This is a genomic window from Curtobacterium sp. 260 (genome assembly GCF_030803485.1).
Taxonomy (GTDB): domain Bacteria; phylum Actinomycetota; class Actinomycetes; order Actinomycetales; family Microbacteriaceae; genus Curtobacterium.
This window is the reverse complement of sequence record NZ_JAURUY010000020.1, coordinates 1-41,710: the sequence shown is the minus strand read 5'-3', so window position 1 is coordinate 41,710 and position 41,710 is coordinate 1. Positions and strand designations below refer to the sequence as shown.

The 41,710-nt window shown below is 72.3% G+C and carries 40 protein-coding genes; 21 read left to right on the top strand and 19 right to left on the bottom strand.

The features are described from left to right. Positions 1–230: 230 nt before the first annotated feature. Entirely contained in the window at positions 231–503 is a 273-nt protein-coding gene (locus tag J2X59_RS15400; protein WP_066653207.1) for a mycoredoxin, read from the bottom strand. A gap of 60 nt (positions 504–563) precedes the next feature. On the opposite strand from J2X59_RS15400, the gene J2X59_RS15395 reads away from it, so the two are divergent. Continuing rightward, positions 564–2,096, top strand: a complete 1,533-nt coding sequence (locus J2X59_RS15395) for a CYTH domain-containing protein (RefSeq protein WP_326497250.1) — start codon at positions 564–566, stop codon at positions 2,094–2,096. Positions 2,097–2,203: 107 nt separating this feature from the next. Here J2X59_RS15395 and J2X59_RS15390 read toward each other — a convergent pair whose 3' ends face one another. Genes J2X59_RS15390 through J2X59_RS15380 form a run of 3 tightly spaced genes read right to left on the bottom strand, consistent with a single transcriptional unit; the run spans position 2,204 to position 5,111 of the window. After that, positions 2,204–4,375, bottom strand: coding sequence for a S9 family peptidase (locus J2X59_RS15390; RefSeq protein ID WP_326497249.1), 2,172 nt, complete (start codon positions 4,373–4,375; stop codon positions 2,204–2,206). After that, positions 4,372–4,650, bottom strand: coding sequence for a hypothetical protein (locus J2X59_RS15385; protein WP_326497248.1), 279 nt, complete (start codon positions 4,648–4,650; stop codon positions 4,372–4,374). The genes J2X59_RS15390 and J2X59_RS15385 overlap by 4 nt, the downstream gene beginning before the upstream one ends. Further along, complete coding sequence (locus J2X59_RS15380; protein WP_326497247.1) at positions 4,647–5,111, bottom strand: Fic family protein; 465 nt, start codon at positions 5,109–5,111, stop codon at positions 4,647–4,649. Before J2X59_RS15380 ends, J2X59_RS15385 begins: the two co-directional genes overlap by 4 nt. A gap of 366 nt (positions 5,112–5,477) precedes the next feature. Between J2X59_RS15380 and J2X59_RS15375 the strand changes: the two genes are divergently transcribed. After that, on the top strand, positions 5,478–6,677 hold the full coding sequence (locus tag J2X59_RS15375; protein WP_326497246.1) for an amidohydrolase: 1,200 nt from the start codon (positions 5,478–5,480) through the stop codon (positions 6,675–6,677). A gap of 138 nt (positions 6,678–6,815) precedes the next feature. Here the strand turns inward: J2X59_RS15375 and J2X59_RS15370 are convergent, their stop codons facing one another. Next, positions 6,816–7,706: an aminodeoxychorismate lyase gene (locus tag J2X59_RS15370; protein ID WP_326497245.1), complete on the bottom strand. Its 891-nt coding sequence runs from the start codon at positions 7,704–7,706 to the stop codon at positions 6,816–6,818. Between the two features lie 35 nt (positions 7,707–7,741). Then, positions 7,742–8,092: a tryptophan synthase subunit alpha gene (locus J2X59_RS15365; protein ID WP_066653218.1), complete on the bottom strand. Its 351-nt coding sequence runs from the start codon at positions 8,090–8,092 to the stop codon at positions 7,742–7,744. Positions 8,093–8,175: 83 nt separating this feature from the next. Here J2X59_RS15365 and J2X59_RS15360 point away from each other — a divergent pair, with 83 nt between their 5' ends. Next, positions 8,176–8,682 (top strand): 8-oxo-dGTP diphosphatase, encoded by a 507-nt coding sequence (locus tag J2X59_RS15360; RefSeq protein ID WP_311205881.1) that lies wholly within the window; start codon positions 8,176–8,178, stop codon positions 8,680–8,682. Here J2X59_RS15360 and J2X59_RS15355 read toward each other — a convergent pair. The 3 genes from J2X59_RS15355 to J2X59_RS15345 all read right to left on the bottom strand — a co-directional run bounded on the left by J2X59_RS15355 (position 8,679) and on the right by J2X59_RS15345 (position 12,478). Next, positions 8,679–8,978 carry a hypothetical protein gene (locus J2X59_RS15355; RefSeq protein ID WP_066653223.1) on the bottom strand — a complete coding sequence of 100 codons (300 nt, stop codon included), beginning with the start codon at positions 8,976–8,978 and terminating at the stop codon, positions 8,679–8,681. The genes J2X59_RS15360 and J2X59_RS15355 overlap by 4 nt on opposite strands. Before the next feature lie 53 nt (positions 8,979–9,031). After that, positions 9,032–10,441: an ABC transporter permease gene (locus J2X59_RS15350; protein WP_326497244.1), complete on the bottom strand. Its 1,410-nt coding sequence runs from the start codon at positions 10,439–10,441 to the stop codon at positions 9,032–9,034. A gap of 348 nt (positions 10,442–10,789) precedes the next feature. Continuing rightward, a complete protein-coding gene (locus tag J2X59_RS15345; RefSeq protein WP_326497243.1) occupies positions 10,790–12,478 on the bottom strand; it encodes a cation:proton antiporter in 1,689 nt (562 codons plus the stop codon). Positions 12,479–12,594: 116 nt separating this feature from the next. Here J2X59_RS15345 and J2X59_RS15340 point away from each other — a divergent pair, with 116 nt between their 5' ends. The 3 genes from J2X59_RS15340 (at position 12,595) to J2X59_RS15330 (ending at position 15,959) form a co-directional block, all read left to right on the top strand. Then, the gene (locus tag J2X59_RS15340) at positions 12,595–13,851 is read left to right on the top strand and encodes an inorganic phosphate transporter (RefSeq protein ID WP_326497242.1); all 1,257 of its coding nucleotides are present in this window, start codon (positions 12,595–12,597) and stop codon (positions 13,849–13,851) included. A gap of 55 nt (positions 13,852–13,906) precedes the next feature. Beyond that, positions 13,907–14,203 (top strand): hypothetical protein, encoded by a 297-nt coding sequence (locus tag J2X59_RS15335; RefSeq protein WP_066653232.1) that lies wholly within the window; start codon positions 13,907–13,909, stop codon positions 14,201–14,203. A gap of 271 nt (positions 14,204–14,474) precedes the next feature. After that, positions 14,475–15,959: an aspartate ammonia-lyase gene (locus J2X59_RS15330; RefSeq protein ID WP_066653235.1), complete on the top strand. Its 1,485-nt coding sequence runs from the start codon at positions 14,475–14,477 to the stop codon at positions 15,957–15,959. 103 nt (positions 15,960–16,062) lie between these two features. Here J2X59_RS15330 and J2X59_RS15325 read toward each other — a convergent pair whose 3' ends face one another. Together J2X59_RS15325 and J2X59_RS15320 are read right to left on the bottom strand one after the other, a co-directional pair. Then, complete coding sequence (locus J2X59_RS15325) at positions 16,063–17,151, bottom strand: YihY/virulence factor BrkB family protein (protein WP_326497241.1); 1,089 nt, start codon at positions 17,149–17,151, stop codon at positions 16,063–16,065. Positions 17,152–17,327: 176 nt separating this feature from the next. After that, positions 17,328–18,644 (bottom strand): MFS transporter, encoded by a 1,317-nt coding sequence (locus tag J2X59_RS15320; RefSeq protein WP_326497240.1) that lies wholly within the window; start codon positions 18,642–18,644, stop codon positions 17,328–17,330. A 213-nt stretch (positions 18,645–18,857) separates the two neighbouring features. Here J2X59_RS15320 and J2X59_RS15315 point away from each other — a divergent pair, with 213 nt between their 5' ends. The 3 genes from J2X59_RS15315 (at position 18,858) to J2X59_RS15305 (ending at position 22,520) form a co-directional block, all read left to right on the top strand. Further along, positions 18,858–19,229: an FKBP-type peptidyl-prolyl cis-trans isomerase gene (locus tag J2X59_RS15315; RefSeq protein ID WP_058728797.1), complete on the top strand. Its 372-nt coding sequence runs from the start codon at positions 18,858–18,860 to the stop codon at positions 19,227–19,229. Then, positions 19,229–20,065, top strand: a complete 837-nt coding sequence (locus J2X59_RS15310; protein ID WP_326497239.1) for an aldo/keto reductase — start codon at positions 19,229–19,231, stop codon at positions 20,063–20,065. The genes J2X59_RS15315 and J2X59_RS15310 overlap by 1 nt, the downstream gene beginning before the upstream one ends. A gap of 208 nt (positions 20,066–20,273) precedes the next feature. After that, entirely contained in the window at positions 20,274–22,520 is a 2,247-nt protein-coding gene (locus J2X59_RS15305) for a HelD family protein (protein ID WP_326497238.1), read from the top strand. Here the strand turns inward: J2X59_RS15305 and J2X59_RS15300 are convergent. The 3 genes from J2X59_RS15300 to J2X59_RS15290 form a co-directional block, all read right to left on the bottom strand. Further along, positions 22,510–22,785, bottom strand: coding sequence for a protealysin inhibitor emfourin (locus tag J2X59_RS15300; RefSeq protein WP_326497237.1), 276 nt, complete (start codon positions 22,783–22,785; stop codon positions 22,510–22,512). The genes J2X59_RS15305 and J2X59_RS15300 overlap by 11 nt on opposite strands. A gap of 17 nt (positions 22,786–22,802) precedes the next feature. Continuing rightward, the gene (locus J2X59_RS15295; RefSeq protein WP_326497236.1) at positions 22,803–23,855 is read right to left on the bottom strand and encodes a M4 family metallopeptidase; all 1,053 of its coding nucleotides are present in this window, start codon (positions 23,853–23,855) and stop codon (positions 22,803–22,805) included. Positions 23,856–23,939: 84 nt separating this feature from the next. Beyond that, positions 23,940–25,040: a glycoside hydrolase family 6 protein gene (locus tag J2X59_RS15290; protein ID WP_326497235.1), complete on the bottom strand. Its 1,101-nt coding sequence runs from the start codon at positions 25,038–25,040 to the stop codon at positions 23,940–23,942. A 103-nt stretch (positions 25,041–25,143) separates the two neighbouring features. Here J2X59_RS15290 and J2X59_RS15285 point away from each other — a divergent pair, with 103 nt between their 5' ends. From J2X59_RS15285 to J2X59_RS15275, 3 genes are all read left to right on the top strand, one after another. Continuing rightward, positions 25,144–25,590 (top strand): VanZ family protein, encoded by a 447-nt coding sequence (locus J2X59_RS15285; protein WP_066653249.1) that lies wholly within the window; start codon positions 25,144–25,146, stop codon positions 25,588–25,590. A 100-nt stretch (positions 25,591–25,690) separates the two neighbouring features. Beyond that, a complete protein-coding gene (gene rpsO, locus J2X59_RS15280) occupies positions 25,691–25,960 on the top strand; it encodes a 30S ribosomal protein S15 (RefSeq protein ID WP_058742593.1) in 270 nt (89 codons plus the stop codon). 154 nt (positions 25,961–26,114) lie between these two features. Continuing rightward, a complete protein-coding gene (locus tag J2X59_RS15275) occupies positions 26,115–26,735 on the top strand; it encodes a CE1759 family FMN reductase (protein ID WP_326497234.1) in 621 nt (206 codons plus the stop codon). A gap of 27 nt (positions 26,736–26,762) precedes the next feature. Here J2X59_RS15275 and J2X59_RS15270 read toward each other — a convergent pair whose 3' ends face one another. Further along, positions 26,763–27,980 carry a coiled-coil domain-containing protein gene (locus J2X59_RS15270; RefSeq protein WP_326497233.1) on the bottom strand — a complete coding sequence of 406 codons (1,218 nt, stop codon included), beginning with the start codon at positions 27,978–27,980 and terminating at the stop codon, positions 26,763–26,765. A gap of 306 nt (positions 27,981–28,286) precedes the next feature. Here J2X59_RS15270 and J2X59_RS15265 point away from each other — a divergent pair, with 306 nt between their 5' ends. Further along, on the top strand, positions 28,287–30,560 hold the full coding sequence (locus J2X59_RS15265; protein ID WP_066653253.1) for a polyribonucleotide nucleotidyltransferase: 2,274 nt from the start codon (positions 28,287–28,289) through the stop codon (positions 30,558–30,560). 81 nt (positions 30,561–30,641) lie between these two features. On the opposite strand, the gene J2X59_RS15260 is transcribed toward J2X59_RS15265, so the two are convergent. Both J2X59_RS15260 and J2X59_RS15255 read right to left on the bottom strand, forming a co-directional pair. Next, complete coding sequence (locus J2X59_RS15260) at positions 30,642–31,169, bottom strand: YbhB/YbcL family Raf kinase inhibitor-like protein (RefSeq protein WP_066653256.1); 528 nt, start codon at positions 31,167–31,169, stop codon at positions 30,642–30,644. Positions 31,170–31,293: 124 nt separating this feature from the next. Beyond that, positions 31,294–31,941 carry a TetR/AcrR family transcriptional regulator gene (locus J2X59_RS15255; RefSeq protein WP_066653259.1) on the bottom strand — a complete coding sequence of 216 codons (648 nt, stop codon included), beginning with the start codon at positions 31,939–31,941 and terminating at the stop codon, positions 31,294–31,296. Positions 31,942–32,186: 245 nt separating this feature from the next. Between J2X59_RS15255 and J2X59_RS15250 the strand changes: the two genes are divergently transcribed. Next, complete coding sequence (locus J2X59_RS15250; protein WP_326497232.1) at positions 32,187–33,521, top strand: M16 family metallopeptidase; 1,335 nt, start codon at positions 32,187–32,189, stop codon at positions 33,519–33,521. Positions 33,522–33,526: 5 nt separating this feature from the next. Continuing rightward, positions 33,527–34,129 carry a histidine phosphatase family protein gene (locus J2X59_RS15245; RefSeq protein WP_066657952.1) on the top strand — a complete coding sequence of 201 codons (603 nt, stop codon included), beginning with the start codon at positions 33,527–33,529 and terminating at the stop codon, positions 34,127–34,129. Between the two features lie 50 nt (positions 34,130–34,179). Here J2X59_RS15245 and J2X59_RS15240 read toward each other — a convergent pair whose 3' ends face one another. Next, positions 34,180–34,689 (bottom strand): GNAT family N-acetyltransferase, encoded by a 510-nt coding sequence (locus tag J2X59_RS15240; protein WP_251154818.1) that lies wholly within the window; start codon positions 34,687–34,689, stop codon positions 34,180–34,182. 22 nt (positions 34,690–34,711) lie between these two features. On the opposite strand from J2X59_RS15240, the gene J2X59_RS15235 reads away from it, so the two are divergent. Continuing rightward, positions 34,712–35,464: a 4-hydroxy-tetrahydrodipicolinate reductase gene (locus tag J2X59_RS15235; protein ID WP_326497231.1), complete on the top strand. Its 753-nt coding sequence runs from the start codon at positions 34,712–34,714 to the stop codon at positions 35,462–35,464. After that, positions 35,461–35,928, top strand: coding sequence for a hypothetical protein (locus tag J2X59_RS15230; RefSeq protein WP_442781439.1), 468 nt, complete (start codon positions 35,461–35,463; stop codon positions 35,926–35,928). The genes J2X59_RS15235 and J2X59_RS15230 overlap by 4 nt, the downstream gene beginning before the upstream one ends. Positions 35,929–36,030: 102 nt before the next feature. On the opposite strand, the gene J2X59_RS15225 is transcribed toward J2X59_RS15230, so the two are convergent. After that, a complete protein-coding gene (locus tag J2X59_RS15225) occupies positions 36,031–36,942 on the bottom strand; it encodes a TIGR01777 family oxidoreductase (protein WP_326497230.1) in 912 nt (303 codons plus the stop codon). 78 nt (positions 36,943–37,020) lie between these two features. Here J2X59_RS15225 and J2X59_RS15220 point away from each other — a divergent pair, with 78 nt between their 5' ends. The 4 genes from J2X59_RS15220 to J2X59_RS15205 all read left to right on the top strand — a co-directional run bounded on the left by J2X59_RS15220 (position 37,021) and on the right by J2X59_RS15205 (position 41,582). After that, on the top strand, positions 37,021–37,845 hold the full coding sequence (locus J2X59_RS15220; RefSeq protein WP_326497229.1) for a thymidylate synthase: 825 nt from the start codon (positions 37,021–37,023) through the stop codon (positions 37,843–37,845). Further along, a complete protein-coding gene (locus J2X59_RS15215; RefSeq protein ID WP_326497228.1) occupies positions 37,845–38,351 on the top strand; it encodes a dihydrofolate reductase in 507 nt (168 codons plus the stop codon). The genes J2X59_RS15220 and J2X59_RS15215 overlap by 1 nt, the downstream gene beginning before the upstream one ends. Positions 38,352–38,879: 528 nt before the next feature. Then, a complete protein-coding gene (gene dapA / locus J2X59_RS15210; RefSeq protein WP_058730183.1) occupies positions 38,880–39,857 on the top strand; it encodes a 4-hydroxy-tetrahydrodipicolinate synthase in 978 nt (325 codons plus the stop codon). A 48-nt stretch (positions 39,858–39,905) separates the two neighbouring features. Continuing rightward, the gene (locus tag J2X59_RS15205; RefSeq protein WP_271826491.1) at positions 39,906–41,582 is read left to right on the top strand and encodes a ribonuclease J; all 1,677 of its coding nucleotides are present in this window, start codon (positions 39,906–39,908) and stop codon (positions 41,580–41,582) included. The last annotated feature ends 128 nt before the right edge of the window (positions 41,583–41,710 follow it).

Below are 41,710 nucleotides of genomic sequence, written 5' to 3'. Positions count from 1 at the left end.
GTCGGCCCCGCTCACTGTAGCGCGGGAACCGCGCCGACCAGGAACGGGGTGGGTCGACCTGTAGGAACTGGGAGCACGGTGCACGGGAGGCGCGGGGGGCGGGGGGGGGGCGGCCCCCCCCCCCCCCCCCCCCCCCCCCCCCCCCCCCGCCGCCCCCCCCCCCCCCCCCCCCCCCCCCCCCCCCCCCCCCCCCCGCTTCTCGTTGTGCGGCGCGCCGGCGGCGCCTCGCGTCAGACGCGCGACTGCACCTCGGCCAGGGACGGGTTCGTCGCGGTGCTGCCGTCCGGGAAGACCAGCGTCGGCACGGTCTGGTTGCCGCCGTTGACCTCGGCGACGAGCTCCGCGGTGCCGGGGGTCTGCTCGATGTCGACCTCGCGGAACGGCACGCCTGCCTTCGACATCTGGTTCTTCAGCCGGGCGCAGTAGCCGCACCAGCTCGTCGTGAACATCGTGACGCCGCCGGCCTCGGGCACGAACGCGTCGCGGGTGACTGTCTCGCTCATGTGCCCAGGCTAACCCCGCCGGTTCGGGGAACCCCGGTGCCCCCTGGTAGACAGGACCGCGTGACGGACACCCACCTCGAGATCGAGCGTACGTACGACATGCCCGAGGGCGACGACCTGCCGGACCTCATCGGCGTCGGCAGCATCGCCCGGACGGAGCACCAGGAGCCGTTCGGCCTCGACGCCACCTACTGGGACACCGAGCGGTACGACCTCGTCGCCTCGCGGGTGACCGTCCGCCGACGGACGGGTGGCCCGGACGCGGGGTGGCACATCAAGCGCGCCGCGTCGGACACCGTCCGGCACGAGCAGCACTTCGCCCTGACGGACGATCCCGACACCGTGCCGGACGAGGTCCTGGCCGCGCTGTTCGCCGAGCGCCGGGGCCGCGGCCTGCGCCCCGTCGTGAGCATCACCACCACGCGGGCGGTCGTGCGGTTGCTCGACGAGGACGACGACCAGGTCGCCGAACTCGCCGACGACCGCGTGGTCGCCCAGCGCCTCGACGACCACGCGCCCGCGACCCCGCGCACCTGGCGTGAGGTCGAGGTCGAGGTGACCGAGGGCGTCGACGAACAGGTGGCGCACGAGCTCTTCGCCGCACTCGACGGTCGCTTCGCCGACATCGACGCGCACCCCGCGGCGGTCACCTCGAAGCTCGCCCGCGGCCTGGAGGGCGCGCCCGCCGCCCGGCTCCGCACGGCGGAGAAGCCGGAGAAGCACACCGCGGCGCGGGCACTGACGAAGCGCCTGCGCAAGCTGCGATCGACCCTGCTCGCCCTCGAAGGACAGCTGCGCGCCGGGGCGGAGACGGACCTCCGCGAGACGGCGAGGACCTCCCTCGACATCGCCGCCGTGCTCGGCTCGTACCGTCCTGCGTTCCCGGCGACCCCGGCGACCGACCGAGCAGCCGAGGCCGCGGACGCCCTCGCCGCCGTGACGGCGCGCGCTGCGCTGGCCGACTACCTCGTGGAGCGTCTGCCCCACGCGTCGACGCCCGCACAGGACCTGCTCGTCGACGCGATGACCCGGGAGCGGGTGCTCGCCGCCACCCGCGAGCGCCGAGCCGTCGCGGTCGGCGAGGTCACGGCCTTCCTGCACTCCGAGCGCTACCTCGAACTCCTCGACGCCCTCGACGACGCCGTCGAGCGTCCGGCGCCGACGGCGTGGGCGCTCCGGTCGCCGAAGCACGTCGCACAGGACGTCTCGGCGGTCGAGAAGCCACGCGTCCGTGACCTGGTCCGGAACGCGGTCGGGGACGACGACGAGAGCGTCGGCCCTGTCGACCGTGAAGCCGCCGACCGTGCGGCGACCGAGACCGCCTGGCGCGCTGCGACCCGCGCCCGGGCGGCGATGGACGTGCTCGGGGACGACGCCTTCCCGCACGCGCTGTGGAAGCGCATCGGGGACGCCGCAGACGTGCTGACCGAGCGGGTGCGCTCCCTGCACGCCCTCGACGTGCTCCGGGTGCACTCCGGCATCGCCGAGCGTGGTGGTGAGGGGACGTTCGGGTACGGCGTGCTCGCGGGGGACCGCGTGCGGCTCGCCGAGGACTCGTACGACCAGGCCGTGCAGGCACTCAACCGCGTCTGACGCGGCTCGGCGCGCTGCGTCGCGCAGCATTCCGTGGGAGCGACAGGACTCCACCGAACTCCGGTGGAGTCCTGTTGCTCCCGCGGGACGATCGACAGCGGCGCCGCTCAGCCGGCGGCGATCGGCTCCGCTGAGGCCGCCGCGGGGTTCACGTCGGCCAGGCCGAGCACCTCGAGCAACCAGGCGAGCTCGAACGCGCGCTCGCGCCACGAGTCGTACCGGCCGCTCACGCCGCCGTGTCCCGCGGCCATCTCGGTCTTCAGCAGGACCGGCGCCCCGACCTCGCGCAGCTTCGCGGTCCACTTCGCCGGTTCGACGTAGAGCACACGGGTGTCGTTGATCGACGTCACGGCGAGGATCCGTGGGTACTGCACGTCGTCGCGCACGTTCTCGTACGGCGAGTACTCGCTCATGTACCGGTAGACCTCGGCATCGTGCAGCGGGTCGCCCCACTCGTCCCACTCGATCACCGTGAGCGGCAGGTCCGGGTCGAGGATGCTCGTGAGCGCGTCGACGAACGGGACGGCGGCCAGGATGCCGGCGAAGCGCTCCGGCGCCAGGTTCGCGACGGCGCCCATGAGCAGGCCACCGGCGCTGCCGCCCTCGGCGACGAGACGGTCGGCGCTCGTCCGACCGCTCTCGATCAGGTGCTCGGCGACCGCGACGAAGTCGGTGAACGTGTTCTTCTTCGTCAGCGTCTTGCCGTCCTCGTACCAGTGCCGCCCCATCTCGCCGCCGCCCCGCACGTGGGCGACCGCGAAGACGACGCCGCGGTCGAGCAGGGACAGGCGCATGACGCTGAAGCCCGGGTCGATGGAGTGCTCGTAGGAGCCGTACCCGTAGAGGTGCAGCGGTGCCGGGCCGTCGGCGTCCACCGCGTCGCGGCGCCAGACGAGCGAGATCGGCACCTGCGTGCCGTCCGGTGCCGTCGCCCAGTCACGCTCCTGCACGTAGTCGGCCGGGTCGTAGCCGCCGAGGACCGGCTGTCGCTTGAGCACCGTGACCTCGCCGGTCGCCAGGTCGAGGTCGCTGACCTCGGACGGGGTGACGAACGACGTGTACCCGATGCGCAGGGTCGGCTGCTCCCACTCGGGGTTTCCCCCGAGCCCTGCCGAGAAGAGTGCCTCGTCGAAGGGGACCTCGTGCGCGTCGCCGTAGCCGTCGCCCTCGATCGGGATGACGGCGACGCGGGGGAGCGCCTCGGCCCGGTACTCGAGCGCCAGGTGCCCGGCGAAGGCGTCCACGGACTCGATGCGGCGCTCGGTGTGGTGGGCGACGACGACGCGGCGGTCGTGCTCCGAGGTGGGGTCGTCGGCGGGGACGTCGACGAGTTCGAAGTTCTCGGCGCCGTCGTTGTGCAGCACCAGGAAGCGGTCGCTCCCGCCGACGATGGCGTGCTCGATCTCGTACTCGACCCCCTCGCGCCGCGGCCACACGACCCGGAACTCGCCGGTCGGGTCGGCGGCGTCGAGCACCAGTGCCTCGGACGTGATCTTGGAGCCGAGCTCGATGACGATGTACTGCGACGAGCGGGTCACGCCGACGCCGACCCAGTAGCGGTCGTCGGACTCCTCGAACACGACGACGTCGTCGCCGGTGGCGCTGCCGACGGTGTGCCGCCAGATGCGGTCCGGACGCCAGGACTCGTCGACGGTGGGGTAGAACACGTAGCGCCCGGACGGGTCGAAGGTCGCACCGGAGCCGGTGTCCGGGATCTCGTCGCCGAGGTCGGTGCCCGTCGTGAGGTCGCGTACGTGCAGCGTGTAGCGCTCGTCGCCCTCGACGTCGACGCCGTAGAGGAGACGGGTCCCGTCGTCGCTGATGTCGTAGCTGCCGAGCGAGAAGAAGTCGTGCCCCTCGGCCAGGGCGTTGCCGTCGAGGACGACCTGCTCCCCGGGCAGGGACGCCGCACCCTCGTCGACCGCGGGCGGCGTCCAGTCGTCCGGGCCGGTGATCGGTGCGCGGCAGTGCACCCCGTACTGGCTGCCCTCGGCCGTCCGCGTGAAGTACCACCAGTCGCCCATGCGCACCGGGACGGAGAGGTCCGTCTCCTGCACGCGGTTCTTGACCTCGGCGAAGATGCGGTCGCGGAGGCCGGTCAGGTGCTCGGTCTGCGCCTCGGTCCAGGCGTTCTCGGCCTCGAGGTGGGCGAGGGTCTCCGGTGACTCCTTGTCCCGCATCCACTCGTAGTCGTCGACGAACTCGATGCCGTGGTGGATCCGCGTGACGGGCCGCTTCGCGGCGGTCGGCGGGGTGGCCTGGGCGTGCTCACTGCTCACCACGCCACCCTATGCGCCCGGGCCTCGACACCTGCTCGCACGCGCTCGGCGAAGGCGTCGAGTTCGGCCGCCACCGCGGGCGCGATCCACGTACGGCGACGGCGACGGGCGGTCACCGGACGGAGGACCCCGGCGCGGCACAGGTCGGTGACCGTGGTCTCGAGCAGCGTCTCGGCCGTCCCCGAGCCGTCGCCCCGCGCGATCGCGCGGCGGAGGAGCTCCTCCGCGTGGTCCTCCGTCAGGACGGCGTCCTGGTCCAGCGCCCGCCCGATCACCGCGTGCGGGCCGGCGGCGCAGGTCGTCGCCGCACGGTCCGCGGCGACCTCGTCGAGCAGCAGCCCCGTGACGAGCGCCTCGTCCGATCCCGCGCCACGGCGATGGCGACGTCGCGCACCCACGCGTCGACGTGTCCCTCGCGGTACTGCGTCAGGTGCTGGAAGTACCGGGCGCGCTCGGCGACCAGGACGGACGAGACGGGTGGACTCGCGGTCCGCGTCGCACCCCGGTGCCGCAGCACCGCCGCCACGAGCGCGCGACCGGTCCGTCCGTTGCCGTCGGTGAACGGGTGGATCGACTCGAACTGCGCGTGTGCGATCGCCGCCTGGGCCACGGGGTGCAGGTCGTCGCGCGCGAGGAACGCGAACAGGTCGGCCATGAGCGACGGGACGAACTCGGGCGGCGGTGGGACGTGGTCGGCGTCCCGTGGTGTGCGCCCGCCCCCGATCCAGTTCTGCACGCACCATCACCGAGGCGCTCGTGTTCGCGCGCACGCCCACCAGCGCCCGGGCGACGTCCTCGGCCGTGGCGTCCTCGTGCTCGATGCGCGAGGTCGCGACCGCCTCGGTCCGGGCGAGCAGCCGGTGCAGGGGACCGGCTCCGCCGTCCTCGTCGAGCGCCCGGAGCGCCGTCAGGCTCCGGTCGAGCAGTGCAGCGGTCGCTCCGTCGGGCTCCCCGTGCGCGTCGGCGATGCACGGTGGGACCGAAGCGGTGACGGTCGCCGTCTGCCGGACGTCGGTGTCGAGACGGTAGGACGGACGCGACCGCGGACGCCAGGGATCGGTGTGTCGCAGGGATCGAGGGTGCTCCGCCGTACCGTGGTGGCATGCGCAACTCGTTCGTCGTAACCGGGGCCCACGTCGTCCCCGTCACCGCTCCGCCCTTCGACGGGGGTGCCGTCGTCGTGGAGGACGGCCGCATCACCGCAGTCGGCCCCGACGTGGCTCCGCCGCCCGGCCTCCCCGTCGTCGACGCCGCCGGCGCATGGCTCGTCCCCGGGTTCGTCGAGTCGCACGGCCACGTCGGCATCCACGAGGAGGCGAACGGCTGGGCCGGCAACGACACCAACGAGATGACCGACCCGAACCAGGCTGCGGTGCGGGCGATCGACGCCGTGGACATCGACGACGAGGGGTTCCGCGACGCACTGTCCGGCGGGATCACGAGCATCGTGGTGAAGCCCGGCTCGGGCAACCCGATCGGCGGGCAGACCGTCGCGATCAAGACCTGGGGTGGTCGCACGATCGACGAGCAGCTCATCTCCGACGCCGTCAGCGTCAAGAGCGCCCTCGGCGAGAACCCGAAGCGCGTGTACGGCGACAAGGGGAGGACGCCGTCGACGCGCCTCGGCGTGGCGAAGGTCGTCCGCGAGGCCTTCGTCGCCGCGCAGGACTACCGCGCCGCCCGTGCGGCTGCCGCCGCCAAGGGGGAGCCGTTCACCCGCGACCTGACGAACGAGACGCTCGTCCGGGTGCTCGACGGCGAGCTCGCGTGGGACCAGCACGTCCACCGGCACGACGACCTGGCGACCGCGCTCCGCCTGGCCGACGAGTTCGGGTACCGGCTCGTCGTCAACCACGGCACCGAGGCGCACAAGATCGCCGACCTGCTCGCCGAGCGCGACGTCCCGGTGATCTACGGCCCGCTGTTCACGAGCCGCTCGAAGGTCGAACTCCGCGACCGCGGCATCCCGAACGTCGTGGCGCTCGCCGCCGCCGGTGTCCGCGTGGCCATCACCACCGACGCCCCGGTCGTGCCGATCGCGATGCTGGTCGACCAGGCCACGGCGGCCGTCAAGGAGGGCCTGCCCTGGCAGACCGCGCTCGAGGCCCTCACCACCAACCCCGCAGCCTTCCTCGGCTTCGGGGACCGTGTCGGCCGCATCGCACCGGGCTTCGACGCCGACCTCGTCCTGTGGGACGGCGACCCGCTGGCCGCGACCAGCCGCGCGACGCGCGTCTGGATCGAAGGCGTGTCCGTGTACGAGTGGGCCGACGGGACGGGCGTCACCACGCCGCGCTGGTGACCGGATGACGGTCTGGAGGCTCGTGGCGGCCCCGCCACGGTCCTCCCGTCCGCAAGACGCGACCTCGGCGGTTGCTCGCAACGCCGTACCGCTGCGCGCAACCGCCGACGTTCCGTTCCGCGGAGGGGGCGCCGAGCGTCAGGCGTCGCGGGACAGCAGGAAGTCGTTGATGCGCTCGGTCATCGGCAGGTCCATCTCCCGCGCGACGCCGTTCACGGACCGGATCGGTGCCGCCTGGCGGACGCTCGACAGCAGCCACAGGGCGTCGGCGGCCTCCAGGTCGGCGAGCGTGACGAGCTCGTACGAGGTCGCGATGCCCTGGCCCTCGGCGAACCGGAAGACGTCGGCCTGGGTCGTCCCTGCCAGGATGCCGATGTCGGTCCGCGGCGTCACGAACCTGCCGTCGACGGACATCACCAGGTTCGCACGGGTGCCCTCGAGCACGTAGCCGTCCGTCGAGACGAAGAGCGCGTCGTCCGCTCCGCGGCGCTCGGCCTCGCGGAGCGCCGCCATGTTCACCGCGTACGACAGCGTCTTCGCGCCCTGCAGCAGCCACGGCGAGGTCCGCTCGACGTCGTGCCGGTAGCCGCGGTCGAGCGTCACCACGGCGATGCCCGCCGTCCGCGCGGGCGTCTGGTCGCCGGACGGTGCCGCGTAGACCCAGCCGGTCGGGCGACCCGAGCCCTCGACGCCGCGGGTCATGACGGTCTTCGCGAAGGCCTCGTGCACCGGGTCGAGCCGGGCGCACACCGCCTCGATCGCCTGGCGCCACGCGTCGACGTCCGGCGTGGGCAGGTCGAGCATCGCCGCGGACCGCACGAAGCGGGCGAGGTGCGGTTCGAGCGCCTGCGGCCGACCGTCGACCACCGTGATGGTCTCGAACACCCCGTCGCCGCGGATCGCCCCGAGGTCCTGCACCTGCAGGTGCTCCTCGAGCGGCTTCGCCCACGTGTACGCGTCGGCCTCGGGGTCGTGCGGGGCGGCGTCGCGCGAGGGCTGGTTGAGGACGGCGAGGACGGTGTCGGTCATGGCACCATCCAACCGCAGCACCGGGTCGGCGGTCGTCAGTCGCGCCCGGGGAGCGCGCCCATGAGCTTCCACACCGCCGGCGTCAGTTCGGGGTGCTGCAGGGCGATCCGGCGGAGCCGGTGGTACTCCTCGCCGAGCTCGGTGCCCTGCCCGGAGGCCGGGTGGCCCGCCCAGTGCACGCTGCGCTGCCCGATCGCCGCGTCGAGCTCGACGGCGTCGGCGCGGAGGATGAGCACGACCTGCTCGTCGACGGTCGGGAGCGTCGGCATGAACTCCCACGGGTCCTCGCCCGCACGGCTGCGGTGCTCGACGATCATCGAGATCTCCTCGGCGGCCTCGGCGCGCAGCACTTCGAGGCTGCGCCCGGTCCTGCGGGGCTCAGCCATGGTGCCCCCGCAGCACGCCTGCCATGCCAGCGATCGTACGCCAGCGCGGAGCGTCCACCGGACACGTCCGCCAGACTGGGACCGTGACCGAACGCGACGAGACGAAGTCCCAGCACGCCCCGGTCGTGGTCGTCTACCTGCTCCGTGACGGTCCCGACGGCCCCGAGGTGCTGCTCGGCGAGAAGCGTCGGGGGCTCGGGGCCGGGCGCCTCGTCGGTCCGGGCGGCAAACGCGAGCCGGGGGAGCCGCCGGTGGCGGCAGCGGTGCGCGAGGTGGCGGAGGAGGTCGGTCTGCGGCTCGAGTCGGACGACCTGGAGGCGCGTGGCACGTTGGACTACCGGTTCCCGTTCCGACCGTCCTGGTCGCAGCGCTCGGACGTCTTCGTCTGCCGCCGCTGGCAGGGGACCCCGTCGGGCAGCGACGAGCTGGAGCCGCGGTGGGTCCCCGTCGACGCGGTGCCCTACGACGCGATGTGGGACGATGCGCGCTACTGGTTGCCGGGCGTGCTGGCCGGCGGGAGCGTCACGGCGCGCTTCACCTTCGCGGAGGACAACGCGACCGTCTCGGGCTTCAGCGGCGAAGGCGTCTAGCGGGCGCCCGCACGACCCTGCTGGACGCGGGTGCTGCCGGTGCGCGCCTCCTCCGCGGCGGCGAGGACGTCGGCGTCCCCGCTGCGACCACCGAGCGGGCGGACGAAGAAGTCGACGATGCCCGCCGCGATCGCCCCGAGGACCGCGAACATCGCCCAGCCGACGAACAGCCCGGCGGTGTTCCGGCCGTCGGCGGGGGCGAGGAACACGCTCGCGGCGTAGAGCGCTGCCGCGAGCACGAGGAACGCCACGACGGCGGTGACGAGGACGCGGTGCCAGGCGGTGCGCGGGTGCATGCGGAACAGGATACGCGCGCTCCGGGGAACGACCGAGCGGGCGCCGGAGCCGCTCAGCGCTCGGCGTGCCGTCCGTGCTGGCGCTCGTCGGGCGTGCCGGTCCGCGTCGTGCGCGATCCTGCCGGGGCCGGGCGGCGACCGGACGCGTCCACGCGGGGGACGGGACGGGTGCGGGGGCCGGTGGCAGCGCCTCCCGGTCGGGCCGGGCCGGACCGGTCCGCCTGCCGCACCACGGGGATGCGTCCGGTCGGGGTGGTCTCCTGCTCGAGCCCGTCGCGACCGCCGGTGAAGACGTCGCCGGCGACGCGCTCGTCCTCCCAGTCGTCGTCGCGCAGGACGCTCAACGTGCCGGTCTCGGTCGAGGTCAGTCCGTGGCGCTCGAGCTCGGCGTCCCGCTGCTTCCCGAGGAACTCGCGGTTCGCGGTCTGCGCGTCCTGGAACATCGTCGTGCGGTTGTTCACGATCGCCGCGATGCGACGGCGCTCCCACCACTGCTTGCCGAAGAACATCAGCACGAGCCCGGCGGCGGCGTAGCAGCCCATCGTGACCAGCCCGCGACCGAAGCCGGGGCCGACGCCGTAGATCTCGTGCTTGATCATGTCGACCATGCTCGAGCCGACCACGACGTGGTTGAGCCACGCGAAGGGCTCCGGCATGAACCACTTCGGGTACGCGCCGCCGGAGGACGGCATCGACAGGAAGACGAAGCAGATCATCGCGGGCGCGGCGATGAACCGGCCGACGAAGTAGCTCAGGCCGTTGACGGCGAGACCGATCGCGACGATCCAGCCCCAGGCGATGAGCACGAGTCCGATCCAGTGCCCGTGGATCGCGCCGACGACCGGGCCGGCGAGCGTGTTCGTGATCAGGGAGATCACGAGGCCGCCGACGACGATCACGGTCATGCGGGTGCGGTGCCGCAGCGGACCGCCCATGATGCCGATGAACATCGCGACCATGTAGCCGCCGATGCACCAGGCGAGCATGACGTACATCGCGACGGTGCCGTACTCGTCGTACGCGGGCAGCGGTGCGAGCTCGGTGACGGTCGGGGCGGCGACTCCGATCCCGGTGAGCACGCTGGTCAGCGTCGCGGGGACGAGCGAGGCGACCTGGAACTGGTGGGCGCTCGCCTTGAAGACCTCGTTCGCCGAAGGGTCGTACGCGACGGCCATCGTGCCGGCCAGGACGTCCTGCTTCGCGCGGGCCAGCGACTCGTACGTGTGGAACACGTACTCACCGGGCAGGGCCTTGCCGACGGCGGCGACGAGGGTCGGATCGCTGCCGACCAGGGCGACGGGGACGTCGTGCGGGTGGGGAGCGTGGAAGGCGAAGACGTAGCAGAGGCAGAAGCCGACGATGAAGAACAGCGGCATCCAGAGCTGCAGCCCGATGAGCTGCAGCGAGGGGTGGAGCGTGCCGTACCAGCGGCGGTACCGGCTGATCCGCTGCGGCTCGGGCACCGGCGCCTGGCGCACACGCCCCGCACGGCTGCCGGCGCTCCGGCTGCCGGCGACGGGAGCACCGCGACGTGGCCGCGAACCGCCCCGCGTCGAGGGCCGGGTCTGCCGGGGCTTCGGCGCGGACGGCCGCGGCGCTCCGTCACGATCGGGGAGGTCGCTCTTCCTGGGGACGTCGTTCCGCGGCTCGCTCACTCGGCGCTCTGCTCCTTCTGCTGGTCGGAGCATCACGGTACGCCGGGCGTGCTCACCGCGCCCCGTGAGCTGTCGGGGCAGGACCGGCTGCGGCGGCCCAGGACCGGCAGCGCCGGGTCAGGACCGGTGCGGCGGCCCGGGACCGGCAGCGCCGGGTCAGGACCGGCTGCGGGAGGCCTGGGCCGAGTCCATCGCAAGCTCCTCGGCGTCGAGCGTCACGAGCACGCGGCGCATGACCTCCTCGTCGAGGTTGCCCTTCTCGCGTTCCTCGAGCACGATCTCGCGGCGCCGGTCGAGCAGTTCGCGGCGGATGTCCTGGATCTGGGCGCCACGGAGTCGCAGCGGAGCGTTCCGCTCCTCGTCCTCCTCTTCCTCGGCGTCGCGGCGGAACGTCTCGGCCTGCCGTTCCAGACGCGCCTTCAGTCGGTTCACGACGCTGTCGACGGCCTGGTCGCCGTACTGCTCCGACCACGCCGGTCGCCTCCGTTCGAGCAGGGCGATCGCGGCCTCGGTGGTGCGCTGGTTGAGGCGCATCTCGCTGCGGACGTCCGCCTCGCCCTCGGCCGGGTCCTGCACCTTCAGCGCCCGGATCACGAACGGCAGGGTCAGCCCCTGGAGCAGGAGCGTGCCGACGGTGACCACGAAGGCGATCACGAAGATGGTGTCCTGCGCCTTGACGTCGACCGAGTTGCCGACGACGGAGACCGCCGCGGCGAGGGTCACCACACCGCGCATGCCGGTCCACGAGATGACGGTGAGCTCCCGCCAGTTCAGCTTCGGTTCGGCGGAGCCGCGCAGCCAGCGCAGGGACGGGTGACCGCGGGACAGTCGGACGCGCAACGGCCGCAGCCACCGGCCGTTGAAGCGGTTGCGCGCGTACGACTCGAAGACGAAGAGCGGTCGCACGAGGATCACGACGACCAGGACGACGGCCGCCGCGGTGAGGGTCTGCGTCAGGCTGCGGTCGCTCTCGACGAGGTCCTGGACGACGGTCTTCAGCTGCAGGCCGATGAGGGCGAAGACGAACCCCTCGAGGATCACGTCCGCACTCGTCCACAGCGGGCGCTCCTGCAGCCGGGTCGCGTAGCCCTCCTTCGGCGAGTTGTAGCCGATGTACAGCCCCGCGGTGACCACGGCGATGACCCCGGAGCCGGAGAGGTGCTCGGCGAGGACGTACGCGACGAAGGGCAGCAGGATGCTCATGATCGTCTCGACGACCGGGTCGTTGATGCGCATCCGGATCCAGTGGACGGCGACGCCGAGGACGATGCCCACCGCCAGGCCGACACCGATCGCGAGCCCGAAGATGCCGAGGTCCTGCCAGATGGTCAGCGACGTCCCCGCCGCGATGAGCGTGAAGACCCGCACGAGGGTGAGGGACGCGGCGTCGTTGATGAGGCTCTCACCGGACAGGACCGTCATCACCCGGCGGGGGAGCCCGAGCTTCCGGCCGATCGCCGCGGCGGACACCGCGTCCGGCGGGGCGACGACGGCGCCGAGCAGGATCGCCGCGGGCCAGTCCATGTCCGGGATGATGATGTACGCGGCGAGGGCGACCGCCAGCGCGGTGACGATCACGAGGAAGATGCCGAGACGGCGGATCTGCTTGATCGACTGCCGGAAGCTCTGCCACGACACGTCGAGGGCGGCGGAGTAGAGCAGCGGCGGCAGGACGACGGTGAGGATCACCTCGGAGTCGATCTCGATCTCCGGCAGGCCCGGCAGGAAGGACACCGCGAGCGCCACGGCCGTGACGAGCAGCGGCGCGGGCAGCCCCTTGGCCCGCGCGAAGCCGGTCACCGCGAGTGAACCGATCAACAGGATGAGGAGTTCCGCGGTGTCCATGGGGTCCATTCTCCCATCGACATGGTTCGCAGGCTGAACGATCCCGCAGGTCGGGTGGTGCGGCGGCCGAAGACAGGGTTTGCCCCGGAGCCGATCGGCTGCGACACTTGCCCGCGGTGGACATCACACTCATAGTCGTCCTGGTCATCGCGTTGGCCCTCTTCTTCGACTTCACAAACGGTTTTCACGACACCGCCAACGCGATGGCGACACCGATCGCCACCGGTGCCATGAAGCCCAAGGTGGCCGTCACGGTCGCCGCGGTGCTCAACCTCGTCGGTGCGTTCCTCAGCACCGCCGTCGCGACGTCGATCTCGCACGGCCTGATCAACGAGGGCCCCGGGGGCGTCGCGATCACCCCGGAGATGATCTTCGCGGGCCTGATCGGCGCGGTCGTGTGGAACATGATCACGTGGCTGCGCGGTCTGCCGTCGTCGTCCTCGCACGCGCTGTTCGGCGGGCTCATCGGTGCCGCGATCGTCGGAGCCGGCTTCGACTCCGTGAACTACGCCGCGCTGCTGACCGTCGTCATCATCCCCGCGTTCCTGTCGCCGGTGATCGCCGCGCTGGTCTCGCTCCTCGCCACCCGCATCGCCTACCGCGTGACCCGTCGTCCGGTCTTCCCGAACGAGCGTGGCGGCTTCCGCATCGGCCAGGTGTTCACGAGCTCGATGGTCTCCCTCGCGCACGGCACGAACGACGCGCAGAAGACGATGGGCGTGATCACGTTGACGCTGATCGCCTCGGGCGCGCAGTCGGCGAGCCAGGGCGTGCAGTTCTGGGTCGTCGTCGCGTGTGCGCTCGCGATCGCACTCGGCACGTACACCGGTGGTTGGCGCATCATCCGCACCCTCGGGTCCGGTCTGACCGAGATCCGCGCGACCCAGGGCTTCGCCGCCGAGGCGTCCACCGCAGCCACCATCCTCGCGTCGAGCCACCTCGGCTTCGCGCTCTCGACCACGCAGGTGTCGTCGGGCTCGATCATCGGCGCCGGGCTCGGCCGTCGTGGCTCGAAGATCCAGTGGTCGACGGCGGGCAAGATCGTCGTCGCGTGGTTCATCACGCTGCCGGCCGCCGCAGCCGTCGGCGCGATCGCGTCCGGCATCGCCCGGCTCGGTGTCGGGGGACTCGTCATCGACGCGGTCGTCGGCGCCGCCGTCATCCTCGGGCTCTACCTCTGGTCGCTGCGGAAGCCGCACGACCAGGCCGCCGCGATCGAGGTGGACGTGGCCGCCAACGCGGTCTTCACCCGCAAGGAGCTCCGCGACATGCAGCGCAAGAAGCGTGCCGCCCAGGTCGCCGAGCGGCGCGCCGAGCTCAGCCGTGAGCGCACCCTGCGCCGCATGGCCGGACGGAACGGAGGGCGCCGCTGATGGGCATCGCCACTGACTCGCGCAGCTTCGCATCCCTGGGCGGAGGGATCCGCTGATGGGCATCGATTGGTTCGCATTCCTCACCGTGGCGATCGTCGCGGTCGTCTCCGCGTGCTTCGTGGTCCTCGTCTACTCGATCGGCCTGCGCCTCTGGAGCGCCGCCGACACGCGCGCCGGCAAGTACACCGTGAAGGACGACGGCACCGTCGGCCCCGCCACGGCCGGCTTCCCCCAGCCCGGCACCGTCCAGCCCGGCGTCCGCGCGTTCCGCGCGCTCGCCGTCGCGTGCTTCGCCGTCTCCGGCCTGGCCGTGCTCTACGGCATCTACCTGATCGTCCCGCAGTTCCACTGACGGTCACGTCCACCTGACGGACGGGAGGCCCGTGGCGACGCCGCCACGGGCCTCCCGTCCGTCATCCCGCACGTTCTGACCCATCGCACCCGACCTGGGATGCCGATCCGCGCGAGGCAGGTCGGAAGGAACGGCCTCCGACGGGCGGAATGGTCTCCGACGCGCGGAAGGGTCTCCTTCGCGCGGAGGAGTACCTGACGCGCGGAACGCCCGGTCACCACGCGCGCCCACCTGCCGGACCCGACCGGCCGGACGGGCTAGCCTCGACAGGGTGACCGGCAACGAAGCAGCGCGCACCAGGACCGAGACCGACTCGCTGGGATCCCTCGAGGTCCCCGCCGACGCGTACTGGGGCATCAACACCCTCCGGGCGCTCGAGAACTTCCCGATCACGTCGGTGCCGATCGCGGTGTACCCGGACCTCGTCGAGGCGCTCGCGACCGTGAAGCAGGCCGCCGCGCGGGCGAACAAGGCCATCGGGGTGCTCGACGCCGAGCGCGCCGACGCCATCGACCAGGCGGCGCAGGAGGTCCGCGACGGGAGCCTCCGCGACCAGTTCGTCGTCGACGTCGTGCAGGGCGGCGCGGGGACGTCGACGAACATGAACACGAACGAGGTGCTCGCCAACCGCGCCCTCGAGATCCTCGGGCGCGAGAAGGGCGACTACGCGTACCTGCACCCGATCGACCACGTGAACCGCAGCCAGTCGACGAACGACACCTACCCGACGAGCATCAAGCTGGCGATGATCCTGGGGGTGCGGCGGCTCACCGAGCAGCTCGAACTGCTCTCCGACGCGTTCGCCGAGCGCGGCCGGGCGTTCCAGGATGTCCTGAAGGTCGGGCGCACGCAGCTGCAGGACGCCGTGCCGATGACCCTCGGGCAGGAGTTCACCGGGTTCGCGCACACCATCCAGGAGGACGTCCTGCTCCTCCGCACGGTCTCGCCGCTGCTCGCGGAGACGAACCTCGGGGCGACGGCCATCGGCACGGGCATCACCGCGGACCCGCAGTACCGCGACGAGGTCCGTCGGCAGCTGCAGGTCGCGAGCGGGCTCGACATCGTCACCGCGCCCGACCTGATCGAGGCGACGAGTGACGCCGGTGCCTTCATGACGCTGTCCGGCACGGTGAAGCGCAGCGCGGCCAAGCTCTCGAAGATCTGCAACGACCTGCGGTTGCTCGCGTCGGGGCCGCAGGCGGGGCTCGGCGAGATCACGCTGCCCGCGCGCCAGGCCGGGTCGTCGATCATGCCGGGCAAGGTCAACCCGGTGATCCCGGAGGTCGTCAACCAGATCGCGTTCGCCGTCGCCGGTGCCGACACCACGGTGACGATGGCCGCCGAGGGCGGGCAGCTGCAGCTCAACGCCTTCGAGCCGATCATCACCCACTCGATCCTGCAGTCGCTGCAGTGGATGGCGAGCGGGTGCGCCACGCTCCGGGTGAACTGCGTCACGGGCATCGAGGCGAACGAGGCCAAGCTCGCCGCGCAGGTGGACACCAACGTCGGCGTCGTCACCGCGCTGACGCCCTACATCGGCTACGCGGCCGCAGCGTCGATCGCGCACACCGCGTTGACGACCTCGACGCCGATCGCGACGCTCGTCACGGCGGCGGGGCTGATGGACGAGGACCAGGTGCAGCGCGTCCTGTCGCCGGCGCGGTTGTCGGGCATCGAGCTCGCGACGGGGGCGATCCCGATCGTCACCGAGGAGATGTTGGACGCCGAGGCGGAGCGGGTCGCGCGCGAGCGCTGACCGCGTCCCGCGGGACGCAACCTCGGCGGCGCTGCGCAGCGGTACAGCGCTGCGAGCAGTCGCCGACGTTGCGTGTTGCGGAGCGCCGCGCGAGCGCTGACCCCTACGGCAGCGGGGGCTCGCCGACCCGCACCTGGTGCGACATCGCGCGCAGGTGCTCCTCGGTCGGCACAGGCTCCTCGTGCTCGTCCTCGGCACGCTGCTGCGCGGCGAGCCGGACCCGGTGCGCCGCAGCGATGTCCTGGTCGCGCCAGCGTGCGAGCGTGAAGTTCCGCGTGACGTCGCGGAGTGGCAGTCGGATCGACTCGTCAGCCTCGATGCCCGCGAGGAGCTGGCGCATCCGGATGACCTCGGAGTCGAGCTCCCCGCCGACGACGAGCACGAAGTTCGAGATGTACAGGTACACGAGCAGCAGGATCGCGCCGCCGAGCCACCCGTAGGCCCGGTTCCCACTGCCGCCGACCGTCTCGACGTAGATCGAGAAGCCGAGGGTCGCCACCGCCCAGGTCACGATCGCGAACGCCGCTCCGGCCGACACCCACCGCAGCTGCGGGGTCTTCACGTTCGGCGTCGCGTAGTAGAGGACCGCCACCATCACCACGAGGACGACGGCGAGCACGGGCCACTTCGCCACGTTCCACAGGTCGTCGATCCACGGTGCCCACCCCAGCTGCCGGACGATCGCCGCCGAGATCGTCGGGGTGCCGAGCAGGATGACGATCGCGATCGCCCCGCCCACCATCACGAGCAACGTGACGAGGAGCATCATGCTGCGGAACTTCCAGATCCGCCGGCCCTCCTCGACCTCGTAGGCGGTGTTCATCGCCCGTCCGAACGCCGTGGCGTACCCGGAGAGCGACCACAGCGTCAGGACGAGCCCGATCGAGAAGCCCACCCACGGGTTGTCGAGCGTCAGCAGCTGGCGCAGCGGCCCCTCGAGGTGCTGCGCGGTCTCGGGGCGGACGATGAAGCCCAGCACCTGGATGATGTCGGTCAGGCTGTCGCCCTGCCGGTCCACGACGGACAGGGCCGACACCACGGCGAGCGCCGCGGGGAACACGGTCAGCAGGGCGAAGAACGTCAGGGAGGCCGCGGCGTCCACGACGCGGTGGCGGATCACCGAGTGGTAGGTGCGCCGGACGACCGCGCGGGCACCGGTCCGCTGCAGGTCGCGCGAGGCGCTGTCGGGCATGCGATGTACCGTACCCGACCCCACGACGGCCGGGAGGCGCGGTGCGGCACCGCCACGCGCCTCCCGTCCGCGGGCAGCTGGACGAGACTCGGCCCCGCGGACAGATCTGCCGTTCCCGCGCGCGAGTCTCGTCCGCCAGGCCGAGTCTCGGACCTGACGCGGCCGGCACCCGCCGGTCAGTTCGCGTGCGGGTCGAGTGCGTCGTACCGGCGGAAGGAGGGCACCAGCCGGAGCAGCAGTGCCACGAGGCCGATGATGAGCACGCCGCCGATGATCGGCGGGTAGGCGATGCCGGCCGCGACGACGAGCCCGGCGTACAGGTCGCCGAGGCGAGGGCCGCCGGTCACGACCACGATGAAGATGCCCTGCAGCCGTCCGCGCATCCCGTCGGGCGAGGCCGCCTGCAGGATCGTGTTCCGGAACACCGAGCTGACGTTGTCCGCGCCGCCCGCCGCCGCGAGGAACAGCGCCGCGAGTCCGAGTGCGGGCAGGATCTCGACGCCGAAGGCCTCGCCGGACCGACCGCCGAGCGGGTGCGCCACCGCGATGACGACGCCGAACGCCGCGATCGCACCGCCGTACGCCGTGATCGCCCAGCCGACGGCCTCGCCCTGGCGTCGCACGTGCCCGAGCGGGCCGGAGAACACGCTCGACAGCAGCGCGCCGACGGCGTAGGCGGCGGTCAGGGTGCCGACCGTGATCGACCCGCCGCCGATGACCAGCGCCCCGATCGCCGGGAAGAGCACGCGCGGCTGGCCGAACGTCATCGCGACGATGTCGAGCACGAACGTCATCGTGATGTTGCGGGACCGCCTGAGGAACCGCGCACCCTCGACCAGGGAGCGCAGCCCGGGGCGGAGGGCGTCGTGCTCCGCCGCCATCCGGGGGAGGGTGAAGACGCCGAGGAAGGCGAACGTGAAGAGCACGACGTCGATCGTGTAGGTCGGTGCGAAGCCGACGCTCGCGATGAGGACACCGGCGATCGCCGGGCCCACCGTCACCTGGAACCCGGACGCGATGCCACCGAGGGCGCTCGCCGCCGGGAGCAGGTCCGTCCCGACGAGCCGGGGGACGATCGCCGAACGCGAGGCGTTGCTCACCGTCGCGGCGACGGCGTTGACGGTCGCGAGCACGTAGAGGAGCGCCACGCTGTGCAGCCCGAGCCAGGCGTGCGTGGCGATGAGCGCGACCGCGGCCCAGGCGATGATCGCGGACACGAGGGCCACGAGCCGCCGGTCGAAGGCGTCCGCGAGCATCCCGCCGTAGAGCCCGGCGACGATCATGGGGACGAGGGCGATCACGCCGACGAGCGCGACCGCGAAGGTCGAGCGGGTGATCTCGTACACCTCGAGGCCGACCGCGACGGTGGTCATCTGCGTGCCGATGCCGGCGATCGCCGTGCCGGCCCAGAGCCGCGCGAACGCGGGGGAGCGGCGGAGCGGGGTGAGGTCGGCGAGCAGGCGGCGGCGGGGTGTGGTGTCAGGTCGTGTCACGGTGGAACCATTCTGCGGCCTGCGCCGCCCCGAGCGGGCGGAATCTGGGGGCTCCGGCGACGCGAGCGGGCGGAATCTGCGCACTCCGGCGACGCGAGCGGGCGGAGTGTGTCGCGTTCGTGCGCTGAGCGTGACGGATCGCGCCCGTTCGCGGGGAGCGAGACACCCGCGCCGCCGGGGGAGCCACCACACCTCAGCTGGTTGACTGACGCCATGACTGACCTCAACAGCAAGCCCGAGTTCGACGCCCCCGAGGGCCCGGCCCCCACCGAGCTCGTGATCACCGACATCGTCGAGGGTGACGGCGACGTCGCGCAGCCCGGCTCGACCGTCAAGGTGCACTACGCCGGCGTCGAGTACGAGTCCGGCGAGGAGTTCGACAGCTCGTGGAACCGCGGCGAGCCGATCGACTTCCCGCTCGCAGCACTCGTCCGTGGCTGGCAGGAGGGCATCCCCGGCATGAAGGTCGGCGGGCGCCGCAAGCTCACCGTCCCGCCGGAGCTCGCCTACGGCCCGGCCGGCGGCGGGCACTTCCTCTCCGGCAAGACCCTCATCTTCATCATCGACCTGCTCGGGGTCCGCTGATGCAGGTCGGCGCGCCCACCATCGAGCTGAACGACGGCCACCGCTTCTCGGAGCTCGGCCTCGGCACGTACGGGCTGAACGGCGACGAGGGCACCGCAGCGGTCGGCGCGGCGATCACGAGCGGCTACCGGCTGCTCGACACCGCGCTGAACTACGGCAACGAGGACGCCGTCGGCCGTGCCGTGCGCGAGTCCGAGGTCGACCGCGAGGACCTCGTCGTCACGTCGAAGCTGCCCGGGCGGCACCACGGCTACGACGAGGCACACCGCTCGATCGACGAGACGCTCGGCAACCTCGGGCTGGCCCGCGTCGACCTGTACCTCATCCACTGGCCGAATCCGTCGGTCGGGAAGTTCGTCGACACGTGGAAGGCCTTCGTCGACCTCCGGGACAGCGGCAAGGTCCGCTCGATCGGCGTCTCGAACTTCACGCCCGAGCACCTGAAGGCGATCATCGACGCCACCGGTGTCGCCCCGGCGGTGAACCAGGTGGAACTGCACCCGTACTTCCCGCAGGCCGAGCTCCGCAAGGTGCACGACGAGTACGGCATCGTCACCGAGAGCTGGAGCCCGCTCGCGAAGCAGTCCGAGCTGCTCACCGAGCAGCCGGTCCTCGACGCGGCGGCCGCGCACGGCGTGACGCCCGGCCAGGTCGTGCTGCGCTGGCACGTCCAGCTCGGCGCGGTCCCGGTGCCGAAGTCCGGCGACGCGGAACGGCAGCGGGAGAACCTCGACGTCTTCGGCTTCGCGCTGACCGACGACGAGGTCCGCGCGATCTCCGGGCTCGAGCGCGGGCGTCTCTGGGACGGCGACCCGGACACGCACGAGGAGATGTAGGGGCTGCCGCCCCCACGGACGGACGGGCGCGCCCCGCTGAGCGGCGACGCGAAGCGTCGCGCGGGGCGCGCCGACCGAGCCTGCGAGGGAGGGGTGTCGGCCGACACCGCGCCTCCCGTCCGTCCCCCGGTCGCCCGTGCGTCTCGTCGCCCCCGGAGGTCGCCCGGCGGGACTACACTGGACACCCCTGTTTCCCGAAGGGTGGCGTGTGTCCGAACCGACCGAGACCGACCGCGAACGTAGCTACGTCGACGGTCTCTTCACCCGTCTCGACGAGCTGACGTCCGAGGCCGAGCAGCGTCTCGCCGAGACCCGCCGCCAGGCGGTCGGCGGCAACCACCAGAGCCGCAGCGAGCGTGACGCCTACGCACGCCTGTACGAGGACACGATCGCCACGCTCGACCGCGTCGGCGACCGCCTGGTCTTCGGTCGGCTCGAGGTGTCCGAGCCGGAGTCGCCCGACGACACGTTCCGGTACATCGGCCGCGTCGGCCTCCGCGACGTCGAGCACCGACCGCTCCTGCTCGACTGGCGCGTCCCCGGTGCGAGCGCCTTCTACCAGGCGACCGCAGCGCACCCGATGGGCATGCGCGCCCGCCGCCACCTGACGCTCGAGGGTCGTACGGTCGTGAACGTCGAGGACGAGGTCTTCGACGCGACGCTGTACGACGACGAGCGCACGCACCTGCAGGGCGAGGGAGCGCTGCTCGCGGCGGTCACCGCCGAGCGCACCGGTCGGATGACCGACATCGTCGCGACGATCCAGGGCGAGCAGGACCGCATCATCCGCTCCGCGCTCGAGGGTGTCCTCATCGTGCAGGGCGGCCCCGGTACGGGCAAGACCGCCGTGGCGCTGCACCGCGCCGCGTACCTGCTGTACACGCACCGCCACCGGCTCCGGGGCTCCGGCGTGCTCATGGTCGGGCCGTCCCCGGCGTTCCTGACGTACATCGAGCAGGTGCTGCCGTCGCTCGGCGAGACCGGCGTGGTGATGGCCTCGCTCGGGTCGCTGTACCCGGGCGTGCACGCGACGATGCACGACCACGGGGACGTCGCCGCGGTGAAGGGCTCGGCGCAGATGGCGTCGCTGCTCCGCCGTGCCGTCCGCTCCCGCCAGGTCGTCCCGACCGAGTCGGTCGTGCTCGACGTCGAGGGGGAGCGGCTCACGGTGCCACCGCAGCTCGTCGCCGATGCCCTCGGGCGGGCGCAGGACCGCGGGAAGCCGCACAACGTCGCCCGGGTCACCTTCAACAAGATCGCCCTCGACGCGATGACCCGCCTGCTCGCCGACCAGCTCCGCGCCCGCGGCACGACGGTGGACGAGGCCGACGAGAAGGTCCTGCGCGAGGACATCCGCAGCTCGTACGACGCCCGTGTCCTGCTCAACACCGCGTGGCTGCCGCTGCCGCCGGAGAAGTTCCTCGAGGACCTCTACGCGCGCCCGAACTGGCTCGCCTCGCTCACGCCGGACTGGACACCCGCACGCCGGGCACTGCTCCAGCGACCGCGTGGCGTGGGCTTCACGATCGAGGACGTCCCGCTCCTCGACGAGGCCGCCGAGCTCCTCGGGCCGTTCGACCCGACCGGCGGTGCCGCGAAGCGCGCGGCCAAGGCCAGCCGCAACCGCGACATCGAGAACGCCCGCCAGGCGATCGAGAACATGGGCGTCGAGGGCATCGTCTCCGCCGAGCAGGTCGCGGGGTCCTTCGCCGAGGGCGGCGATCCCCGCACCACGGCCGAGCGCGCCGCCGAGGACCGCGAGTGGACCTACGGGCACATCGTCGTCGACGAGGCCCAGGAGCTCTCACCGATGCAGTGGCGGGTCCTCGCCCGCCGGAACCCGCTGCGGTCGTTCACGATCGTCGGTGACATGGCGCAGGGTTCCTCGCCGGCCGCCGCACGGACGTGGGACGACGTCGTCGGTGCCCTCGCACGCCGCCGTCGCGGACGTGCGCCGGTGGTACCGCTCGACCACCGGATCGCCGAGCTCACGGTCAACTACCGCACGCCGCGCTCCATCGTGCAGGCGGCGGGTGCGTTCGCCGACGCCGCCGGACTGGCGGTCACGCGCACCGAGGCCGTGCGCGACGGCGACCCGGTCGACCGCGTGTCCGTGCCCCGGGCGGCGCTGCTCGACACGGTCGCCGAGCACGTGGACGCCGAGCGGGAGCGCATCGGCTCGGGCACGATCGGCGTCATCGTGCCCGAGGCCGAGCTCACCGCCGTCCGCGACCGACTCGCCCGCACCGACGCCGACGTCCGCGGGCTCGGTTCACCGCGGCCGGGGTCGGTCACGGTGCTCTCGGGAGCCGACGCGAAGGGCCTCGAGTTCGACGGCGTCCTGCTCGTCGACCCGGACCGAGTCGGCGCCGACGCGGCACGCGCCGCGGCCGCGGTCTACGTGGCGATGACGCGACCGACGCGACGGCTGGTCGTCGTCGACGTCACCGACTGATCGGCTCGCCCTCGTCGCGCACCCGCGCGACGAGGGCCGCCCACGCGCCGTCGAGCTGGCTGCCGGGGATCGTGACGGTGGTGCGGGCGACGCTCACCGTCCACGTGAAGTCGTCGGGCACCGCCTGCCGCCGCGCCGGGGCCTCGCGCGGGAGGGCGCCGACCAGGTCGTCCCAGGCGTCCGGGTCGTCGCACGAGTCGGTGTCGATCCGCCAGCCCCGCGAGAGGCCGGCGAACCCACCACTGCGGCGGACGACGATCTGCATGCTCCGGTTCTACGCCGTCACGGACCGGTGAGCACGCCGACGCTCCGCCAGGCGTCCTCGACCGCGGCGTGCTCCGTCGAGCCCTGCCCGAAGCGTGCCGCGGCGGCATCGACCGTGACCCGTGCGAAGCCGGCGAAGTCGATGTCCTCGGTCGTCTCGGGCGACATCAGGGCGTCCCACCAGACGGCTCCCGCGCCCTCCCACGCGTACCCGCCGATGGTGGTCGCGGCGAGGAAGAACGCGTGGTTCGGGATGCCCGAGTTCAGGTGCACGCCGCCGGAGTCCTCGGTGGTCTCGACGTAGTCGGCCATGGTCGCCGGCTGCGGGTCCTTCCCGAGCACCGGGTCGTCGTACGCGGTACCCGGCGCCCGCATCGACCGGAGTGCCACGCCGTGCACGGCGTCGGTGAAGAGCCCCTCGCCGATGAGCCACGTCGCCTGGTCGGCGGTCTGCCCCGCGGCGTACTGCGCGACCAGGGAGCCGAACACGTCGCTGACCGACTCGTTCAGCGCGCCCGACTGCCCCTGGTACGTCAGGTCGGCGGTGTACTGGGTCACGCCGTGGGCCAGCTCGTGGCCGATGACGTCGAGCGCGATCGTGAAGCGCCGGAACACCTCGTCGTCACCGTCGCCGAACACCATGCGCCGCCCGTCCCAGTAGGCGTTGTCGTAGTCCTGCCCGTAGTGCACCGTGGCGTCGAGCGGGAGCCCTGCGCCGTCGATCGACACCCGGCCGAACACGTCGAGCCAGAACGCGTGCGTCGCGCCGAGTCCGGCGTACGCCTCGTCGACCGCGGCGTCACCGGAGTCGGGGTCGCCCTCGCTCCGGACGACCGTGCCGGGCAGGGTGGTCGTGCCGCGCGCGTCGGCGACGGTGCGCTGCGGTGAGCGGTCGACCGAGCCGCTGATGCCCTGCGGTCGGACGCGGTGCTCGTGCTTCGGAGCGGTGACGACGTCCATCTCGGCGAGCGCGGTCCGTGCCGCCGAGGCCGCGCGGGGGTGCTCCGACGCGGCGGCGACGGCGCGCAGCAGGTACGGCGGGACGACGGAGTGGCGGCGGGTGGCGGTCATGGCGCCATGGAACCACCGACGACCGACGACGGTGCTGCCCGGTCCGGAGCGGCTGGCCGGCTGCGACTGCGGGGGCCCGGTGGGTCAGTCGCGCTGGCGGTGCTCCACCAGCGCCAGGGCGTACGACTCCCACCACTGCCCGGCCGCCGGTCCGCCGTTGCAGGTGCCGTCGCTGAGCCCGGGCGTCTTCACCCAGAGCAGGGCGTCGAGCCGGGTGGACCCCGCGGTGACGTGCGGTGCCTGTCCGAGTCCCGCACCCTCGGGGTTGCACCAGGTGCCGCGCCAGCCCTGCCCGTTCCGCGAGACGTCGATCACGAAGTGCGGGTCGCCACCGATCGCATCCGCCAACCGGTCGGCGTACGCGCGTTCCGTGTCCACCCGGTAGAAGTTCGAGACGTTCGTCGCGAAGCCCTGCGTCCGGTCGACCCCGGCCGCCCGCAGCCACCGTGCCATCTCGGTGACGGGGACCCGGTCCTCGTTGCCGCCGTCGAGGTACACCGTCAACCCGTGTCCGGCGAGCTCGTCCACGGCGCGGTCCAGCAGTCGCAGGCGCTCCCGGCCGAGGCGCTCGCAGACGTGGATCTGCGCGATCGAGTCCGGTTCGACGAGCACGACCGCGTGCGAGCCGGCCATCGCCCGGACGGCCGACCGCACCCACGGCAGGTAGGCGTCCTCGGCGGTGCCGCCGGCGGAGTAGCTGCCGCAGTCGCGGTCCGGGATCGCGTAGAGGACGAAGACGGGCGTGCGGTGCTGCTGCTCGGCATTGCGGACCACCCGCCGGACGACCTGTCGGGTGACGGACTCGGAGGGGTTCGTCAGCCAGGTCGCGACGGGCTGGTCCGCGATGACGTCGATCTGCTCGGCGGTCGCGCGCTCGCCGTCCGCCCGGGCCTCGGCGGCTCGGCGCGCAGCCTGTCCGTCCTGGTCCGGCTGGTGGGCCAGGCCGCCCGGGAACGCGGCCGCGGCCGACTCGCGCTCCGCGATCGCCCGGCCCGGCTCGACACTGTTGCTCCTCGTCGTCGTCGCGCCGGGGATGCCGGTGTCGTCCGGACCGTCGTCGGACCCCGACACCGTGGAGAGGACGAGCCCGCCCACGGCCACGGCGACGACCGCTCCGACGGCGAGCACCGCCCACTGTCGTCGTCCGCTGCCCCTGGTGCGGCCGCGCTTCCCCTGCTCCGGCATGCGTCCATGCTGGCAGCAGGCCACAGCGTCGTGCCAGGGTGGCCCGGCGTCCGCCCAGGTGGGGCGCGGCCTGCTGCCAGGAGCCGGCAGCGATACTGACCGGATGTTCCGGAAGCTCCTGCTGCTCGCCCTCACCGCCGGCTACGCCTGGGTGATCTGGCGGATGACCCTCACGCCGCGGGTCTTCACGCACGCGCAGGACGAGCTCGTGCTGCACGTGATCGGTTGGCTGCAGCAGCTGCCGCACGGTGCCTGGTTCACCTACGACCGGGTCGAGTTCCTCGCGAACATCGGGATGTTCGTCCCCGTCGGGATGATCGCAGCGCTGTGGCTGCCGCGTCGCTGGTGGCTGCTGGGCGCCGTGGTCGCGGTCGTGCTGTCGGTCGGGATCGAGCTCGCGCAGGCCCGCTTCCTGCCGTACCGGGTCGCGGACCCGCGGGACGTGCTGTCGAACGGTCTCGGCGGGCTGCTCGGTGCCACCCTCGTCGGGCTCGTCCGGAGCCTGCTGCCGGTGCCGCGACGGCAGCGGCTGCGCGCCCGCCCTGCCTGATCTCTGGTAGTCTCGTCCGGTTGCCGTCGAACGGCCGCGGACAAAGAGCGCCCATGCATCAGGCATGAGCACCGCGCAACGGACAGGAAGGGGATCATCCATGGCACTTGACGCGAAGGTCAAGCAGGAGATCATCGAAGAGTACGCGACCCACCCGGGCGACACCGGATCCCCCGAGGTCCAGGTCGCCGTTCTGACGCGTCGCATCAACGACCTGAACGAGCACCTCAAGGAGCACAAGCACGACCACCACTCGCGTCGTGGTCTGCTGCTCATGGTCGGTCAGCGTCGCCGTCTCCTCGGGTACCTCTCCGACGTCGACATCAGCCGCTACCGTGCGCTCATCGAGCGCCTCGGCCTGCGTCGCTAGTCGACTCGCAGACACTGCGTGACCGAACGCCCCGGTCCTCCTCGTGAGGACCGGGGCGTTCCTCGTCCCCGGCCGGCCACGACCGGGAATGGTTGCCCCCCGGCCACGGTTCGGTACGATGTTCATGCAAACGCATCGAAAGTCGGGAACTGTCATGACCACCATCGCCGTCGTCTCCGCCGGGCTCTCCGAGCCCAGCTCCACCCGCCTGCTCGCGGACCGGCTCGCCGGGTCCGCGGTCACCGCCGTCTCGGCCGACCAGCCGGGAGGCACGGTGGACGTCCGCCACGTCGAGCTGCGTCCGATCGCCCACGAGATCGTCGACGCGATGCTCACCGGGTTCGCCGCACCGGGCCTGGCCGCCGCTCAGCGCACCGTGCTCGAGGCCGACGCGCTCGTCTTCGTCACGCCGGTCTTCACCGCGGGGATGAGCGGTCTGGCGAAGTCGTTCCTCGACGTGCTCGACAAGGACGGCGTGACCGACCTGCCGGTGCTGCTCGCGGCGACCGGGGGCACCGCACGGCACTCGCTCGCGATCGACCACGCCCTCCGCCCGGTGTTCGCGTACCTGCGCGCCGCCGTCGTACCGACCGGTGTCTTCGCCGCGACCGACGACTGGGGGAGCGAGGCGGACTCCGCCGCGCTGGACGCACGCATCCGCCGGGCCGGGGCCGACCTGGCCTGGGCGATCCGCGCCTCCCGGCGGACGCCGCAGCAGGAGACGCTCGCCGCGCCGACCGACTTCGCGTCCCTGCTCGGTGGCCTCGGCGACTGACCCGCGGTACCGGACGGTGTCGGCCGGTCAGTACCAGTGCGGGTTGACGCTCATCTCGTGGTTCCACGCCGCGCAGGGCGAGCCGTAGGCGTCGTGGATGTACGCCAGCCCCCAGTTGACCTGGGTGGCGGCGTTCGTCCGCCAGTCCGCCCCGGCGACCGCCATCTTGTTCGCGGGCAGTGACTGTGGGATGCCGTACGCACCGCTCGAGGCGTTGAGGGCGTTGGCCCGCCAGCCCGACTCCTGGTTCCAGAGGGAGACCAGGCACGAGAACTGGTCGCCGCCCCAGCCGTAGGCGCCGATCGCACTGCGTGCGTACGCCTGCGCACCGGCCGGGTCGACCGTGACGCCGCCCGTGCTCGGGTACGACGTGTCGGTCCCGCCGCTGGTCGCGACCGGCGCCGGGGCTGAGGGGGCGGCTGCCGCCGCCGCGCGCTGGGCTGCTGCTGCGGCGGCTCGCTCGCGCGCCCGCTGCTGCGCGGCCTTCTGTGCGGCGACCTGCACGCCGAGCTCGTACCGCTGCTCGGTCGTGGCGGTGGTGTCCTTCAGGGTCGCCAGCTGCGCGTAGAGCTCGTCGCTGTGCTGCTGGGTGTCGGCGACGGCCCGCTCGGCGGCGTCGGAGGCTGTCCGGGCCGTGGCGGACCGTTCCTCGGCGGCGGCGGCGAGGGTGCTCCGCTCGGACTCGGCGCGCTCGGCCTGGTCGTGCAGCGACTCCGCCGTGCGGCCGGCGACCGAGGCGTCCTCGAGGACGCCCTCCCACGTGCTCGAGAGCTGGTCGACGGCGCCGAGCTGGTAGAGCAGCTGGTCCGGGTCGTCCGTGGTGGCGATGCGCGTGGTCATCGCGTTCTGGCTGCCGTCCCGGTACAGGGTCGCGGCGAGCTGCCCCGCACGGTCCTGCGCCTGGGTGGCGGTGCGCTCGGCGGTGTCGGCCTGGGACCGGAGCGCCGTGGCGGTCTGCGTCGCCGACGCGAGGTCCGCCTCGGCACGGTCGGCGGCCTCGGAGGCGTCGAGGGCGGTCTGTGACTTCGCCGCGGCGTCGGCCTGCACGGACCGCAGTGCCGCCTGCACCTTCGTCGCCTCGGCAGCCGCGGCCTGCTCGTCCCCCTTCGCACGCTGCACGTCCTGCCACGTGGGGTACTCCGTCGTCGACGCGCTCGCGGGCAGGGCGATGACGACCGGTGCGACGAGCGCGCCCACGACCACGGCGGCCGCGACGAGCACGCGCCGGCGAGGACTGGTGCGCATGTCGGCAGGCTACCGGGGACACGCCCGTTCGCCAGGAGCAACACCCGCCGGGTGCCTGAGGACTGGTAAAGTCCTCATCGTCCGGGGACCGTTCTCCGGACGTCACGCTCCGGACGTCACACTCGCGGAGCTGGCACACAACACTGCGCAGACCGGGCACGGAGCTGGTCATCGGTGGTGGCTCGCGGGCCGTTCGGAGTCCCGAGTGCTTCTACTGCTGGCCAGACATGCGCCCCGACCCCTCGGCGCGCACGCACCACGAGTGCCGTCGCCCAGGTCTGCCGAACACGTCAAGGAGGCACCCTTTTGGAGGGTCCCGAGATCAAGTTCGCCGAAGCCGTCATCGACAACGGCAAGTTCGGCAAGCGCGTCGTCCGGTTCGAGACCGGCCGCCTCGCACAGCAGGCCCAGGGCGCGGTCGCCGCGTACCTCGACGAGGAGACCATGCTCCTCTCGGCCACCAGCGCCGGCAAGCACCCGCGTGAGGGCTTCGACTTCTTCCCGCTGACGGTCGACGTCGAGGAACGCTCGTACGCCGCCGGCAAGATCCCCGGTTCGTTCTTCCGTCGCGAGGGCCGTCCGAGCACCGAGGCGATCCTCGTCTGCCGTCTCATCGACCGGCCGCTGCGCCCGTCGTTCGTCGACGGCCTGCGCAACGAGGTCCAGATCGTCATCACCGTCCTGAGCATCGCGCCGGACGAGTTCTACGACGCGCTCGCGATCAACGCGGCGTCCGCGTCGACGCAGATCTCCGGTCTGCCGTTCTCCGGTCCGATCGCCGGTGTGCGCCTCGCGCTCATCGGCGACCAGTGGGTCGCGTTCCCGAAGGCCTCGCAGCTCGAGGAAGCGGTCTTCGACCTCACCGTCGCCGGCCGTGTCGTCACCGACGACCAGGGCAACGAGGACGTCGCGATCATGATGGTCGAGGCGGAGGCGACCGAGCACGCCTGGGGCCTCATCCAGGGCGGCGCCACCAAGCCCGACGAGGCGATCGTCGCGCAGGGCCTCGAGGCGGCCAAGCCGTTCCTCAAGGTCCTCGTCGAGGCGCAGGCGAAGATGGCCGCACAGTCGGCCAAGGAGATCCAGGACTACCCGGTCTTCCCGCCGTACGCCCCCGAGGTCTACTCCGCCGTCGAGGCCCTCGCCCTCGACGAGCTCAAGGACGTCTACCAGATCGCCGGCAAGCTCGAGCGTCAGGACAAGGACGACGCCCTGAAGGCCCGCGTCAAGGAGGCCGTCGCCGCCAAGGTCGAGGCCGGGGAGCTCCCCGAGTCCGCCAACGGCCAGGTCAGCGGTGCGTACAAGTCGGTCACGAAGAAGGTCGTCCGCGGCCGCATCCTGACCGAGCAGGTCCGCATGGACGGTCGCGGCCTCGCCGACATCCGTCCGCTCGACGCCGAGGTCGCCGTGATCCCGCGCGTCCACGGCTCGGCGATCTTCCAGCGCGGCGAGACGCAGATCCTCGGCGTCACCACGCTGAACATGCTCAAGATGGAGCAGCAGATCGACTCGCTGTCGCCCGTCACGAAGAAGCGCTACCTGCACCACTACAACTTCCCGCCGTACTCGACGGGTGAGACCGGTCGCGTCGGTTCGCCGAAGCGTCGCGAGATCGGGCACGGCTTCCTCGCCGAGCGCGCCCTCGTGCCGGTGCTGCCGTCGCGCGAGGAGTTCCCCTACGCCATCCGTCAGGTGTCCGAGGCCCTCGGCTCCAACGGTTCGACGTCGATGGGCTCCGTCTGCGCCTCGACCCTGTCGCTCCTCAACGCAGGTGTGCCGCTGCGCGCGCCGGTCGCGGGCATCGCGATGGGCCTCGTCTCCGACACCGTCGACGGCCAGACCCGCTACGCGGCGCTGACCGACATCCTCGGTGCCGAGGACGCCCTCGGCGACATGGACTTCAAGGTCGCCGGTACCTCCGAGTTCGTCACCGCCATCCAGCTCGACACGAAGCTCGACGGCATCCCGTCGTCGGTCCTCGACGCCGCGCTGAAGCAGGCCAAGGAGGCCCGCTCGGCCATCCTCGGTGTGCTCACCGAGGCGATCGACGCCCCCGACGAGATGGCGGACACCGCTCCGCGCGTCATCTCGGTGCAGATCCCCGTCGACAAGATCGGCGAGCTGATCGGCCCGAAGGGCAAGACGATCAACGGGATCCAGGACGAGACCGGCGCCGACATCTCGATCGAGGACGACGGCACCGTCTACATCGGCGCCGTCGACGGCCCGTCGGCCGAGGCCGCCCGTGCGCAGGTCAACGCCATCGCGAACCCGACGAACCCGGAGATCGGGGACCAGTTCCTCGGCACGGTCGTCAAGATCGCGACGTTCGGTGCCTTCGTGTCGCTGCTCCCGGGCCGCGACGGTCTGCTCCACGTCTCCGAGGTCCGCAAGCTCGCCGGTGGCAAGCGCGTGGAGAACGTCGAGGACGTGCTCGGCGTCGGCCAGAAGGTCCTGGTCGAGGTCACCAAGGTGGACGACCGCGGCAAGCTCTCGCTCGCGCCGGTCGTCGCCGACGAGGTGGACACCGAGGGCCGCGAGGGCCACGAGAAGCACACCGAGGACAACGCCGAGGGTTGATCCCTCGCGCCTCGCGCTGCTGACACGACGACGGCCGCCGCTCCTGCTGGAGCGGCGGCCGTCGCCGTGTCCCGGGCGGCGTCAGGAGGCGGGCGTCTCCTGCGTGCCGGTGAGCTGCGCGCGGCCGAGCAGGTGCTCGCGGAGCAGGAAGCCGACGACCGCCGGCGTGGCGTCGGCGGGGGCCTCGAGCACCGGCACGTCGAGGGCGCTGACGGTGAAGACGTAGCGGTGCGGACCGTGGCCGGCGGGCGGGGCGGCACCGAGGAAGGTGTCCGTGCCGTACTCGTTGCGACGCCGCAGCGCCTCGGCGGGCAGCAGCGCGTCGTCGGTCCCGGCGCCCTGCGGGAGCGACGTGGTCGAGGCCGGGACGTCCGTCAGGCTCCAGTGCCAGAAGCCCGAGCCGGTCGGCGCGTCGGGGTCGTACACGGTGAGGACGTAGCTCTGCGTGCCGTCGGGGGCGCCGGACCACTCGAGCGCGGGGGAGCGGTCCTCACCACCGGCGTCGGAGCCGCGTGCCCAGTCGGGCAGTGCGCCACCGTCGCTGAAGTCGGGGCTGGTCAGGGTGAACGAGGGGACCTCGGGGAGGTTCCAGTTGGGGTCGTTGGCCATGCGTCCAGCCAACACCCGCGTCCTGTCCCGTGGATGGGACGGACGGGAGGCGCGGGACGTCGCCGCCACGTGCCTCCCGGCCGTCCGCTGCCCACCCGGGAGGCGTCGGGTGCGCCCGTCCCGGTCAGCGCGTGATGACGCGCTCGACGACCCGCCCGAGCGCGGCGGTGGCCGCGATGGCGTCGCCGGCGTACGCACCGGCCATGACGCCGTCGCGCGCGAGCATGAGCTCATCGGCGCCGTCGCCCGGCATCGGGTGTCCGGCGCGCTGCAGCAGCGCGAAGAGCTGTTCCGTGTACCAGTCGCGGTGCGCGGCGACGACCTGGCGGACCGGGTCGCGGGGATCGTGGTACTCGGCAGCGGCGTTGAGGAAGGCGCAGCCGCGGAAGTCCGGTCGGCCGACGTCGTCCGAGACGGCGGAGACCCAGGCGCGGACGGCCTCGACCGGGGAGGCTGCCTCCTCGACCAGGCGCGCGAAGGCCTGCTGCACCCGCTCGTCCTGCGCCCGGATGTAGGCCAGGATCAGGTTGTCCTTCGACCCGTAGTGCTTGTAGAACGTCGCCTTCGTGACGCTCGCCTCGGAGATCAGGCGGTCGACGCCGACGCCGCGGATGCCCTCTTCGTAGAAGAGTCTCGACGCGGTCTCGAGGATGCGGACCTTCGCGCCGCCGGAGCGGGGAGCCGGGGGGACGCTCGACCCGTCCGGCGACGCGAGGTTCGTGCTCGGGCCGGGGAGACGCTGGACGGCCGGTTGGGGGGAATCGACCGTCACAGCGCTGCTCCTCGGACTCATCGGCTCCGCGGGGGAGTGGGGGGACTCCGCCGCGCAGGACTGATGTCCCGAGCCACCGGGTCGGAATCTAGGGGGGCTTCCGACCCGATGTGACGACTGTACCACAGTGAGGACAGACAGACGAGTCTTTCTATCCTCCTCGAATGTACCCCAGTTCGAGGCACGCGCCGCGAGCCTGTGGAATCTGGATGATCGGCCCTGCCGGGTCAGTAGGCTCTCCTGCGATGAACCAGCCAGTGCCGTTACCGCTCGAGGCCCAGGACACGTCCTTCCTGACGTCCGGTGGTGCCTTCGTCCGTCGATCCGTGCTGCCGTCCGGTGTCCGGGTCCTCACCGAGTCGGTGCCGGGGGCGAGCTCCACGAGCCTCGGCTTCTGGGTCGGTGTCGGGTCCCGTGACGAGCGCGAAGGGCAGTTCGGGTCCACGCACTTCCTCGAGCACCTGCTCTTCAAGGGCACCGGTCGACGCAGCGCACTCGACATCGCCATCGCGTTCGACTCCGTGGGCGGTGAGCACAACGCCGCGACCGCCAAGGAGTACACCTGCTACTACGCGCGGGTCCGGGACACCGACGTCCCGATGGCGGTCGAGGTGATCGGCGACATGGTCACCGGCTCGGTGCTCGACGCGGACGCCTTCGCCGTCGAGCGCGGCGTCATCCTCGAGGAGCTGGCGATGGCCGCCGACGACCCGGCGGACGTCGCGGGCGAGGCCTTCTTCGCCGCTGCCTTCGAGGGGCACCCCCTCGGCCGTCCGATCGGCGGGACACCCGAGAGCATCCGTGCCGTCGGGCGCGACGAGGTCCTCGACCACTACCGGGAGCACTACGCACCGAACGGCATCGTCGTCACCGCCGCTGGTGCCGTCGACCACGACCGCTTCCGCGAACTCGTCGAGCGCGTCTTCCGCGACGCCCCGCGGGCCTCGCCGCTCGCCCGGCGCTCCCCGCAGCCCGTCGCCGACCCGGCGGTGCCGCGCCTCGCCGTCGCGCACCGGCCGACCGAGCAGGTCAGCATGCTCCGTGGTTCGCAGGGGCTGGACCTCCGCGACGAACGCCGCCCGGTGCTCAGCGTGCTGAACGCCGTGCTCGGCGGGGGCATGAGCTCGCGCCTCTTCCAGGAGGTCCGCGAGCGCCGCGGACTCGCCTACGCCGTGTCCTCCTTCGCCCCGGCCTACCTCGACAACGGCGCCTTCGGCGTCTACGCCGGCTGTGCCCCGGACAACGTCGCCGGCGTGGTCGAGATCATCGACGCCGAGTTCGCGCGGATGGTCGACGACGGCATCACCGAGGACGAGCTCCGCCGTGCCAAGGGCCAGATCGAGGGAGCCCTCACGCTCTCGCTCGAGGACTCCGACGCCCGGATGACCCGCCTCGGCCGGTCCGAACTGGGCACGGGGGAGTTCACCGATCTCGGCACCGCGCTGCAGCGGGTCGACCGGGTCACCGCCGGCGACGTGCTCGACCTGGCGCGCGACCTGCTCACCCGACCCACGATCACCTCGGTGGTGGGAGCCGTGCAGCGGGACGAACTCGCCGCGGCCATCGGCGTCGAGGGGTGACGGACGTGTCGCACTACCTGTACCTCGTCCGGCACGGCGAACACCAGGACGCCGAGCACGGACTCCGCGACGGCAAGCTCTCCGAACGCGGCAAGCGCCAGGCAGTGCTCGTCGCCGACCGCCTCGGCGGGGTGCCCTTCGACGGCGTGTACCACTCGCCGCTCGACGCCCCGAGCGAGACGGCTGCGTACCTCGCGCAGCGGTTGCCCTCGATCCAGCCGGAGCCCTCGACGCTGCTCTTCGACTGCATCCCGTCGGGACCGACGCCGGACATGCCGCACGCGTACCAGGGATGGTACGGCGGCGTGACGGAAGAGGAGATCGTCGCCGGGCAGGCCCAGATGGGCGACGCCGTCGCCGAGTGGTTCACCCCGGCGCGCGAGGACCGCCACGACCTGCTCATCACGCACAACGCCGTGATCGGCTGGTTCGTCCGCGAGGCCTTCCAGGCACCGGAGTGGCGCTGGATGGGCACCAACGTGGCGCACACGGCGCTCACCATCATCCGGATCCGCTCCGCGAAGCCGGCCGAGGTGGTCACCCTCAACGACCTGGCGCACCTGCCGGTGGAGCTCCGCACGGGTCTGCCGGTCGAGCAACCCGTCTAGCGGCCCGCCACCCAGCGCGCCACGGGGCCGGCCGGGAGGCACGACACCGGTCAGCGCACCGGCTTGCGGTACCAGGCGGTCGCGTTGGGGTTCTCGTTGAAGGCCGCGGTGCGCTCGTACCCGCGGCTCCGGTACATCGCACCCGCGGCGACGAGCGAGTCGTTCGTGTCGAGGACGACGCTCGTCGCGCCGAGGTCCCGCGCGGCGCCCTCCAGTGCGTCCATCACCGCGGTCGCGACGCCCCGACCCCGTCCGGCGGGGGAGACGTAGACGTGCTTCACCTCGAACCGTGCGTCGTCGTCCGGGGTGGCATCGCCGTCCGCACGGGCGGCGATCCGTCGCAGGCCGCCGCACCCGATCGGGAGCGCCCCGTCCTCGTCGACCTCGTACGCGACCACGAACACGCCGTTCGGCGCCGTGAACTCGACGGCCGGGGTGCGCTTCCGCGAGTACGAGCCCTGCGCGCTCGGGAAGGTCGCCTCGCGCTCGTCGAGGTAGGCGTCGAGCAGCGCGTCGACCTCGGGCGCGTCGGCGGGGACGGACCTGACCTGGAGCGGCATGCGTCGATCCTAGGATGGAGTCATGGTCACTCCCGTCGCCGTCGTCGGCGCCACCGGTCGTCTCGGGGGCCTGGTGGCCTCCGTCGTGGAGTCGCTCGACGGCTTCGAGCTCGTCGCGTCGCTGTCCTCGAAGGACGCCGTGCACGAGGCACCGCCGTCGATGTTCGGCGGAGCAGCCGTCGTGGTGGACGTCACCGTCCCCGCGCTGAGCCCCGCGATCGTCGACCACGCCCTGGCGAGCGGCGCGAACGTCCTCGTCGGGACCTCCGGCTGGTCGCTCGACCGCCTCGCGACGCTCCGCTCCGGGCTCGAGGCGCGGCCCGACCAGGGTGTGCTCGTCGTCCCGAACTTCTCGATCGGGTCGGTGCTCGCCACGCACCTCGCCACGATCGCTGCGCCGTGGTTCCCGTCCGTCGAGATCGTCGAGACGCACCACGCGGGCAAGATCGACAGCCCGTCGGGCACCGCCGTCCGGACCGCCGAGCTCATCGCGGACGCCCGTCGCGAGGTCGGTCCCGTCGACGCCCCACACGTCGACCAGCGTGCCCGCGGGCAGCAGGTGGCGAGCGTCCCGATCCACTCCCTGCGCCTGCCGGGGGTGAAGGCGGTGCAGGACGTGCTGCTCAGCGGCCCCGGTGAGACCGTCACGATCCGCCACGACACGAACGACGACGTGGCGTACGTCGCAGGCGTCCGCGCGGCGCTGTCCGCCGTGGTCGGTGCCCGCGGCCTGACCGTCGGGCTCGGCAGCGTCCTCGGCATCGGCCAGCCGTGACGTCGACCTGGCGGTCCCTCCGCTCCCCGTTCTGGGGAGCGGCGCTGATGACCCTGCTGCTCGCGCTCTACATCGGGCTCGTCGGTCAGCGTGCGGTCGCGTTCGTGGCGACCGGTCAGCCGATCGGCATCGGCATCGGCGTCGCGCTGTTCGTCGTCGCGGCGATCGGCGCGCTGCTGCTCGTGCTCGAGGTCCGCTTCGGGCTGCGCATCACACGGCTCGGCGCGCGACTCGAGCGCGAGGGCGCGACCCCGGACGACGTCGTCCCCGTCCGCCCGTCGGGGCGCCCAACGCGCGAGGCAGCCGACGAGCTGTTCCCGCGGTACCGGGACGCCGTCGAGGCCGACCCCGAGGACTGGCGCGGCTGGTACCGACTGGGCATCGTCTACGACGCCGCCGGTGACCGCAAGCGCGCGCGAGCGGCGATGCGGACCGCACTGGTGAAGGCGGCGGCGACCCGCTGACGGACGGGAGGCCCGTGGCGGAGTCCGCCACGGGCCTCCCGTCCGTCGGGTCGTCGGGTCGTTCCGGTCGTTCCGGTTCGTCGGGTCGTTCCGGTCGTCGGGTCAGAAGGCCGCGTCGACCGCGTCCTCGGCGCGCTCGTACCGGAACCGGTAGCCGGAGCCGGTGAGCTTGCGCGGCACCATGCGCTGGCTCGAGAGCAGCATCTCGTCGGCGGCCTCGCGGAGCAGCGTGCGCAGGGCGAAGGCCGGCACGCTGAACAGGTAGGGGCGGTGCAGGTCCTCGGCGACGCGGCGGGTGATGCGGTTCGACACCGCGGCCTCCGGTCCGGCCAGGTTGACGGGGCCGCGCACGTCGGCGGCCTCCGGGCTGGTGGCGAGGTGCACGATCGCGCCGACCTCGTCCTCCAGCGCGATCCACGGCCAGGACTGGCCACCGGTGCCGAGCTTGCCGCCCAGCCCCGCCTTGGTGAGCGGCACGAGGGGTGCGAGTGCGCCGCCGCCCTGCCCGACCACGATGCCGGTGCGGAGCAGCACGACGCGGACGCCCTCGGGGGCTGCGGTCGCGGCGGCCTCCCACTGCGTGCAGACGTCGGCGAGGAAGCCCCTGCCGGCCTCGGCGTCGTCGTCGAGGACGTCCACGGGACGGTCGCCGTACACGCCCGAGGCCGACCCCGACAGGAAGAGCGCCGGAGGGTTCGTCGCGTGGCGCATCGCCTCGACGAGGGTCTCGGTGGCCTGCACACGCGAGTCGAGGATCTGCCGCTTGTACGACTCGGTCCAGGGCAGCCTGCCGATGTTCGCGCCGGCGAGGTTGATCACGACATCCGCGCCGTCGAGCACCGCCGGGTCGAGCGGTCGCGTGCCGGGGGACCAGCGGAACGCGCTCGCGGTGCGGGGTTCGCTGCGGGTCAGGGTCGTGACGTGGTGTCCGGCCTCGCGCAGGGCGCGGACGAGGGGGGTCCCGATGAAGCCGGACGCACCGGCGACGAGGATCGAGAGCGGCTGGGTCGACATGCGGCCCACGGTACTCAGCGAGCCCCGGGTTCTCCTCGTGGACGGAGGCTCGCCGTGTCGTGGACGTAGGCTCTCCGTGTGAGCGAGACCGTGCAGCCCGATCCCACCGTCCCCACTCCCTACGAAGACCTGCTGCGCCGGGTGCTCGAGGAGGGTGCGCCGAAGGGCGACCGCACCGGCACCGGCACGCGCAGCATCTTCGGCGCGCAGCTCCGGTACGACCTGTCGCAGGGCTTCCCGCTGGTCACGACCAAGCGCGTGCACTTCAAGTCCGTCGCCTACGAGCTGCTCTGGTTCCTGCGCGGCGACGGCAACGCCCGGTGGCTGCAGGAGCACGGCGTGCGCATCTGGAACGAGTGGGCGGACGAGGACGGCGACCTCGGCCCGGTCTACGGCGTGCAGTGGCGCTCGTGGCCGACAGCGTCGGGGGAGCACGTCGACCAGATCGCCCAGGTGATCGAGCAGATCCGGACGAACCCGGACTCCCGTCGTCTCATCGTCTCGGCCTGGAACGTGGCCGACGTGCCGGAGATGGCGCTCGCCCCCTGCCACGCGTTCTTCCAGTTCTACGTCAACGACGGCAAGCTCTCGTGCCAGCTGTACCAGCGGAGCGCGGACATGTTCCTCGGCGTGCCGTTCAACATCGCGTCCTACGCGCTGCTCACGCACATGATCGCCGCGCAGACCGGGCTCGAGGTCGGCGACTTCGTGTGGACAGGCGGCGACTGCCACGTGTACGACAACCACGTCGAGCAGGTCCGCGAGCAGCTCTCCCGCACGGCGTACCCGTACCCGACGCTCGAGATCGCGAAGCGCGACTCGATCGACGACTACGTGTACGAGGACTTCACGATCGTCGACTACGAGCACCACCCGGCGATCAAGGCCGCGGTCGCCGTCTGATGGGGTGGACCGAGCCCGTCCGCGGTGTCGGCATGGTCTGGGCGCGCACCGCGTCCGGTGTGATCGGCGCCGACGGCGGCATCCCGTGGCACGTCCCGGAGGACCTCGCGCACTTCCGGCAGGTCACCGGCGACGCCGTGGTCGTGATGGGGCGGCGCACCTGGGACTCACTGCCGCCGCGGTTCCGACCACTGCCGGGGCGTCGGAACGTCGTGCTGACGCGGGACACCTCGTGGTCGGCCGAGGGTGCTGAGGTCGTGCACGACCTGGCGACCGCACTCGACACCGACGAGACCGTGTGGGTGATCGGCGGGGGAGCCGTCTACGCCGACGCCCTGCCCTTCGCCGACCGGGTGTCCGAGACGATCGTCGACCGCGACGTACCGGGAGACACCCGCGCGCCGGCGCTCGACGACGCGTGGGAGCTCGTCGACGAGGGCCCGTGGCAGGAGTCGCGCGTCGACGCCACCCGCTACCGCTTCCGGGAGTGGCGCCGCCGCGCGTAGCGTCCGCGGTGCCCGCGGCGCGGCCGGCGCGCGCCGCCGCGGCCGGCGCGCGCCGCCGCGGCCGGCGCGCGCCGCCGCGCGTAGCGTCCGCGGTGCCCGGCGGCGCGGCCGGCGCGGCCGGCGCGGCCGCCGCGGCCGGCGCGCGCCGGCGCGCGCCGGCGCGACGTGCTCGCGCACAACACGAAGCACGTCGCGCCACGCAATCCCGTGGCGCGACGTGCTTCCGGTTGTGCACCGCGCCAGCCCGCGGCGTCCACCCGCCGGGCCGCGAGTCGCCGCACGGAGCCGGGCCGCGCCTCCCGGCCGCAGCCGTGCGCCGTGCGCGAGCCGCGTCTCCCGGGCGGAGCCGAGCCGCGTCTCCCCGGCGGAGCCGAGCCGCGTCTCCCCGGCGGAGCCGAGCCGCGTCTCCCGGGCGGAGCCGCGCCGCGCCTCCCGGCCGGAGCCGGCCGCGGCGTCGCACCGTCCGCGAGCCGCGCACCGTCCGACCGGACGGCGGTGCCGTCGCGCATCCCCGGTACGCTGGAGGGCGTGTCCCCGCGTGAGAATCCCTTCGGTCAGGTCCTCGTCGCCCTCGTGACGCCGTTCACGGCCGACGGCGAGGTCGACTGGCCCGGCGTCGAGCAGCACATCGACGACTGCATCACGGCTGGCGCCGACGGCATCGTCGTCACCGGCACCACCGGCGAGACGAGCACGCTGACCGACCCGGAGAAGCTCCGCCTGGTCGAGGTCGGCAAGTCCGTCGCCGCGGGCCGCGCGAAGATCATCACGGGCGGCGGCTCCAACGAGACCGCGCACGCGATCCACCTCTACAAGCAGAGCGAGAAGGCCGGCGCCGACGGCGTGATGATCGTCACGCCGTACTACAACAAGCCGACCCAGGCGGGCGTCCTCACCCACTTCCGGATGATCGCCGACGCCACCGACCTGCCGGTGATCCTGTACGACATCCCGGGCCGCACGGGCATCCCGATCACGTACGAGACCATCGTGCGGGCGTCGCACCACCCGAACATCCTCGCCGTGAAGGACGCCAAGGGCGACTTCGCCGAGGTCTCCCGGGTGCTCAACAACACCGACCTCATGTACTTCTCGGGCGACGACACGAACGTGCTCCCGCATCTGTCGATCGGCGCCACCGGGCTGATCGGCGTCACGGCGAACATCACGAGCACGCCGTACCGCACGATCGTCGACGCCGTGAACCGCGGCGACCTGGCGACCGCCACCGCGGAGCACAAGCGCGTCGAACCGCTCGTCCGTGCGATCATGACCCACGTCCCCGGGACCGTCGCGGCGAAGTACGTGCTCCACGGCCTCGGCCGGATCGGCAGCCCGCGCGTCCGGCTGCCGCTCGTCGGCCCCGAGGACACCGAGGCCTACGCCATCGAGACCTCCCTCGAAGCGGTCCGGGACATCCCCGGTGCCGACTTCTCGAACTTCCGCCCGGACCGCAACGCGGCGGCCGGCGGCGCACTGCCGAAGGTGCCAGGCACCACACGTTAGGAAAGCACGCGGCGCAGCGGTAGCGCGTCGCACGACAGTCAGGACCGAATGCCCACCCAGATCTCCACACCGCAGCCGCTCGAACCCGGCACCCTCCGCGTGATCCCCGTCGGGGGTCTCGGCGAGATCGGTCGCAACATGACCGTGTACGAGTTCGACGGCAAGCTGCTCGTCGTCGACGCCGGCGTGCTCTTCCCCGAGGAGCACCAGCCGGGCGTCGACCTCATCCTCCCCGACTTCGGGCCGATCCGGGACCGTCTCGACGACGTCCTCGGTGTCGTGCTCACCCACGGGCACGAGGACCACATCGGCGCCGTCCCCTACCTGCTCAAGCTCAAGGGCGACATCCCCCTGATCGGTTCGACGCTGACCCTCGCGCTCGTCGAGGCGAAGCTCAAGGAACACCGGATCAAGCCCTACACGCTCGTCGTGCAGGAGGACCAGACCGAACAGCTCGGTCCGTTCCACCTCGAGTTCGTCGCCGTGAACCACTCCATCCCGGACGCCCTCGCCGTCGCGATCACGACCCCCGCCGGGCGCGTGCTGCACACCGGTGACTTCAAGATGGACCAGCTCCCGCTGGACGACCGGATCACCGACCTCCGTGCCTTCGCCCGCCTGGGCGAGCAGGGTGTCGACCTGTTCCTGCCGGACTCGACCAACGCCGACGTCCCCGGGTTCACCGCGCCCGAGCGTGACATCGGACCGGTGCTCGAGAACGTCATCTCCCGCGCCCGCAAGAAGGTCGTCGTCGCCAGCTTCTCGTCGCACGTCCACCGCGTGCAGCAGGTCCTCGACGCCGCCGCCGCGACCAACCGCAAGGTCGCGTTCATGGGGCGGTCGATGATCCGGAACATGACCATCGCCGCCGAGCTCGGCTACCTCCGGGTGCCGGACGACGTGCTCATCGACACGAAGAAGGCGAAGAACGTCCCGGACGACCAGATCGTCTACATGTCGACGGGGTCGCAGGGTGAGCCGATGGCCGTCCTCGCGCGCATGGCGAACCTCGAGCACCAGATCGAGATCGGCGAGGGCGACACCGTCATCCTCGCGTCGAGCCTCATCCCGGGCAACGAGAACGCCGTCTACCGGGTCATCGACGGGCTGACGAAGCTCGGCGCGAAGGTGGTCCACAAGGGCAACGCGAAGGTGCACGTCTCCGGCCACGCGTCGGCCGGCGAGCTCCTCTACTGCTACAACATCCTGCGCCCGCGCAACGTGCTGCCCGTGCACGGCGAGCACCGCCACCTGTACGCGAACGCCGACCTGGCGATCCAGACGGGTGTGCCGCCGCGCAACGTCATCCTCGGCCAGGACGGCATCGTCGTCGACCTGAAGGACGGTGTCGCGAGCGTCGCCGGACAGCTCGACATCGGCTACGTCTACGTCGACGGATCGACCGTGGGCGAGATCACCGACGCCGACCTCAAGGACCGTCGGGTCCTGGCGGAGGAGGGCTTCATCTCGATCTTCTGCGCCGTGGACTTCACGACGGGGCAGTGCGTGGTCGGCCCGGAGATCCAGTCGCGGGGCTTCGCTGAGGACGACTCCGTCTTCGACGACGTCCGTCCGCAGATCGCGAAGGCGCTCGCCGACGCGGCGGGCAACGGCACGCGGGACGCGCACGCCTTCCAGCAGGTCGTCCGCCGCACCGTCGGCCGCTGGGTGAACACGAAGCACCGCCGCCGCCCGATGATCGTCCCGGTGGTCATCGAGGCGTAGGCAGACGCGCCGCAGCCGGGCGGGGGGGCGCCCCGCCGTGAGCCCCCCGCACCCCCGGCGGGGCCCCCGCCCCCGGAGAACCCCGGGGTGGGGAGGGGGGCCCCCCCCGGGGCGGGGGGGGGGGGAGC

Coding starts and splice junctions, on each gene's coding strand:
- J2X59_RS15295 (WP_326497236.1), bottom strand. CDS start 23,855: ATGACCGCCACCCGCCGCCACTCCGTCGTCCCGCCGTACCTGCTGCGC.
- J2X59_RS15300 (WP_326497237.1), bottom strand. CDS start 22,785: ATGCAGATCGTCGTCCGCCGCAGTGGTGGGTTCGCCGGCCTCTCGCGG.
- J2X59_RS15250 (WP_326497232.1), top strand. CDS start 32,187: ATGAACCAGCCAGTGCCGTTACCGCTCGAGGCCCAGGACACGTCCTTC.
- J2X59_RS15225 (WP_326497230.1), bottom strand. CDS start 36,942: ATGTCGACCCAGCCGCTCTCGATCCTCGTCGCCGGTGCGTCCGGCTTC.
- J2X59_RS15315 (WP_058728797.1), top strand. CDS start 18,858: ATGACTGACCTCAACAGCAAGCCCGAGTTCGACGCCCCCGAGGGCCCG.
- J2X59_RS15375 (WP_326497246.1), top strand. CDS start 5,478: ATGCGCAACTCGTTCGTCGTAACCGGGGCCCACGTCGTCCCCGTCACC.
- J2X59_RS15290 (WP_326497235.1), bottom strand. CDS start 25,040: ATGCCGGAGCAGGGGAAGCGCGGCCGCACCAGGGGCAGCGGACGACGA.
- J2X59_RS15310 (WP_326497239.1), top strand. CDS start 19,229: ATGCAGGTCGGCGCGCCCACCATCGAGCTGAACGACGGCCACCGCTTC.
- J2X59_RS15400 (WP_066653207.1), bottom strand. CDS start 503: ATGAGCGAGACAGTCACCCGCGACGCGTTCGTGCCCGAGGCCGGCGGC.
- J2X59_RS15240 (WP_251154818.1), bottom strand. CDS start 34,689: ATGCCGCTCCAGGTCAGGTCCGTCCCCGCCGACGCGCCCGAGGTCGAC.
- J2X59_RS15270 (WP_326497233.1), bottom strand. CDS start 27,980: ATGCGCACCAGTCCTCGCCGGCGCGTGCTCGTCGCGGCCGCCGTGGTC.
- J2X59_RS15370 (WP_326497245.1), bottom strand. CDS start 7,706: ATGACCGACACCGTCCTCGCCGTCCTCAACCAGCCCTCGCGCGACGCC.
- J2X59_RS15235 (WP_326497231.1), top strand. CDS start 34,712: ATGGTCACTCCCGTCGCCGTCGTCGGCGCCACCGGTCGTCTCGGGGGC.
- J2X59_RS15275 (WP_326497234.1), top strand. CDS start 26,115: ATGACCACCATCGCCGTCGTCTCCGCCGGGCTCTCCGAGCCCAGCTCC.
- J2X59_RS15335 (WP_066653232.1), top strand. CDS start 13,907: ATGGGCATCGATTGGTTCGCATTCCTCACCGTGGCGATCGTCGCGGTC.
- rpsO (WP_058742593.1), top strand. CDS start 25,691: ATGGCACTTGACGCGAAGGTCAAGCAGGAGATCATCGAAGAGTACGCG.
- J2X59_RS15215 (WP_326497228.1), top strand. CDS start 37,845: ATGGGGTGGACCGAGCCCGTCCGCGGTGTCGGCATGGTCTGGGCGCGC.
- J2X59_RS15325 (WP_326497241.1), bottom strand. CDS start 17,151: ATGCCCGACAGCGCCTCGCGCGACCTGCAGCGGACCGGTGCCCGCGCG.
- J2X59_RS15365 (WP_066653218.1), bottom strand. CDS start 8,092: ATGGCTGAGCCCCGCAGGACCGGGCGCAGCCTCGAAGTGCTGCGCGCC.
- J2X59_RS15205 (WP_271826491.1), top strand. CDS start 39,906: ATGCCCACCCAGATCTCCACACCGCAGCCGCTCGAACCCGGCACCCTC.
- J2X59_RS15355 (WP_066653223.1), bottom strand. CDS start 8,978: ATGCACCCGCGCACCGCCTGGCACCGCGTCCTCGTCACCGCCGTCGTG.
- J2X59_RS15285 (WP_066653249.1), top strand. CDS start 25,144: ATGTTCCGGAAGCTCCTGCTGCTCGCCCTCACCGCCGGCTACGCCTGG.
- J2X59_RS15345 (WP_326497243.1), bottom strand. CDS start 12,478: ATGGACACCGCGGAACTCCTCATCCTGTTGATCGGTTCACTCGCGGTG.
- J2X59_RS15260 (WP_066653256.1), bottom strand. CDS start 31,169: ATGGCCAACGACCCCAACTGGAACCTCCCCGAGGTCCCCTCGTTCACC.